Genomic DNA, 57,671 nt, shown 5'->3' with positions numbered 1-57,671 from the left:
TTCTCCTGGTTTATTCCTGAAAAAAAGAAGCTGTGCACCATATCCTGCACTGCTTCTTTTGAAATAGGTTCTTCCCCCTTCATCATATTCATCACTGCATCTTTTATCGAAAAGCTTTTCTCATCCAGAATTCCATCTACCAGCTTCTGGATTTCCTCTAATTCCATCTGTCCCAAAAGTTCTTCCTGAACCACCGATATTTCTCCATCTTCGGTCTCTGTCTGTGCTCCTGCAGCCTGCACCTGACAGAGGCAGATCCAAAGCATCAGGGCAGTTCCCAGTATCCTGACTATCCTCCGGAAACACCTCATACCATAAACTCCGAAATAGTATCCAGAATTGCCAATAAGACCGGCATACTGAGTACCATCACTGACAGCTTACAGAAAAGCTCAATCTGTGCCCCTATCGCCTGATATCCTGCATCCTTACAGATAGATGCACAAAATTGTCCGATATAGGTCACACCAATGATTTTCAGCAAAATGGCTATATAACTTCCATCAATGGAGACACTCTTTCTTAGTCTGTCCAAAGTTTCAAACAAATAAGCCACCTTACCTGCTGCCAGTCCCAGAATTGTCAGACCTATGGTCATAGTAACAAGGGAAGCATATTCCGGCCTGGTGCCTTTTAACAGGAACCCTAACATCACACCACAGATTCCCAGGGCTGAAATTTTAATTATATCCATATCCTTCTCAATCCTGCCTTTCTGAATGCAGAGATGGCCTGTTTCACAGCACAAATAGCTGCTGGATATCTTCAAACAGTTTATATATGTAGGGAATGATCCAGAACAGAACCATTAAAAGTCCCGCCAGGCTTACCAGAAAAGCCTGTTCTTCCCTTCCGCTGTGTTTAAGGACCTGGCAGAGAACAGAGACCAGAATTCCCACAGCAGCTATTTTAAAAATAATACTGACCTCCAATATCTTCCTCTTCCTTTCCTGTTATTTTTATGCTACCAGTACTGCCAGCAAAATACCCAGCAGAATTCCCAGACTCTGATACAATTTTTTCTTTTCTTTCAGATCTTTATTCAGTTCCTGTATTTCATTTTCCAAATCCTCCTCCAGAAGTTGAAGCTGACGAAGCTGCATATCCATTCCCAGATATCCCAGTCTCTCCCCCAGGGAAAAGATTTTCTCTTTTTCTTCTCTGGTAAAATTCTGATCATCCAGACTTTCCCGGGCACAGTTGCGAAAAATTTCCCCAAAGGGTTTTCCTTTTTTCTTTTTTATCTCCTCTGCTGTATTCAAAAAAAATTCTCTGTACTTTCCCTCCAGTTTGCCGGCAGCTCCGGTAAAGGCATCGTACAGAGACGTATTTCCATAACGTATTTCTCCTTTTAACAGGATAATCATTCTCATCAGCATTTCCAGGTGTTTTTTTCTGTTTCCCAGTTCCCTGCTTTTGTTAAACCCCAGACCTGCACCTGAGAGCAGGATCATACAGATTCCTATTGTTTTAAGCATATCCTTCCATTTTCATCCAGAACTCCCTCCAGATATCCTGCCTGATCATTTTTGCCAAGAATAATATATCTCTCAAAAATCTTTTCGCTCATAAGTCTGTAAAAAAATGGCTGGTCCAAAATATCCTCAAGGCTTTCTCCATGAGCAGTGGCAATCAGCTTGCAGCCACAGTGGATCACTGTTTCCACAGCTTTAAAATCCTCCTCGCACCCCAGCTCGTCCACAGCCACCACATCCGGAGACATGGATCGTACCAGCATCTGCATTCCTTCAGATTTCGGGCAACAGTCCAGCACATCTGTGCGCATTCCCAGATCATTTTGAGGAATCCCCTGGTAGCATCCTGCCAGTTCGCTTCTCTCGTCCACTACGCCTACAGTCAGACCCTGAGTATCCGCCCATCCGTTACTGAGCTGACGGATAATATCACGCAAGAGAGTTGTCTTGCCACAGCGGGGCGGTGAAATGATCAGCGTATTCGCTACCCAGTTCTGTGTACGGATATAGGACATGATGCTGTCCGCACATCCCTGCACTTCATGGGCCAGCCGGACATTAATACAGGAAATATATTTCATCCCCATGATCCTGCCCCGGTCCAGAATCACCTTTCCTGTCACTCCTACTCTATGTCCTCCCTGCACACTGATATAACCCTGGCGGATTTCGTCCTCATAAGCATATAGCGAGTAGCCTGTCACATATTCCAGAGTTTCTTTCAAATCCTCACGGGTAACCAGATACTGTTCCTGCCCCGGTCTTTTGAGAAAGCATTCTCCGCCGTCATAAGTCAGAAACAAGGGTCTCCCCACCCGAAGGCGTATTTCATATAATTTATCATAATTCAGTTTCGCATCCATTAAAAGCTGCCGGATATTCCCTGCAAACAGGTTTTCAATCTGTTCTGCTTCTATATATCTCACCTCTTTACACTTAATATATGTGGACAATCTGATTTTATTCCCTGAAACTTTTCTCCCCTGATTTTTTCAGTCCAGATTTCCCACTTCATTTCTGCTTTCGAAAGCCTCCATTTTGGGCAGACTCAGCTTCAGCACTCTGTCTACCACATTTCCTGTATATCCCCGATAAGCATAGGCTCCCGATTCAAACAGCACATAAAGGTCATCTCCCTCTACTACGATCTGCTCGATCATTTCCGGAAATCGAAAGCTTCTTGCTGAATTTTCGTTGACATACAATCTCTTATCCGACTGTTCATAAAAAACCACCCTGGATGGCAAAATCCCAAAAGAATGGGACAGCAAAAGCTTATCATTATAAAATGCCATTCCCTGAGCCTGCTCAGAAATTGTTGAATAATCCAGAGGAACAGCCATCTCGAAATTCATTCCCAGCGTTTTGTCAAAGGTATTGATCAGGTTTCCCTCTCCGTCCACGCTAAACCTGGCAATATTGCTCTCTGTATACTTATTAAAGCAGCCCACATAAAGACAACCTTTGTAAAAAGTCATAAAAGAATCTCTCATGATTCCATAAAGGCTGCAGATCTGATTTGTCTGTACCGGCATATTGTTTTCTGTGTAATTATAATTTTGCAGTACATCCATTTTAATACTCACCGCCTGGGCAATCCCATTTACGTTGGAGGAATACCACAGCATATTATGCTCTTCATCATAGGCCAGTCCTCCCACATGGGGCCGTCCCGGAAGAACAACCTCCTTGATAAACCGGTGGGTTTCTTTATTTATCACATAAATAACCGAATTGTGCTTTCCTGTATGACAATAGGCACTGATCAGCACATATTCCGGGGTGATCGCCAGGCCCTGAGGAGTCATGGAAGTACACACAGCCTTTTTGCTTCCCTGAGCACTTAGGAAGGTTCTGGTATATTTCAGTCCCGGAATAATATAGGTTCCATATTCTTTTTCATTTTTTCTGTCTTCAAAAGCAAATGCAATCAGATCCTCCTTCTGAGAAAGCATCTGGATCTGTCCTCTGAGAGAATAAACCGCTGCATCCTGATTAGTGACCGGATATTTTGCCGGCGGTTCTGTTCTGCCTCTGTAGACAAATGCATAACCCCAGAAAGCCAGCCCAAATACCATTGCCACTATAATCACTTTTACAGTCAGCCTTCGGATTTCTTTTTTCGTCTGTTTATCCATTTTTTAATCAAGCATAATATCTGCATATTTCCAGGTTATTTCTATCGGATCCGCAGACCACAGAGCACAGCTGTACCCCTTTTCCCTTTCCGGCAGGTTTAAAAACCTGCAGACACCTTCTTTTTCAGAAATTTTTCGAAGATCCCTGGAAAGTCCCTCTCCTGTCCATTTAATAAAGGCCTCACGTATTACCCACTGCCTGAAAAATTCCTGTTCCAGATCCGGTCTCTTCAGTATTTCTTCTCTTTCTTTTTCTGTAACCATCCGCCGAAGCATTCTGTCATAGTTTACCTTTCGATGGATCTGTATATCGATTCCCACCTCCTGGTCTGCCAGAACGCATACCACATAAGCACCTGAATGGCTGATATTATAATGTACGCCTGGTCTGTAAGAAAGAAAAGGCTTTCCATGTTCTCCCACTCCCCTGGGTTCCTCACTCAGCTTTATATTCCGCTCCTGCTTCAGGGCTGTTTCCAGAAGCTTATCTCCGATCATGTGCTCCAGATGAGTATTCTGATATTCTTCCCTTATTCTGGTATAATAAATAACCCCTTTATTCATAAGCCTGTCTCCTCAAGAAAACGGGATGGCTCCCGTTCCTTTTCATATTGGCGATTCACATAGGCCAGAACCAGTTTTCTCCTGGCTCTGGTCATTCCTACATAAAACAATCTTCTTTCTTCTTCTACAGCTTCTGCAAGAACAGCCTTTCTGTATGGAATGCTTCCTTCGTTTACGTTCAGAATATAAACAATATCATATTCCAGCCCCTTCACTGCATGAAGAGTCGATACTGTTACTCCCTCCTTACGGTCTCTCTGCCTTTTTGCCTGTTCATTCAGTTTTTCCGTATAATCCTCTATATAATCTTCCCATTGCTTCAGGTTTTTCATACCTCTGGTACTCTCATGGATCCGATCCAGGATTTCCAAAAGCTCCTCCGGCTTCAGTCTTCGAAACTGAGCATATTCCCGCAGATACTCCTCATATCCCATCCCCTTGCGGATAAAATTAACAGCAGCAAAAGGAGAAAGAGTACCAAGAATCCGCAGGTGCGTTTCCAGTGTAGTAATCCGGTCACACATCCAATCCTTATCTTTATAATATTCTCTGAGATCATGAAAACTAATCTGGGAATTCTTTAACGCATCCCTGGAAATATAGCGGTTTGGGCGATTCATCAGCTCCAGAAAATTTTTTCTGCTTCTGTCCCCTGCTGCCATATGCAGATATGCCAACAGATTCCGGCAGATCCAATGTCTGTACAGATTCGGAAGCTGTTCCTTCATCGTAAAAGGAATCTGATACTCCATAAGAGCTGTGATCAGACTCTCTGCCTCCTGATTGGTCCGAAGAAGAATCGCCGTATTTTCCAGTTTTTCTCCTTTTTCCAGTCTTTTTTTCAGAGCTGCCGCAACACAGACAGCCTCTTCCCTGGGATTGTCAAAAACCTTACAGGTAACAGGCATCCCAACATCATTGGGTGTAGTAAGTTTCTTACGAAAACGTTTTTTATTACAGTTGATCACATTCATAGCTGTTTTCAGAATATTACCTGAGCATCTGTAGTTTACATCCAGAAGGACTGTTTCTGCCCCCGGATAATCTCTGGTAAAATTCAGCATGATCTCCGGTCTGGCTCCACGAAAATGATAGATGGACTGATCGTCATCTCCTACAATAAACAGATTATTTGCAGGTGCAGCCAGCATTTGCAGTATTTTATACTGAAGACTGTTAATGTCCTGAAATTCATCCACCAGAATGTAAACAAACTTTTTCTGCCAGGCTTTCAAAATATCCGATCTCTGGGAAAAAAGTTCATAACAACAGAGGATCATATCGTCAAAATCCAGCTTCCGTCGGGTGCGGAGAGCATTTTTATATCCATTATAAATTTCCCGGAAAACCTCATCTGAGCAACAGGATGCATAATAATGCTCAAGGGAAATGCAATTTCCCTTGACTACACTGATTTCTTTTGCTATCTCCTCGAGAAAGTCTCCCTCCTGCTCCATTTCCTGTCCGAATTTCTCCGTCATTTCCCGAAGAATACTATATTTCTCTTCTTCTGACAGGATGTTAGATGCATTCAGATTATATGCAGCCTTTAAAATGCCATAAAAAATTCCGTGAAAGGTTCCGAAGGTCACTTCACTCCGATCACTGTTCACGAATTTCAAAAATCGTTCTTTCATCTCTGTTGCCGCTGCTCTGGAAAAAGTTACAACCAAAATAGAAGAAGCCGGTATCTTCCCCTCATTGATCATGTATACAGTTCTCTCCACAATAACGGAAGTTTTCCCCGAACCGGGACCTGCCAGAACCATCATAGGTCCTGACAGGTGAGTGATTGCCCGAAGTTGAGATGGATTTCTCTTCATATTTATTTGCTTAATTTCTCAATAGCTGCCTTTACTCGTTTGATTGTCTCGTCTTTACCGATGATCTCCATGATCTCAGTAGCACCGGCCGGCGTCATCTGCTTGCCGGAAACAGCAGTACGCAGAGGCCACATTACATATCCGTTCTTATAACCATGCTCTTTTACAAATGCACTTAATGTTTCAAATAACGGATCATTTGTATAATCTTCCTGTTCTTCCAGAACCGGAAGTACTTCTTTTAACACTGCAAGAGAAGTTTCTTCGTTTGTTTTCATTTTCTTATGGCAATACATAGCAGAATCATATTCCGGTACTTCCTCAAAGAAGTCGATCAGAGCCGGGATGTCAGGGAATGTTTCGATTCTGGTCTGTACCATTCCTGCAATCTTCTTGAAGTTGTAATCTTTCTTCAGAACTTCTTTCATATATGGAAGCGCTCTCTCATAGAATTCATCCGCATCCATTTTCTTGATATACTCACCATTCATCCAACGAAGTTTCGCAATATCAAATACTGCCGGAGATTTGTTGATATGATGATAATCAAATGCCTGTACCAGTTCATCCAGTGTAAAGATCTCTCTGTTGTCAGCAGGACTCCATCCGAGAAGTGCCACATAATTGATAATCGCTTCTGAAACAAATCCCTGATCAAGCAGGTCTTCATAGGAAGAATGTCCACAACGCTTGGAAAGCTTCTGGTGTGTCTCATCTGTAATCAGCGGACAGTGCACATAAACCGGGATATCCCATCCGAAAGCTTCGTAGATACGGTTGTATTTCGGGGCTGAGGAAAGATACTCGTTACCTCTTACTACGTGTGTGATCTCCATTAAATGGTCATCGATTACGTTTGCAAAGTTGTAAGTTGGATATCCGTCAGATTTGATCAGGATCAGATCTTCCAGTTCCTCGTTGTTTACTGTAATATCTCCGTAAATCACATCATGGAATGTTGTAGTTCCCTCTGTCGGCATGTTAAAACGGATTACGTGTGGTTCTCCCGCATCAAGACGACGCTGTACTTCTTCTTTAGAAAGTTTCAGACAACGTTTGTCATAGATAGAAATCTCTTTTCCTGCCACAACACGTTTCATACCTTCCAGTTCTTCCTTCTGGCAGAAGCAGTAGTATGCATCACCCTGTTCTACTAACTGCTGTGCATACTTCAGGTAGATTCCCTGTGCCTGACGTTCACTCTGTACATACGGTCCAAAGCCTTTGTCCTTGTCCGGGCCTTCATCATGGAGAAGTCCTGTTTTTGCAAGGGTACGGTAGATAATATCTACAGCACCTTCTACGTAACGTTCCTGGTCTGTATCTTCAATACGGAGGATGAAATCTCCGCCTTCATGTTTTGTAATAAGGTATGCATATAATGCTGTTCTTAAATTTCCAACATGCATTCTGCCTGTAGGGCTTGGTGCAAATCTTGTTCTGATCTTGGTCATAACTTTTTTCACTCCTGAATTTTTCATATATTCAAAATCTGTAAAAAAAGACCCTGCTTAAAAGCAGCGCCTTTCTACTTTCGGGTTTATTATACGTCAGAGGCTTTCTTATTTCAAGTCGGGATGTAGGAAAATTTTAATGTTTTTTGAATGGGGACGCACGGGAAGCGATAGTGTCTGGGGGCTCAGTTTCGGAACCATTGTATTTCTAGGCATTTGGGAAGCCGCTAAAATCATGAGCCGCTCTCTCAAACTCGCTCCGTCTCCGACTTCGCTCAGACAGTGAAACGATCGGCTCATAACGCGTCTTCCCAAATGCCAAGAACTACAATGAACCCTCAAATTCACCCCCAGACACTATCGCTTCCCATGCTGACCATTGGCTATGTAAGATATTTACTGTACAATATAACTATATAACCCCTAAGAAAAAGCATGACAACATGCAGCAAAACAGCGCAGAAAAATATTTTATTGGGAGTGCATTTGCAGGGGTCTTAGATATTCTTAGTTCTCAGAAATCTGCGTTATGAGCCGGCTGCATCACTGTCTGAGCGAAGTCGGAGACGTAGCGAGTTTGACAAGCCGGCTCATGGTTTTAGCAGATTTCTGAGGACTTAGAATATCTTAGATCCCGAAACCGCACTCCCAATAAAATATTTTTCTGCGCGTCCCTCTTGCCATTCACACGCTACATCTTACGAAACCTCTCATACCGTTCCTGCGCAATCTGTTCTCCACTTTTACCAGCTTGTTTCACCAGAAACTGCTTCATTCTGATCTTCATATATTCTGCAATTTCAGATAAGTTTTCTTCACTTGCCGGATATTCCTCCGGTATAATCCGTTCAATGATCCCCAGTTCTTTCAAATGCGCCGCTGTTATTTTCATGACCTCCGCAGCTTCCGGTGCCTTCCTGCTGTCTTTCCAGAGAATAGATGCGAATCCCTCCGGTGAGAGGATGGTGTAAGTTGCATTTTCCATCATCCAGACTTCATTGCCAACTGCCAGTGCAAGTGCACCGCCACTTCCGCCTTCACCAATTACAACAGAAAGAACCGGCACCTTCAGATCAGACATTTCCAGGAGATTCCTTGCAATGGCTTCGCCCTGTCCCCGTTCTTCTGCTTCCAGTCCGCAAAATGCTCCCGGAGTGTCTACAAATGCGATGACTGCGCGCCCAAATTTCTCTGCCTGTTTCATCAGGCGAAGAGCCTTTTTGTACCCTTCCGGTGATGGCATTCCGAAGTTGCATCTGATGTTTTCTTTTGTAGTATGCCCTTTACGGATTCCTATCACTGTAACAGGCTGTCCATCCAGTGTAGCGATGCCGCCGATGATGGCATTGTCGTCTCTGACACCTCTGTCACCATGAAATTCCATGAAATCATCAAAAATAGCATCAATATATTCCGCTGCTGACGGACGGTCACTGCTTCTGGCAATCTGGACTCTGTCCCAGGCAGTAAGGTTCTTGGGTTTCTTCTGTTTTTTCTTTTTTCCAAAAGTATCGAAAGATCTGGCAGGTATTTCCTGAGGAAAATTTCCGTAACATTCTCTGGTGTTGTGCAGTTTCAGAATCAGAGAAAGAACATCCCGCATAGAGCCTCGTTCAACAATTCCGTCGAGAAAACCATGTTCCAGAAGAAACTCCGGTCTCTGGAAGCCCTCCGGCAATTTCTGGCCTATAGTCTGTTCAATGACTCTCGGGCCGGCAAATCCGATCAGGGAGCCTGGTTCTGCAAGGATAATGTCTCCAAGCATAGCGAAGCTTGCAGTGACGCCACCGGTTGTCGGGTCTGTAAGCACAGATGTGTAGAGAAGCCCTGCTTCGGAATGACGTTTGATGGCTGCGGAGGTTTTTGCCATCTGCATCAGTGATACGATTCCCTCCTGCATTCTAGCACCGCCGGAACAGCAGAACAGGATGACCGGAAGACTCTGTCGTGTAGCTTCTTCGAATGAACGGGCGATTTTTTCTCCTACTACATAACCCATGGATGCCATCAGAAATCTGGCGTCCATTACTCCGAGTACGGTGCGCATACCACTAATTGTGGCTTCTCCAATAAGGATGGCCTCATCCATTTTGGTTTTCTCTTTCAGATTTTCTATTTTCTGTGGATAGTCCGGATAATCCAGGGGATTACTGTTATCAATTCCTGTGAACCACTCTTTAAAGCTTCCCTTATCTACAATCATTTTGATGCGGCGTTTTGCACTGATCCTGAAATATCCTCCGCATTTCGGGCACACATAGGTGTTGGATATTACGTCTTCTCTGTAAACCATTTCTCCGCACTTTGGACATTTGATCCATAAACCCTCAGGTACGGAAACAGATGCGGTCTGTTTGTTCCGCTCTTCTGAAACTGTTTTCTTAAAAAATCTCTTCAAGTCTGCCATTAAAATCCTGCTCCTTTATGTAACCCAATTTAATGTTGCTTTCGGACAGCAAAATAACATTAATAACTATTAATCAAACTAATTTTATAATTGCACCATATTTTCTTTTACAGATCCGGATAATGCTGCGGAATGAAATCTGTGGTAATATTCCCCTCCTGGAAATCTGGCTGGTTCAGAAGTTCGTACAGAAAATCTACGTTGGTCTTTACCCCTTCAATTGCAACTTCTCCCAGTGCACTGATCATTTTCCGGATAGCACTGCGGCGGTCTTTGTCATAAACTATGATCTTTGCGATCATGGAATCATAGTATGGAGGGATTGCATAGTCATTATAAACTGCTGTATCCACACGGATTCCGTTTCCGCCTGGCAGATGCAGATCTGTAATCCTGCCGGGACATGGCATGAAATGTCTCTCAGGGTCTTCTGCATTGATTCTACATTCCATGGCGTGACCGCAGATTTCTATGTCTTTCTGCTGAACACTTAAGGGTTCACCTGCCGCAATACGGATCTGCTCTTTAATCAGGTCTACACCAGACACAAATTCTGTCACAGGATGTTCTACCTGGATCCTGGTATTCATTTCCATAAAATAGAATTCTCCTGACTGATCCAGAAGGAACTCTATGGTTCCTGCACTTTCATAGCCTGCTGCCTTTGCTGCACGGACTGCGGTTTCTCCCATTCTCTTTCGCAGTTTGTCTGCAATTGCGATACAGGGAGATTCTTCGATCATTTTCTGGTGGCGTCTCTGAACAGAACAGTCACGCTCTCCCAGATGAATCACATTTCCGTATTTATCTGCAAGAATCTGTACCTCTACATGTCTTGGATTTTCCACAAATCGTTCCAGATACATGGTATTGTCAGAGAAAGAATGGATAGATTCCTGTTGTGCTGTTTCAAATAATTTGGCAAATTCCTGCTCATTACGTGCTACGCGCATTCCTTTTCCACCGCCACCTGCAGAAGCCTTGATCATAACCGGAAAGCCGATTTCTTTCACTGCTTCCTGTGCTTCTGCCACTGTGTAAATCGGCTCTTTTGTGCCTGGTACCACCGGGACCTGAGCTCTGCGCATAGTATTTTTTGCCTCTGATTTATTTCCCATTCTGGAAATAACCTCTGCTGATGGACCGATAAATGCTACATTGCATTTTTCACACATTTCCACAAATCGGCTGTTCTCTGAAAGAAATCCGAAGCCCGGATGGATAGCTTCTGCCTTTGTAGCAATAGTTGCGCTTAAGATTCGCTCCATATTCAGATAACTGTCTGTAGAGTGTGCTTTGCCAATGCAGACTGCTTCATCTGCAAGCTGAGTATGCAAGGCATCTCTGTCTGCTTCTGAATATACAGCAACTGTGCGGATTCCCATTTCACGGCATGCACGGATAATGCGCACTGCAATCTCTCCACGGTTGGCAATCAAAATTTTTCCAAACATTTGTTATGCTCCTACTGCAAAGGTCAGTTCTGCGATCACTGCTACTTTGCCGTCCTGATTTGTAGCTTTTGCTCTTCCAACTCCCATTGGGCCTTTTTCCTTGATGATCTCTACTTCAAGTGTAAGAGTATCACCCGGAACTACTTTGTTCTTAAATTTTGCATTACTGATAGATGCAAAATATGCAATTTTCCCCTTATTCTCCGGTTTGCTCAGGATTGCAACTGCGCCAGTCTGAGCAAGTGCTTCAATGATCAGTACTCCGGGCATGATTGGTTCCTGCGGAAAATGTCCTGCAAACTGTGGTTCATTGTAAGTAATACATTTCTTTCCTGTTGCTTTTACACCCGGAACCAGATCTTCGATTGTATCGATCAGGAAGAACGGGTGTCTGTGAGGAATAATTTCCATAATTTCTTTTGTTGTAAGCTTCATTGTAAATGCCTCCTTATCTTTTTTCTCTATTCTATCACAAACATTGGCTGTCCAAACTCTACCATCTGTTCATTTTCTACCAGAATTTCTTTGACAGTACCGTCAAATTCTGACTCGATCTCATTCATCAGCTTCATTGCTTCAACAATGCCAAGAACCTGGCCTTTGCTTACTTTGTCTCCCACTTTCACGAACGGGGCACTGTCAGGAGATGAAGCTGCATAGTAGGTTCCTACAAGAGGAGATTTCACTACATTTCCTGTAAAAGTTTCTGTTCCGGTTGCCTGACCAGTTATCTGATTCTGCACTGCAGATTGCGCTGCCGCCTGCTGTACGATTGTTTTCTCTGCTGACATAGAGATATTTAAGTTTCCGTCCTGCAGATTAAATTGTGTCAGATTTGAATCACTGACTGCGTGGATCAGTTCTATTATATTTGATAATTCCATTTATGTCCTCCTGCCTGAACCAATCAGAGATTCAGGCTGTCTGATCCAGCCAGATATCTGATCTTTCACCCTCCGCCGGATCTGTATTCATTATGTTTCTGTAAAATCAGTCTTCGTATTTTTTAATAAGTAGGGATGCATTATGTCCGCCAAATCCAAGCGAATTTGACAATGCATATTTAATATCCATCTTAACCGGGCCGTTTCCTACATAATCCAGGTCGCACTGTTCGTCCGGTACCTGATAGCCCACTGTCTGATGGATCAGTCCTTCCTGAAGTTCTTTGACACAGGTGATCACTTCTACTGCACCGGCAGCTCCCAGAAGATGTCCTGTGACGGATTTAGTAGAATTTACTTTCATTTCTTTTGCATGCTCACCGAATGTTTTCTTAATGGCAATAGTTTCAAATAAGTCGTTGTGGTGTGTACTTGTACCATGGGCATTTACATACCATACATCATCTGTAGATATACCTGCTTCTTTTACAGCAAGCTCCATGGCTTTGGCAGCACCGGAACCGTCTTCTGCAGGGGATGTGATGTGGAATGCATCTCCTGTTGCGCCATAGCCTACAACCTCAGCAAGAATCTTCGCACCGCGGGCTTTGGCATGTTCCAGTTCTTCCAGAACTACAACACCTGCACCCTCACCCATAACAAAGCCGCTTCTTTCTTTGTCAAAAGGAATAGAACATCTCTTTGGATCTGTAGAGGATGTGAGAGCTGTCAGGGCTGCGAAACCGCCAAAGCCTGTTGGTGTGATGGCAGCCTCTGTCCCCCCTGCTACCATTACGTCTGCATCAGACCACTGGATAGTACGGTATGCTTCACCGATACTGTGAGTTCCTGTTGCGCAGGCTGTTACAACGTTGATATTCTTTCCGCGGAGTCCGAACTGAATGGATACGTTTCCAGATGCCATATTGGAGATCAGCAGTGGAATCATAAGAGGATTCAATCTGCCCGGACCCTTTGTATTCAGAATCTCGCAGGATTTCTCTACTACCTGCATGCTTCCGATACCGCTTCCCACGCTGCATCCCACACGGAAGGGATCTTCTTTTGTCATATCAAGACCGGACTGCTCGATGGCTTCTTTTGCTGCAGCCACTGCATATTGACTGAAAAGTTCCATACGTTTGGCAGATTTAAAATCCATGTAATCTTTTGGATTGAAATTGTTGATTTCTGCTGCCATATGTGCTCTGTATTTTGTCGTGTCAAAGCGGGTTACTTCTGCGAAGTTTGTTCTGCCCTCTTTTACGCTGTTCCAGAATTCTTCTACACTAAGACCTACAGGAGTGATAGCTCCCATACCTGTGATCACTACTCTTCTCATTTTCTTCTCCTTTATACGTTCATACCGCCATCCACACTGATGACCTGACCTGTAATATAATCTGCTTTCTCAGATGCCAGAAATACTGCTGTATTGGCAATATCCTCCGGTTTTCCAAACCGTCCCAGGATAATCTGTCTGCAGGCCGCTTCTTTCACGCTGTCTCCCAGAACCTCTGTCATCTCTGTATCCACGAAGCCCGGTGCAATGGCATTTACAGTAATTCCTCTGCTTCCCAGCTCTCTGGCCATAGTCTTCGTGAGACCGATCACGCCAGCCTTGGATGCTGCATAATTGGCCTGTCCTGGATTTCCCAGAATACCGGACACAGAAGAAATATTGATAATTTTACCACTACGCTGCTTCAGCATCTGTCTTGCGCTGTGACGGATCGTATTGAAGGTTCCCTTCAGGTTGATATTTAATACAGCATCAAAATCCTCTTCCTTCATTTTCATAATCAGCCCATCTCTTGTGATCCCGGCATTATTCACCAGAATATCCAGATGTCCAAACTCAGCTACCACATCCCTGATCATTTTCTCGCAGGCTGTAAAATCACTGACATCGCATTGGCAGGTAACAGCTTTTCCACCCTGTTCTTCAATCAGTTGTTTTACCTCTAAGGCTTTTTTTTCTGAGCCATTATAATTGATAATTACCTGTGCTCCTTCTTTTGCCAGAGCCACAGCAATGGCTCTGCCGATTCCTCTTCCTGCCCCTGTGATCAGAGCTACTTTATTTTCCAGCATTTACAGACACTCCTTTCTGACCGTTTCCAGATCCTCTGCCTTTTCCACATGAAGAGCTTTCACACTTCTGTCGATTTTTTTCAGGAAACCTGTAAGTGTTTTTCCGGGTCCGATTTCCACAAAGGTATCCACCCCGTCACGGATCATAGCTTCCACACACTGCTGCCAACGTACAGAAGAGAACGCCTGCCTTACCAGAAGTTCTTTTACTGAATCAGGTTTTGTTACATATCCTGCAGTAACATTAGTGACATATGGTATGGAAAATGGCTGCAACTCCACTGCTTCCAGTGCCTGTCCAAGCTTCTCACCTGCGCCCTTCAGCAATTCACAATGAAAAGGACCACTGACCTTCAGCGGGATCACTCTTCTGGCTCCTGCTTCTTTCAAAGCTTCTCCTGCAGCAGAAACTGCCTTTTCCTCTCCTGTGATCACGATCTGTCCCGGACAGTTATAATTGGCAACAGAAACAATACCTTCTGTCTCTTCGCATACCTTCTCGATCAGCCCTGCATCTGTTCCCAGAACTGCTGACATGGCACCACCTGTGGGATAAGCCTCCTGCATATAGATGCCTCTTTTTCTTACCACCTCAAAAGCATCCTTCTCCTTCATCACACCGGAAGCAATCAGTGCTCCATATTCTCCCAGGCTCAGTCCTGCGTTTACCTGAGAATGGATTCCTGTTTCCTCCAGCGCACGGAGCATGGCAATTTCCGCAGTAAGCATGGCAATCTGTGTATATTCTGTAATATTTAATCTGTCCTCTTCTTCAAAACATAAAGCCCTGACATCCAGTCCGCTGGCTTCAGACGCTGTCTGGAAAACCTGACGGCTTACCGGAAAACTTTCATAAAAATCCTTCGCCATTCCGGTATACTGGGCACCCTGTCCAGGGAAAACAAATGCAATCTTGGACATATATTATTTCCTCATCTTTCTCCACTCTTATCAGTTATATATTACAAGTTCAGGGCAAAAAATATTTTCCCCTGATATTCCATTAGTTTTATGATTAAATATTTTGTATATCAAAATATATATTTAAAAAATTCTCCCCGGAGCCTGGTAACAGCCAGGTCTCCAAGGAGTTCTGCTTCACTTTATTATGCTTCTACACCTTTGTTTTTAAGGTAATCTATAACTGCACCAACAGTTGTCAGATCTGTAAGCTCCTCTGCCGGGATCTCAACATTATATTCGTCCTCAAGAGCCATAACCAGTTCAAACAGATCAAGGGAATCTGCTCCCAGGTCATCTTTAAAAGAAGTCTCAGAAGTAATCTCGGATGCATCACAATTTAACTGCTCTGCGATCATTTTGCTCATTTTTTCTAACATTGCTTTTTTCTCCTTTAATTAAGTCCTGCAGTATGATTCGGTTATTATCTCTCTGCCGGATGTTTTATTTCATAATTACTTTGATGTTCAAAGTATATATGCTCCTATTCCATTTGTCAAGCACTATTTTTGTTATCTTATTATTGTCAGGAATCCTTAAATTTAATCTGCCGTGCCACACTGAGCGCAAGTCCCATTTCTGCCATAAGGAATACAATGGATGTACCTCCATAGCTGATAAATGGCAGCGTAACTCCTGTGTTCGGCATCAGGTTTACCACAACCGCAATATTCAGGATAACCTGCAGTGCAATGTGGATAAAAATACCGCTGACCATCAGAGACCCAAACATATCCGGTGCATTCTGCGCAATAAAAAATAATCTGTACAAAAGATAAGCATATAAAAGCAACACAATGATCCCGCCGAAAATCCCCAGTTCCTCACAGATAATAGAAAAAATCATATCATTCTGTGCTTCCGGCACACTTCCAAGCTTCTGGATACTGTTGCCCAGCCCTCTGCCAAAAAAGCCTCCGGAACCAATGGCATACAGAGCCTGTATTGTCTGATAGCCCCAGGTATCTGCAAAATCCTCCGGGTGCAGCCATACCATAATACGACGAAGACGGAAGCTGATATCTCCGTCTACGCTGACTGTGGCATTCAAAAACATGACCAAAGCTGCAATCCCGGCAATTCCTGCCCCTCCCAGAATAAAAAATATTTTTGTATCCGGATGTGCCACAAAGATCAGGCCAACCGTAATCGCAAAGATAATAATTGCTGTACTCAGGTTATCTGTAAACTGGTAAGCCCCAAACGCAAGCAGACCACCCACGCCCAACAGAACCATACATGCTTTCAGAGTTTTGATCCTGCGTCCCATTTTGATGATCATGTAGGGCAGACACACGATGACTGCCACTTTTGCAATCTCTGATGGCTGAAACTGGATCGGTCCGATCTGCAGCCACCTCTGGGCACCATTGGCAGCAGTTCCCAGAGGGGTTTTTACCAGAAGCATAAGTCCAAATGCTGCTACATATAAAATTGTAGTAAAATAATATAAAATATGATAATCAATTCTGGAAATGATCAGAGCCATCACAATACACGCTACACTGATCGCTGCCTGTTTTTTAAAATAAAACATATCATTTCCATATTTCACTTCCGCCATATAGGAACTGGTACTGTACAGCATAACCAGTCCAAAGCAGATCAGAAGCACTATGACTGCCACCAGACTGTAATCGTAATAATCTGCCCTGGCATGCTGTATGGATCTGCCTGCTTTTGCACCGGAAATCCCGCTCTGCTTCCGCGTTTTTGTTTTCTGCATGGAATCACCTTCATTATATCGCTTGTTACCATTCATCTTATGATAACCTTTTATCTTTTTCGTATTATAGCAGAAAGTTTCCGCAGACGCAATGAATTACCATAATAACATTTAATCTTCGTCTGAAATTTCCACCGGATCTGTCTCAAAAATAAATTTCACATTTCCGTCCATATCAGAAGCTTTGTCTGTAAAGGTTGTATACATAACATCATCAGACTGGATTGCCTCAAAACGATCCAAAATCTTCTGCAGATCGTCGGTGACTGTCTCATCCAGTTTTTCAATTCCTTCTTTATAGAATTTCTCCTGGCCATCATACAGTTCTTTTGCTCCGTCCTTCAGATCACTGATTCCATCCTTTAACTGATCACTTCCATCAGCCAGCTTATCAGCACCATCCTTCAGTGTACCCACTCCGGAAACCAGACTGCTGGTTCCACTCTTTAAAGTCTTGGTTCCGCTTGCAAGGGTACCTGTTCCATTTGCAAGAGTATCTGCCCCGCTTGCAAGCTGGGAGGCTCCGCTGTTTAATGAAGAGCTGTTTGCAGAAAGCTGGGAAGCTCCACTGGTAAGAGCTCCGCTGTTGGAAGCAAGTGTTCCTACGCCACTTACCAGCTGTCCGGTAGCAGAACTGATCTGAGAGATACCGCTTGTCAAAGTCTTTCTGGCATCTTTAAGAGTCTTAGCTCCCTTCAGCAAAGCATTGGCATTGGCATTATTTTTGCCCTGCAAAGTTGTAATACCATCTGTAAGGGTCTGACCTGACTTCAGAAGTGTATCTGCTCCTGAGATCATCTGTTCAGTGCTTGCCTTTGCCAGGCTTTCATAACCGTTCTGAAGCTTTGTGTTGGCTGTTGTCAGCTGATCAGAACCGGCCTGCAGCTGTTTTACTCCCTCAAGCATAACCGGAAGCTGTTCCTCCATCTGGGTAAATAAGGTGCTCATTCCATTCACACCCTGGGAAAGCTGTGTTCCAAGTCCGGAAAGCTGTGCTCCGCTACTCTTCAATGCTTCATCATTTGCTGTCAATGTCTGTGCTCCTGCATTCAGCGTGTCTACCGCTGTTTTTACATTCTGCATTCCGGAGCTCAGAAGCTCCAGCTGTTTTTGAAGGGTCTCTACACTTGAATTAACAGCTTCTTCCTGGGTTTCTGCAGTTGCTGATGCTGTCTGTGCAGAGCTTCTCAGTGCTGATGCTGCCGCCTGCAGTGCTGAAGTATCCGGTGCTGATGCTGTAATCGTAGAAGTATCAATTCCTGAGGCAGTAGCCTCTGCTGCCTGTACAGAACCCAGTGCACTGTTTACTGCAGATGCCACTGCTGCTGCAGTTTCCTCATCCATGTTACTGTAATCAATATTGTTCAGTGCAGCTTCTGCTGCCTCCAGACTTCCATTCACAGAGCTGATACCTGCTTCCACAGAAGAAGCATCCACTGAAACCTCAGAAGCATTACTGATCCAGGATTCGATTTCGTCAGCCTGGCTGTTCATAGTATCCGCACTGTTGTCCAGCTGTGCGGACATGGCATTTGTTCCCTGCTGAATGGAAGACGTCTGAGAGGATGCCAGCGTATTCAATGAGCTTTCCAATGAGGATAAACCTGCTGCCAGCTGTTCCACACTGTCTATATATTCCTGTACCTTTTCTGTATATGCAGATACACCATCTGTATACTGTGTTACATTCTGTCCAAAATTCTTGATCATATCAGGATCAATCTGTGAAGAAAGGGCTGTCATTTTCTCTGCTGCAGACTGTATTCCCTTTACTGCTGTATCAATCCCGGGAACCATCTGACCCATTCCCTCAACCAGACTCTTGATTCCTCCTGCATACTGGCTCACACCTCCTGCCAGCTGGCTGGCTCCGGCAATATACTGTTTCATTCCGTCTGTCAGTGTGGTAGCTCCATTAACGTAATTCTGCACACCTCCTGCAAGCTGATTGCCTCCTGCAACATACGCATTTACACCGTCGCTCAGGGATTTCATTCCCGCCTGATATTCTTCCATTTTACTGTCCAGTGTATTTACACCTGCTGTATATTGTCTGATTCCTGCTGAAAGAGTATCCGCTCCTGAGGTATAGGAGGATACGCCGCTGTTCAGGGATTTCGCTCCTGTACTTAAGGTTTTTGCTCCACTGTCTACTTTCTGGACGCCTTCATCCAGACTCTTTGCTCCGTCATCCAGAGTCTTGGCACCATCACTTAATTCATTTACTCCAGACTGAAGACTGCTGATTCCATCTGCAAATTCCTTATATTTTTCATTTAAGGTATCTGTTCCGTCATACAGTTCTTTAGAACCATCCACAAGCTTCAGAGCAGCATCCTTCAGATCATTCATGGAATCCTTCAGATCATCCAGTCCATCCACATCACCCAGATCCATGTCCTTGAAAATATCTGTCAATGCAGCAGTAAAGGTAGAACTCATTTCACAGTCTGTAACATCTGCCTCCATGGTAAATCCTTCTGGAATATCAATCTTATCTGCCATATCAGAAGTAAGATCCAGACTTTCTTTCAATCCCGGCATTCCCAGGCCTACTACCACATTTCTGCTTCCATCGGAAATAACCTTTCCATTATCCACTGTAATATTACTGAAATTATCTGTGGACAGGATCATTCCTGTAACCATAACAAAGGGCGAATAAATCTCTGTATTTTTTCCATCAATTTTAGTTGTCTTTTTAGAATTATTGGTATAGGTGACCACCATCTTCAGATGTCCTGTTCTGCCGGCCAGCTCCTCCGGAGAAATCTCAGTTCCATCCATATAATATTTAATACTTACAGAAACCGGCAAATCCTTATCTGTTTTACCCTGATAATAAATATCCTTGCCGTCTGTATTCCAGGTAAGATTATCACCTTTCTGAGTAAAGGTCTCATCGCCCTTCACATTTTTAATATCTGCCAGGTCTGAAGCATCCTTCACATCAGTGGAATTTTTTCCTGAATTTTTCAGCCAGTCAGATACTGTTACATCTGTAACTTCTCCCTCTGCGGTTGTATTTACATAAACTGTCTCTTCCTTTGAAACATCACTGCTTCCTGTCTGCACTGCTGCCATCACGGTTCCTGCACTTAAAACTGCTGCCATTCCTGCTGCCAGAGTAGCGGCTGCTGCTTTTTTTCTGTTTCTGTTCATAATAAATTACTCCTTTATATTCTATCTCTTTACAATAAGCTTCTTTTACAGATCTGTTTCTTATTTTTTCTTCTCTTCTGCTGTTTTCTTCTTGGCAAATCCAATAGATGTATGGCAGATAAGTGGGTCAAATATCATAAACATTGCCGGCAGTACCAGAAGTACAACTAAAGTACTGATAACCGCGCCACGAGAAAGCAGATTTGTGATACTTCCGATCATGTCAACCTGTGTATAAAGACCAACACCGAAGGTTGCTGCGAAGAAACTGCATCCACTGATCACAATTGACTTCATGGAAGTCTTATGTGCAATAGCAATGGCTTCTTTCTTGCCTTTTCCAAGGCCTCTCTCCTTCTGATATCTGCTGGTCATCAGGATCGCATAGTCAACAGTTGCACCCAGCTGGATACATCCGATAACAATACTTGCTACGAATACAACTTCCTTTCCCTGATAATATGGAACAGACATATTAACGAAGATTGCAAATTCAATAACTGCAACCAGGATAACCGGAAGAGAAATGGATTTGAATACGATCATGATAATAATAAAGATTGCCAGAATGGAAATGGTATTTACTGTCTTTAAGTCTACATCTGTAACATCCTGTAAATCCTTTGTCAGAGGTGCTTCACCAATTACCATGGATTCAGGGCTGTAACCTTTTACAATCTTCTGGATCTCATCGATCTGGTTATTTACTTCATCTGTTGCTGTCTTATATTCAGAACAGATAAATTCCATTTCATATTCATCACTCTCCAGCATCTTCTTCAGATCACCGGGAATCATGGTATCCGGGAATGCAGCACCTATGAAGGAATCCATTCCCAGTGCCCATTTCACACCGTTAACATCTTTGATCTGGCTAAGCATTTCTGTTTTCTCTTTTGATGTCAGTCCCTTCTTTAGCAATACCATATGTACATTATTCATGTTAAAGGTATCCTGAAGCTTTGCATTTGCCACATTACTATCCAGAGTAGAAGGCAATGATTTATCAATATTATAGTAGTTTTTCAGATTATTGTTTCCATGGATAGCCGGGAAAAGCATTACCAGGAAAATGATCAGCCATACTTTATAATGCTTTGTAATAAAAGCAGATGCCTTGTCAAAACTTGGAAGCAATGGCCTATGTGTTGTCTTCTCAATTGCTCCGTCAAAGGTAAGTACCAAAGCCGGAAGTAAAGTTACACAACATAAAACACCAATTACAACACCCTTTGCCATTACAATACCCATGTCACGTCCAAGTGCAAATGTCATAAAACAAAGTGCGATAAATCCTGCAACTGTTGTAATGGAACTTCCGATTACAGATTTGAAGGTTGCATTGATGGCATGTGCCATTGCTCTCTCTTTATCACCTTCAAAGCGTTTCTTATTCTCTTCATAGCTGTTCAGCAGGAAAATGGAATAGTCCATGGTAACACCAAGCTGAAGTACTGCTGTCAGAGCCTGAGTGATGTAGGAAATCTGACCAAGGAAAATATTACTTCCCAGGTTATATAAAACTGCCACACCGATGCAGAGCAAAAACAGAACCGGAACTACCAGAGAATCCATTGCAAGGAGAAGTACTACCAGGGAAAGGCAGGAAGCGATCACAACGTAAATCGGCATTTCCTTAAGCGCGATCTGCTTGATATCAGTAACAATACCTGTCATTCCACTGACAAAACAGTTCTTTGAAGTAATCTTGCGGATCTGTGTTACAGCCTCCATGGAAGTTTCTGACGACGTTGTATTATCAAACAACGCAATCATCATGGTTGCATCTCCGTTAAAAAAAGCCTCTTTCAAATCCTTAGGGAGCATTTCCACAGGTACCGACAGATCTAATACACTATCATACCACAAAACCTTTTTCACATGATCTACAGCCTCTATCTTTTCTTTCAAAGCCGCTACATCCTTTAGTTCCATATCCTCCACTACAATCATGGAGAAGGCTCCCATTCCAAACTGATCTACCATAATATCCTGACCCTTTACTGTTTCCAGAGTATCCGGCAGATAGCTCAATACATCATAGTTGATTCTGGTGGCCGCTATACCAAGATATGACGGGATCAGCAATGCAATTCCAATGATAATGATCAGTATTTTGTGTTTTGCAATCCACTTTCCTACCTTAATCATCCTTTTCTCCTCTTCTTTCTTTCTTATTGATACTGTTTAATCATTCTATGACCAACAGTCATTTTTTATTTCATGGAATGTTATATACCAAAACTGACTGTCAGTCAATAATCATTCTGCACAATTTGCCTAAATTTTTCCAGAACAAAAATGTAATATTGACTTTCAGTCATTTTTGTTTAAAATAAAAAGTAAGAATGTATGGAAGAGGGAACTGTAATGGGAAAACTGGAGCTGAATAAAAAAAAGAAAAAAGATGCTCTGTTCACTACCGCTTTTGAGCTATTTACCACAAAAGGGCTTACCAAAACCACAATTTCAGATATTGTAGATCAGGCAGGTGTAGCCAAGGGAACTTTCTATCTTTATTTCAAAGATAAATATGATGTCCGAAATAAACTTATCTCCCACAAGACAGGGGAGCTTTTTTATCATGCCCATGAAGCATTGGCTCGAACTGATATCTGTGATTTTGAAGAACAGGTACATTTTATTGTAGATTATATACTTACAGAATTAGACAGAGACCATACTCTCCTTCTTTTCATCTCCAAGAATCTCTCCTGGGGAATCTTTAAGGGTGCTTTTGAGGAAAAAATGCCAGATGAAGACTACCATTTCTATCAGTCCTATCTGGATATGCTTTCAAAAAGCAGGGTTACCTACGAAAATCCGGAGCTGCTTCTTTTCACTATTATTGAACTGGTCGGCTCCTCCTGTTACAGCTGCATCCTCTATCAGCAGCCGGTACCTCTGGTACAGTACCGGCCTTATCTGCATGCCTCCATTGCTGCCATTATGAAAACCTTTGAGGCAGCTCCTGCTTAGTCTATTTAAAAATATCCTTATTTTATATGCTATTTGCAGTCTTTACATGACGCCTTGCAGGGATTATCAAAGCTGGGGTTAAAGGCATAGAAATTCTTTGCATCCAGATTCTCCTGAACAGACCGCAGCGCTTCTCCAAATCTCTGAAAATGTACAATCTCTCTGGCTCTCAGAAATTTGATGGGATCTGCTATCTCCGGTATATCCCGCACAACGCGCAGGATATTATCATAGGTTGACCTGGCCTTCTGCTCTGCTGCAAGATCTTCAAATAAATCCGTGACAGGATCTCCTTTACTCTGAAACTCACAGGCATTAAAGGGAATTCCTCCTGCAGCCTGAGGCCATACTCCCACTGTATGATCAATATAGTAAGGTCCAAAACCTGACTTTTCAATTTCCTCCATGGAGAGATCCCGTGTAAGCTGATGAACAATGGTAGATACCATCTCTAAATGTGCCAGTTCGTCAGCACATAAAGGTTATCATTGATTATTTCAAAAAGAGCCCCAAGTAACTTTGGAGCTCTTTTTGAATCATATACTTTTATTTCTTCTTAATTATTGCATCAAAACCGGCCTTTTTCAACTTATCGACCATTTCTTTAGCATTTGTTTTTTTTGCATACGCTCCAACCTGTACATAGTATCTCGTTGTTGGTTTTTTTGTACTTCCAGAGTTTGTTTTTGTTGATGTATCTCCCGTAATGTTCTTACCAATGATTCCTTCTGCAATCAGCTTTGCATGAGCATCAAAGCCAAGTTTCTTTGCTTTTTCGTAATCTGATTTTGAATCGCAGAAGAAGCTCTCGATCAGGACAGCTTTAGCTTTTGTCTTTCTGGTCCAATACAAACCTGTTTTAATCTGTGGTCCTCTATTATCCCAGATAGTCCCAAGTTTCTCGCAAATTCTTGCTGCCACTTCTTTTCCGGCTTCGTTATAGGCATATGCTTCGCATCCATGTGCATTGCCATTGAATGCATTCAGATGAAGTTGAACAGACAGATCACAATTCTGTTTTCCTTCTTCTCCGATGAAGTAATTAATTTCATCATTCAGGGAATGAAGCTGTCCTTCTGGAGCAATGCAAAGAGTTGCTTTATGGCCTGCTTTCTTTAGCCATTCAACTACATAAGGGGCAAGCTCTTTGTTATATTTGTATTCGTTCACTCCACCACAACCAGTACCGTCAGCCGAAGAAATAACTCCATTGCCATAATCGGCATGACCTACACAAATAAAATAATTCATAACATCCTCACTTTCCGGTTCTTCTGAACCTAATATAGCGTTCAAGATTCTAATGATCTGTTTTCCATATCCTTTTCCGGCAGCCCAGCCTTGGTGTGTTGGATTCTCCTGGATTCAAGCCATTCAACATATTCTGCTGTGCCTCTTGCGACATACAAAAAGCGTGGATCCACACAAGTCTGCATCAGTCTTTCATTGCTGGCATACGCTTTCAAATGTTGAATCTGTTCTCTGACCCCTTTGATCGGTATATCAAAGCTGTTTCCCTTCATTCCGTTTTTAGTAACTCCTAGGCCGCAAAAATTATTTTGTTCAAAGTCCACCGCTGATCCGCAGAATGTAAAATTCCCCGTTTCCAAGCATGACTGCACAAAAGCTATATCTCCGCGAACGCCTTCTGCTTCTCCTTCTGTTATATAGATTGCCGCTAATTTTGTGACCGAATCGGTCACTTTGGGATTTACCTTTTTAATATAAGTCTGGAGCTGTTCCACTGTAGCTTTTGACTTACCCATGATTCTTAACATTTGTTTTTTCCTCCGCCTAAAAGGAGATATTTTCCCATCCCTTGAATCATTCGTCTTTGTTTGCCTGTTTTACGATCTGGTTCACATATGTAGAAAGACCGGCAATCAGAATTCCCTGTGTGATTGCCGTAAAGATTGCCATTGCAACATCCTGTCCGGTACCGCAGGTGCAAGTGGCAAACACATAGACCGCACAGATTGCAATGCTGATTCCGCCAAGGATAAGCGGAATATACTTATCTTTCACTGCCTGCGCCTGTTTGAGTGCCATTCCTACGAAATATAAGGCAATTGCTACTACAACGAGTTCCGGTTTTACATAATTTGTAATCTGTTCCATAATCATTCTCCTTTTCTTTCCAGGTCTTCTATTCTATGATTCGCAACCTTGATTTGTTCCTCATGTACACTCATTTTTTCTTCCAGAGCATAAGTTCTTTTGATGAGGTTATTGTGTTCATTTACTCTTTTGGTCAACTCTTCCAACTTGTACTCCATAAGAGTTCGTGTCTTTTCCTGCTGTGCATTATTGCTGATCACGCATACAATTAATGTAACCGCCGCACTGATGCAGGCTGAAATGATTGTTTCCATCTCTTTTTCCTTTCTGGCAATTGCGCCGGCGCAATTGCCAGAAAGGAAAAAGCCTCTCTTGGCTCCGCTCTAATTCTTCTCATAGATTTCTCCTAAACAAAAAGAGAGCATTTCTGCTCTCTAAAAATATGTAATATATGTTCCTCCTTGACATTTCTTTTCATGTTCTTTATACTATCTATGAAAGTTGTTTTTTTGTTGCTCTCACGTTGGCGGACGTGAGGGCTTTTTTAATTGCTTTCTTCTTCTCCTGGATCCAGATCAGAGCGATCAGGCTCATCACGCTCAGGACTATTGTCCCTGTAAAGAGTTCTAATTTCCCTTCCCAGTTCCAGATCGGGAGCAGTGCAGCTATGTACCCAATTAAGAGGGACACGACCATCTTGTACTCCATGTTCTCACCTTCCTTATCCAATTTTCTGTTTCTGGTAATATCCGATAATGATCTTAGATACATTATCAATGATCTTCTGGTTGTCTTCTTTTGTGTTGTTCTTACAGTAGTCATCGTGGATCCGGATTATCCCGGATCTGTATTTGATTTCTTTAATTACTGCCATATGTAATCACCTCTCTTGAGTTATGCTATGTAATATGGTTGTACAGAGTTCCATCCCCTTATCCTGCTCCCTTTCAAAGTCTTCGATGGTTTAAAGGAGCTAAAGCAGTTCATTAAAGCATTCGTTACTTTTATTGATGCTGACTTAGCGTATCAAGATGCCGTGGCATTCATTTCGGGTTCATCAAACTGATTTGCTCTTCCTTCTGCAACAAGTATTCCATCTTTTGTCCAATACTGGATTACTGTTTGCAGAGGGGTTCCTTTTCCATTTATTTCTTTTATCTGCTTGACTTTTATCATAGGTACTTCCTTTGCGTATACTATACCTACTGTGCTCATTCTCTTTTCGCCTCCTAATCTTGATTATTTTTTCTCGATAAATCTCGAATTCTGTCGAACCGTTTTCCTTGACGGTCTGTTCTACTGCTCCTATCTTATAAGTACAGAGTACTGGCATACTCGAGTATAAAAGAAAGGAGACGCAGCCCATGTCTGTTAACGAATCTGCGAAATATCAGCTTGCAAAAACGTTTACTGAACTTGCTATTCAGAATAATTTAATTGCGAAATATGCAACTGCAGCCGAAACAGCAAAAGAAGTTACAAGTTTCTTCAATACAATTGTAGAAACAATTAATAATTCTGCTAAAGAGTAACTTTAAGTTTTGCTCTGGCAGATGTAAGTTCTGCCAGAGCGCTTACCAATGCTACAAGTTCCTCTGTGCATATTGAATTTTCTTTCACCTTTTCCTGTATTCTGTCGCATAACGTTCCTATAGTTTCATCAACTTTGTTCTGTATCGTCATGGTTCTCACCTCTTTCTGGATATTCAATTATTTAGTCGAGTTTTTCTCAACTACATGGGTAAAAAAATAAGAATGAATATCGGAAAGAGGAATCTCTAATGCAACTATTGCACTCTCCATTTCATCCTGTCCCCAGTCCACCACATTGTTTAATTTATTGCTAACAGACACTTCTGATAATCCAATATTCCTTGAAAATTCAGCTTGCGTGCCAAAGTTTTCTCTTATGCGCCCGCGCAATTTTCTATAGTCGTAAAACAGTTTCTTTCACCTCCTATAGTTGAGTTTTTCTCAACCGTCTGTGTAATACCATTGTCGTGTAAATATGTCAATGGCGTTTTTAAGTTTTTCTCAATTTTTATAAATAATTATTGATATTTTCTCAACTTCTGTTTTATAATTCTATTAAAGAAATCTTTAAGGAGGTTTTGCTTTGGACAAGGTTGATATAAAAGAAAGAATAAAACAAGGTTTGGAAATTCGTGAAATTACTCAAACTCAGTTGGCAGCAAGGGCCAATATTGATAAAGGACAACTTAGTTCATATATATCAGGAAAATATAAGCCTAGACAAAATAATATAGATGCTATTGCATCAGCATTAAACGTAAGCGAAGCATGGCTTATGGGTTTTGATGTTCCTATGGAAAGAGTTCCCAATAAGACAGAATCTGTTCAGAGTTCTTCCGTCTCTACTCAGTGTAAGGAGATCATAGAAGTATGCAATCAGTTGTCTCCTCATAACCAGAGAAAGGTTCTCGCCTACTCTAAGAACCTTCTCTCCACCCAGCAGATGGAAGATGCATTACTGCCAAACGCTGCGCATGAGATGAATCCAACTGAGGAGCAAAAGAAACATGCTGATGATGTTATGAAAGATGATAAAGAATGGTTATAGGAGAAAGTTATGAATACACGAATTGTTTATTGTGATGAAACTGGTGATGACGGACTTAATACCAATTCCAGCAGTGCCTTCATATTGACCAGTCTGAGCATGCCAACAGAATCATGGCAAACGAATTATGATACTTTAAAAAAATTTCGACAATCTTTAAAGGCTGAATATGGTTTTCACACTGGAATGGAAATGCATACCAAACAATTTCTGACCGACAAAAACCCATATCGTACTTTTGGATGGAGTACTGAACAGAAAATTGATATTTTGAAGAAATTTACTTTAGCTATTGCTGCGCTGGATGTTTCTATTGTGAACGTAATCATTGACAAACGGAAAATAAAATCCAATGACTATTCTGTACTTGAGCACGCTCTTACATATAATATTCAGCGAATTGAAAATGATAGTAATGGGGATTGGAATTTTATAATCATAACTGATAAGGGCAGAATCAGTCCAATGAGAAAAACCGCAAGAGCTATTAGAGCTTATAACCCTATTCAATCGCAGTTTGGCGGATATGTGAATAAACCCATCAAATATTTAATTGAAGATATTATGGAAAAAGACTCTGAAGAATCTTATTTTATTCAAATATGTGACTTTGTTTCTTTTTTTGTTCATCTTTATTACAAAACCAGATATCTTGAAGAACCTCTGCCAAACAGAGTTGGGAAGTTAATCACTCCTGAGTTTGTCGGACGTGTTATGGCTACATTGGCTAATAATGGAACTTTAAATTTAAAAGCCAGTCCTAAAAAGTATGGTCTTGTTATTTATCCAAAATAAAACACCACCTACGACGCATTCGCGCTTTCAGTGGTTCAAATATATTATCACATGCTTCAAAAGAAATGTCAACAATAGCTTATCTCAAAATCTTGACATTTTAAACCGAAATAAAAACAGATTTTGTTGACTTCAACAAAATCGTTGCTGCTGGAGCTAAGAAATAGAATTCTTTTACTTGATATAAAAGGAGTAATCCGATTGACTTACGAAGAACTATTAACTCTATCCGATTCGGAGAATTTGATTGTTAAAGAAAAGGAGCTTTCTGGTTATGGCGGCCGGATATATAAGAACAGAATTGCCATCAATCGATCACTTCCTACTCAGGTAGAAAAGTCCTGCGTACTGGCCGAAGAGCTTGGACATCATTACACTACTACTGGAGATATTTTGGATCAGAGCAATACCATGAACCGCAAGCAGGAATACCGGGCACGATTATATGGATATAATCTTAAGATTGGGCTTACGGGTCTGATCAGAGCTTATGAGTCCGGATGCAGAAATTTTTATGAGATGGATGAATATCTGGATGCTACAGAAAAATATTTGAAGGAAGCTATTGATTGTTATAAAGCTAAGTATGGATTGTATGTATCTATAGATAATTACATAATTTATTTTGAGCCATTTGTAGTAATAAAAATAATTTCTACTGAATAATCAAGATAACTATATATTTTTTTGTAAAAAGTATCTCAATTTGCTTTTATCATACTTGTGTATTACATTTTACAGTAGTAAGATATTAATTATGTACTAAGGAATTAATTCGCTTTGGCGTTTTAATAAATATTCCATTTAGGAGGATTAAAAAATGAAAAAGAAGATTTTTGCCATGCTGTTAGCTGGCACACTTGTTTTGTCTGCTTCACCACCTGTGTTTGCTGATGAAAAAGACGACAAGATTGAACAACTTGAAGCTCAAATCGTTGAAATGCAAAAGACGATAGATGATCTTCAAAAGCAGCTCAACGAAGCTTCATCAAAAAATAAGTCTACTTCTCAGGATACTTATAAAATAGGTGAAACATATACCGTAGAAGGTCAATGGAAAATTACAGTCGATTCTGTTGAAGCAACTGACATTCGCAATGAGTATAGTGATAAAGCTCCAGCCGCTGTTTACCTTGTGACATACACTTATGAAAATCTTGGATATGATGATGACGTCATGAATGGATTGTACATAAGCCTTGAAGATGGAATTGTCGACAGCACCGGAAAAATGGGATACTCCTATCCTGGAGATATTTCAATGTATCCACAAGAAACACCGATTGGCGCGTCTTGTCAAGCACAGGCATGCATCGGTGTTGATAATGCCGGAAGCTTTAAAATCAACTTTTATACCTATGATAGCGATGGTCAAAAACAGTCCGCTGTTTTTGAAATTAACATTTAATATACCACGGAGGAAATAAAAATGAAAACTTGGAAATTAGTATCTGGAATCTTATCAATTGTTTTGTTTTTTATGGTTGCTTTTCAGTCATGTGCTGCCGGAATTAGTAATTCTCTCAGTGAAACAGGCGAAGTAAGTGGTTCTGCTGGAATAATCGTTGCTATTATGCTTCTTGCCGGAGGCATTGTATCTATTGCAACTCGCAAAGGTGGCAAAGGTGGAAATATTGCGCTTATTGTTTTATTTGGTATCGCTGCTCTTTTTGGCTATACATTAGCAGGAAGCTTTTCTGATTTGAAAATTTGGGCAACATGGTGCTTAATCAATGTTATTTTAGCAATTGTTTCACTTGTAAAACATAATTAATAAAACCAAAACCGCCCCTGCTGGTAACAGAGACGGCTTTCAAGAATCTTTGCAGTTATAAAAAACTGTGCTATATTCTTCCTGAACAGTTGAATTATAGCACACTTCTTTACATCTGCAAAGGTGTATTTTTTATACCCTTTTTTCGTAAAATGCAATGGAGGTGTGCTAATGAATCTTGAAAATGTATGTCTTTATTTAAGAAAATCCCGTGCCGATCGGGAGGCTGAGGCACGTGGTGAGGGTGAAACTCTTGCCAGGCATGAACGAATCTTATTGGATCTGGCTAAAAGCCGTGGCTATAATGTCGGAGCTATTTACAAGGAAATCGTGTCCGGAGAGACAATCTCTGCCAGACCGGTTATGCAACAGGTTCTTCACGAAGTTGAAGCCGGTATGTGGGATGGAGTTCTCGTAGTAGAGGTAGAACGTCTTGCCAGAGGTGATACAATCGATCAGGGTACTGTATCCAGGGCATTTCAGTATTCTGATACTAAGATCATCACCCCTTCCAAAACATATGATCCAAATAATGAATTCGATGAAGAATACTTCGAATTCGGGCTTTTTATGAGCCGCCGTGAATATAAGACCATCAAACGCCGTTTGAATGCCGGAAGAATCTCTTCTGTGAAAGAAGGGAAATACTGTGGCAATAAGCCGCCTTATGGCTATGAGCGTGTTAAATTAAGCGGTGAGAAAGGATATACCTTACAGCCGATTCCTGCTCAGGCTGATATTGTGAGGATGATTTTCTCCTGGTACTCCGGAGCAGATGGAAATCAGATTGGCGTTGCTAAAATCGTCCGTAAGCTAAATGATATGGGAGTAAAATCTGCCCTTGGAAAGGACTGGACTCCTGTCAGCGTGCAATCTATCCTTGTGAATCCTGTATACACTGGAATGATTCGCTGGAATGGCCGTAAAACCGTTAAATCGATCCAGAATGGCGCTGTTATCCGTTCCCGTCCCAGAGCTAAGGCTGATGATGTTCTTTTGTTTCCTGGGCGGCATCCGGCTATCATATCCAAAGATATGTATGATACTGTACAGCGAATCCGAAAAAAGAATCCTCCGCGCCCTGTGCAGATCACAAATACTATCAAGAATCCTCTTGCCGGCATTGTGTATTGTAGTAAGTGTGGTCGCGCAATGGTCAGAAGACCTTATCAGAAACGTGGACAGGAAGATTCTCTCTTGTGTCCTTATACTTCCTGTTCTACTGTCAGCAGTAAATTGTCACTGGTAGAGAAAGTCTTACTGGATGGAATTAAGAATCTTGTAGATGAATACAAGCTCAGCAGTGATGTTCCTAAGCTTGATATAGATAATGTTATAACGCTTAAAGAAAAACTGATTGAAGAGAAAGAAGCCGAATTGAAGAAATTGGATGCTCAGAAACTAAAACAGTATGATCTGCTTGAGCAGGGAGTATACACGACAGATGTCTTCCTGGAGCGTTCCAAGAGTACTGAAGCCTCTATTGAAGCATGTATCGAATCTATAAAGGGCCTGAGAGAAGAAATTGAGCACGATAAGAAGCTAGTTGAACAGCAGGCTGTATTTATTCCCAAGTGTGAGAATTTATTGGAAAATTACTGGGAATTTGACGCTCAGACAAGGAATAAGCTTCTCAGAGAACTGATCGAGAGAGTTAATTATACTAAAGAGTCAAAGAATGGCTTCCGTAAAGGCGACGAAATTACCTTTACCCTTGATATATTCCCGAAAATTCAATGAAAATTAATCACTGATAACCTCTATGTGCCAGTTCCTCTGTGCCGATATCATTCAGCACTGCCGCAGCCATGCGGTTTGGCATGGTAAACCTCTGAGACAGGTACCTCATAGATGCCCCAATCTCACCATCCGGGCCACCGTACTGGCTGAGGATATACTGTGCAATCTTTGCATTCGGTTTGGTAATATTTACCGGATACTGAAGTCTTTTTTCATAATTCCACATAAGCTATCTGCATCCTCCTTCCCTTTCCCAGGGAAATGGCTGTTCCATCCATTTCCAGTTCTCTGACTCTGACATATCCGTACAATCTATAGTAAGAGGTCCAAAGTTTTGGGCATATTTTTCCAGAAGTTCTTTCCTCTCCTTTACCATTTTTCTGCATAGCATCAGAGCTCTCTCATCACAGGGATGGGTATCCAGGTATAAAAGCAGATCATCTACAGCAAAGCTGACCTGATTTATCCGATTCAGAAGTTGCTTTCCGGACCTGTTTTCGTTCATCGGAAACCACCTCTCTTTCCGCAGAATGGCTTGCAAAGCTGTGGGAAAACTGTTCCCACATTCAAAGCATAAGACAAATCAAAAATATCTGTAAATTCCTGACTGGGAACATAAGCCATGGCAGGCTCCGGAGATTTGGGACGGGTAACCATTTCATTCATTGGCTGCTGGCGGTTCATGCCGCAGGTTCGGTTATAGGGTCTGCCACAGGAACAGGCCATATGATAATTTTCCATATTCAATCCTTCCTGATATCATTTTCCATATTCAGTTACCCTATATTTTATGATACCTTTTCCAAAAGGTGCCCCAGATTACCTATTATGTCTTTTTTAACCAGCACTCCTGACGTTACTGTTCATTCCGTTCACAGTAACGTAGCCAAAATTCATTCCAGATTGCCTGCGGCAATGGAATTTTGGCTTGTATGTCTCGGAATTTTGGCATATCCATGCCAAAACACCTCGCGGGATAGTAGTATGTGAACAGTAACTTCCTAACGCCAAAAAAATCACAAAATTCTCATATTTACAAACAGATTTAATAGTGCTATAGCATCCTTGTTTTCATATGTATAAAAGCTATATAATATTATAAAATATTTCGGGGGAACTGTTGCATAGATTATCATTGGGGATAACAGAAAGTGCATCAGCCCGTTGACTATCTTTTGGAGGAATTATGCAGATTATTATTGTTGGGTGTGGAAATGTCGGCCGAACTCTTGCCGAGCAGCTACAGGAAGAAGAATCCGATATAACTCTTATTGATGTCTCTGCCAACGTGATCAACTCATTGCAGGATGACATTGATGCAATGGGAATTGTAGGAAATGGTGCCAGCATCAATACGCTTATGGAAGCCGGAGTTGACAAGGCAGACATTCTCATTGCAGTGACTGGCTCTGACGAAATGAACCTTCTTTGCTGTCTGATCACCCAGAAAACAGGACACTGCCAGACAATTGCCAGAGTCCGCAATCCAATTTACGGCAATGAGATCAGCTTTATCAAAAAACGTCTCGGTGTAAACATGATCATTAATCCGGAACTGGCAGCAGCCCAGGAGATTTCCCGTCTGCTCCGCTTCCCCTCTGCCATTAAGATCGATACCTTTTCCAGAGGACGGGTAGAGCTTTTGAAATTCAAGGTGCTGCCTGAGTTTGGACTGGATGGTATGACGATTTCGCGCATTACAGAGACACTCAAATGCGATGTGCTTTTCTGTGCCGTTGAGAGCAGGGATCAGGTTTCTATCCCAGGCGGTAATCATATGATCCACAACGGAGACAATGTTTCTATTCTTGCTTCTCCGGTAAATGCCGCTGCCTTTTTCAAAAAAATCGGACTGAAGACCCATCAGGTGAAAAATGCCATCATCGTAGGTGGTGGTACAATCTCCTACTATCTGGCCAAGGCACTTCTTGACATGAATATTTCCGTAAAAATCATTGAGCAGAATACAGCCCGCTGCGAGACCCTGAGTGATCTGCTTCCCAGTGCCACTATTATCAATGGTGACGAACCAACCGCAGCCTTCTCATGGAGGAAGGTCTGCCCCAGACTGAAGCTTTTGTGTCTCTTACCAATCTGGATGAGGAAAATGTTTTCCTTGCACTGTTTGCCAAAACAATTTCCAATGCCAAGCTGGTAGCCAAGGTCAACCGTCTTGCTTTTGACGATGTTATTGACAATCTGGATATTGGAAGTGTAATCTATCCCAAATATATCACTTCTGACAGGATTCTGCAGTATGTACGTGCCATGCAGAACAGTATCGGAAGTAATGTAGAAACCCTTTATCATATTCTGGACAATAAGGCAGAGGCTCTGGAATTTGCCATCCGTGATAATTCTCCGGTAGTTGGGATCCCGCTGTCAGAGCTGAATCTCCGCCAGAATCTTCTGGTTGGATATCTCAACCATAATGGTGTAGTAAAAATTCCCCGCGGACATGACACCATACAGGTAGGTGATACTGTGATCATCGTAACTACCCATAAGGGACTTCGTGATATCACAGACATTCTTGAGAAGTAAAGGAGTCTGATCGTGAATTATTCTATTATTTTTTATATTATCGGATGGATTCTCAAGCTGGAAGCTATATTTATGTTTCTTCCCGGAATCACCGCTGTGATCTACGGTGAAACTTCCGGCTTTGCTTTTCTGATCACCATTATCATCTGTCTGGCTCTTGGCATTCCACTCACCTGGAAAAAGCCATCCAAAAAAGCATTTTACACAAAAGAAGGGTTTGTAACAGTCGCTTTAAGCTGGATTGTACTAAGTATTATGGGAGCACTCCCTTTTATCTTCAGCGGAAGCATTCCAAACCCTGTAGATGCAATATTTGAAACTGTATCCGGTTTTACCACTACCGGAGCCAGTATTCTGGCTGATGTAGAAATCCTTCCCCACTGTGTACTAATCTGGAGAAGCTTTACACACTGGATCGGCGGTATGGGTGTTCTGGTATTTATCCTGTCTCTCCTGCCTCTGACAGGTGGTTATCATATGAACCTGATGAAAGCAGAGAGCCCGGGACCTTCTGTCAGCAAGCTGGTTCCAAAAGTACAGTCCACTGCAAAAATTCTGTATGGAATTTATTTTGTCATGACAGTGATACAGATCATTCTTCTGCTTCTTGGAGGAATGCCTCTGTTTGATTCCCTCTGTGCTGCTTTTGGTACTGCAGGTACCGGAGGATTCGGTATCAAATCCGACAGCATGGCCGGATACAGCACTTACCTTCAGGTTGTGATCACTATATTTATGATCCTGTTTGGAATTAACTTCAATGCCTATTTCCTGCTTATCACCAGGAAATTTGCCCAGGCCTTTAAAATGGAGGAAGTCCGCTATTATCTGGGAATTATTGCGATTGCAGTATTGATCATTACCTGCAACATTTATCACATGTACGAAAGTGTATCAGAATCCCTTCAGCAGGCAGCCTTTCAGGTAGGATCCATCATCACAACCACCGGTTATGCCACAACAGATTTTAACCTATGGCCGGAGATTTCACGAACTATACCGGTAATGCTTATGTTTATAGGAGCCTGTGCAGGAAGTACCGGCGGTGGTATCAAGGTTTCCAGGATCCTGATCCTTTGTAAAACAATCCGCAAGGAACTTCATATTTTTCTGCACCCCAATGCAGTAAAAAAATAAAGATGGATGGCAAAGTCATTCCTCATGAAGTGCTTCGCTCTACCAATATCTTTATAATTGTTTATATACTGATCATTGCCGGATCTATCTTCCTGATTGCCTTTGATGACTTTGACCTGATCACAAACTTTACTGCAGTTACAGCCACCTTTAATAACATCGGGCCCGGTCTGGAGCTGGTAGGTCCTATCGGAAACTTCGGAATGTTTTCCTGGTTTTCCAAAATTGTCCTCACTTTTGATATGCTGGCAGGCCGACTGGAAATTTTCCCATTACTGCTGCTGTTTGTAAGGGATACCTGGAAAAAATTCTAAGACTCAGAGAAATATATCTCTAAATTTATTTTATCTTTTACATTTTGTTCATATATTATCCATATTTATTGGATATAGTATCAGTAAGAAAGATAACTATATCTTTCTTATAAATATTTTTCTTTTTCATACGCGCCGGTACGTAAGTACCGGCCTCCTTCCATTTTATGGGAGTTTTTTTTATTTTCTGCCAACTCCCTCATAATCAAATGCCGGGATAAAGCTCTCCCTGGCAGTCTCACCTTCTTGAAAAAAGCCATTTTCTATTCCAAGTTCCAGTGCTGCATTCAATACCTTTTCATATTCTCTTTCTGTTACCCTGCGGTTTAATTCCCTGTATTTCTCCTGCTCATAAACCGGTGTATACTGATTCATAATGCTGATATAAATCTGCGTTCCAAATGCACGCTGTAAATACTTCAATACCTGAATGGAATTTCTGGTATGTCCCGGCAGGATCAAATGTCTCACAATAGTTCCTTTTTTAATATATCCTTCCTCATCAAAAACAACAGGACCTGTCTGACGCATCATCTCTGCCAGTGCATTTCCTACAATTTCAGGATAATCCGCTGCATGGGAAAACTGCTGTGCCAGCAAAGGATCTGCATATTTATAATCAGGCAGATAAACATCTACATACCCCTCCAGAAGCTTTAAGGTTTCCACCTTCTCATAACCACTGGAATTATACACCACCGGCAATCCCATTCCCTGTTCTCCTGCTATATCCAAAGCAGCAGTAATCTGAGGCACATAATGGGCTCCTGTAACCAGATTGATGTTTGCTGCCCCCTTATCCTGAAGCTCCAGAAATATTTCAGCCAGTCGTTTTACGTCAATCTCACAGCCATCCTTTCCAATGGCAATCTCACGGTTCTGGCAAAAGCAGCACCGCAGCCCGCAGCCGGTAAAAAACACTGCCCCTGAGCCTTTGCATCCTGAAATGCAGGGTTCCTCCCACATATGCAAAGCAGCCCGCGCTGCATAGATTTTATCCGTCATTCCACAGTATCCTGTCCTGCCTGCCATTCTGTCCGCATGACAATTTCTGGGACACAGAGTACAGTCTTTCATATATTTTTCTATTTCATCTGTTTTTTTCTGCATCATCTGTTTGATTCATTCCGTTCCTCTTTCTTATTTGTCAGCCATAGCTTACTGTAAATTTTCTTTTCCGTCAAGGGGGCTTCATTCATATTTTACGATTTCCTTTTTCAGCCTCTTCATAATTCTTTTCTCCAGTCTGGAAATATAAGACTGAGAAATTCCCAGCAGATCAGCTACCTCTTTCTGCGTCTGCTCCTTGCTGTCCCTGCTTCCGATCCCAAATCTCAGCCTTACGATTGTCTGCTCTCTGTCAGACAATTTTCCAATGGCCTTTGTCAGCAGAGAAATTTCTGCTTCATCCTCTAGCCGTCTGGATATCACGTCCTCGTCCGTTCCCAGAATATCTGACAGAAGGAGTTCATTGCCATCCCAGTCTACATTCAGCGGTTCATCAATAGAAACCTCCATTTTGGTCTTGCTGTTCCTGCGCAGATACATCAGGATTTCATTTTCAATACATCTGGATGCATAGGTTGCCAGTTTAATATTCTTCACAGGATTGAAGGTATTGATTGCCTTGATCAGACCTATGGTTCCGATAGAGATCAGATCCTCCACTCCTACCCCTGTATTGTCAAACTTCTTTGCAATATAAACAACCAATCGGAGATTGTGTTCGATCAGAACAGATCTGGCCTCTTCCTTCTGGTCTGTTCCCAGCTTGCCCAACACAAATGCTTCCCTCTTGGGATCCAAAGGTGCAGGCAGCACATCGTTTCCCCCTATATAAAAAATATCCCCTGACCGGTTCATTACCATTCTTGATACAAACTGAACTGGATAACAACTCATAATAATCCCCCTCCTACTGTAGTAATCTGGAATTTAAAAGTACTTCATATTCCTTACCAAAAGCGGAGGGTTCAAAAGGAAATGCAAACACAGGACTTTCTATCTGAACCACTTCTGCCGCGGTCTGAACACAAAGCTTCTCCAGTGTGACCGCCAGAAGCATTCCCTTTTCCCTGTCAATTCCCCGATAGGAAATCAGATGTGGATGAAGCCCTGCGATCTCAGTATCTTGCAGCTCTTCCGGTTTCTCCTGCAGGTGCCTTAACTGATCTGCTGTTTTTTCTGACAATATCTGTTCCAGAATTTCCGGTTTTCCAATAGAAACCGGTTTTCCTGTTACAGAATCCATCAGAAGATTTCCTGAATCGTAAAATCCATAAAAAGAAAATGTTTTCCCCTGATAGGACAGGGTAAGAGGATATACATTTTTCATCCGTATTTTTACAGAATCCTGCAGATAGGACCATGCAGTAAGCAAAAGCCAGGTCACTGTTCCAAGAAGCAGAAAGGTTTTCACGGTAAGATTCCCATGATCTGCAGTCTCCCAAAAGCCTCCACACAGAAACGCAGCCAAATACAATGTCAGCACCGATTTTACAAGGAGACTTCCCTTTTTCAGTCCACAGCCCAAAATCAACATTCCTGTTCCACAGGCTCCGTGAAGGAGTATAAATGCCGGTGGAAACAATTCAAAGGGGATACAAAGAATCAAACTGGAAAACAATGCCCCAAGAAAAGCTCCCAGCAGTGTTCTGAAAAAGCTTTTTCTGCATCGGAATACCCTTCCAACAAACCAGAGAAGGATATAATCCATCAGAAGATTCGTTAAAAAAACTACATCTATGTATACTTCATAATGCATTCTCCTTCCCCCTGTATTCTTTTTTCTGTTAAGCCTTCCCTTTGGTAAGTGCTATTCATTATAGGAGATTACCCTTGCAGATTTTGTCAAAATGGCAGAGACCGGTCTTAGAATTTATCGCAGGAATACGACAGAAAACGGCATAAAAAAACAGCAGCAGCAAATCCCGAAGTATCTGCTGCTACCGTATTTTGCTGTTACTGTTTCTGATTTTTCTACCAGTTTCCCAAAAGCTTATCCTTTAAAATCGCCAGTATTTCCCTTGGAATATAAATCAAAAGTCTCCAGGAACTATATCTGGAAGGTATGGGATATGCTTCACGGAATCCACATTTTCGGGCTATGGCTGTGCCGCGGAATACATGAAAATTATTTGTCACTACTCCCACTGAATGGTCTGCTCCGATCAGTTCTCTGCTGAAACGCAGATTTTCTGCAGTACTGACAGATCGTTCTTCCAGAAAAAGACGTTCCGGTGCAATTCCATGCTCTGTCAGATAATGATACATTGCCCTGGCCTCTGTGATCAGTTCGCCTTCCCCCTGACCTCCTGACAGAACAGCCTTCGTCTCCGGATGATCCTCCAGATACTGCAAAGCCCTTCTGGTTCGTTCCAGAAGGGCTAATGTAAGCCGGGTACCATCTACATGGGCACCCAGGACAATAATATATTCCACGTCAGGCTGCTTACGCATTTCTTCCGCAGCAGTATTTGTATTTCTTTCCACTGCCGCATGGACACGGATCATTACGTCCAATCTTATGTGCTTTTACCACTGTACCGGATTTCTTCTGCTCCAGATACAGTTCTTTTCTCTTCTCAGGTGTGAAAATTGCATCCCACTGAGGCAGTTCATAGAGCCAGTCTGCTCTTGCATCTACCATATTTTTGTACAGAAGCTCTTTGTCAAAGCAAAGAGATACCTTTGTATTCTCGTCCATTGTCTCAATAGGGTTCGGAATCTTAAGACTGTCATTGATACCATCCAGGAAACCTACCATTGTGAGAACTTCCAGACCATATTTGTCAGCCAGTTCTTTAACAGTACCGGTTACCACTTCGTCCGGATTAGCAAGAAGTTTTTCATAAATACCTTTTTCAATATTAAAATAATTTGCCCAGAATCTCTGAAGTTTATTACGGTCTGCCTGCTGGTCATAGGCGATGGAACGCCACTGCTCTAAAATTGTTTTATCGCTCATTTCCTTAATCCTCTTTTCCGTTTAGGTAATACGCCTGTGAAAGTATCTGAACGAATATATTCCCCACAAGCTTTTATATTATATCATCTTTTTTTCCAAAATACAAATCCTATTGTTTATATTTTTGGTGAAATTTTCGTAAATAGTGTTACTGTTCACTCCGTTCTCAGTAACCGTAAATAATCTTTTCTTCTGCCGAAAACAAAACCAGTACTTTCTACTTTACTCCCAGTTTCTCCAGTTCTGCTGTTCCCTGCTTAAAGGAATGGAATTGAATAGCATGAATTCCAAACTTCTCTGCAGCTTCACAATTTTCTTTTCTGTCATCCAGAAAAACAGATTTCTCAGGCTCCAGATGATAACGTTCGATCAAAGTCCGGTATATTTCCGGTTCTGGTTTGATCTGCTTTACATCACAGGAGAAAACCGCTCCGTCTACATATTTCAGGAACGTAAGTTTCTGTTTTGTCATTCGCATGGTCTCATTTCCATAATTAGATAAAATATAGACTTTATATCCCTTATCTTTCAGATAGCGCACCCAGGTATCTGCATACTCCATCTTTTCAATAGTTTTACCGGAGTCCTTCATTACAGCCCGGATTTCCGCTTCACAGTCCGGCGCTGCTTTCACCATCTGATTCACATAATATTCTTCCTCATAGCTTCCCCGGTCACGTTCATTCCATGTATCACTGAGAAATACAGCTTTTGCGATCTTATCCCTTTTCTCCGGTGTAAATCCAAAGCTGTCTAGATAGGCCTCCCACTCAAATTTAACCAGCACCTTACCTACATCAAAAATAATATTTTCCACCACTGAATTCCTCTCTTTCTTTTTGTCACGGTCCAGTATCCTGTAAACCATCCACATTGCATAGGCAAGAACAGGGACAATAATGGCAACTCCAATTGCTGCCCTGAAATAATTACCAGCATTTTCGCCCTTGCCAAAAGCAAAAAACATGGGCATGCACGCTGCCAGAAGCAGGACAATAATGGCAATCCATGCTCCAATCTGTTTCTTTTTATTATTTTTCATTTTATACCTCTCCAAGATAAAGATAAGGCTGCCGCAAAAAATCTGTGATCTGCGACAGCCTTTCCTGGTTATTGGTTGCAGCTTTCAGCAACCCACATTTTTATTTATTTCTGTAGATAATATCGTCTCTTCCAGGTCCGTTGGAAATCATAGTGATGGGGAATCCAATCTGTTTTTCTACAAATTCAATATAATTTCTGCAGTTCTCAGGCAGATCCTCATATTTTTTGATTCCACGGATATCACATTTCCATCCTGGCAGTTTCTCCAGAACAGGTTTTGCTTTCTCAAGCTTTACAGTAGTCGGGAAATCAGTGGTAATCTCACCGTCAATATCATATGCAGTACAAACCGGTATCTCATCCAGATATCCCAGAACATCCAGTACTGTAAATGCTACATCTGTAGTTCCCTGCATACGGCATCCGTATTTGGAAGCAACACAGTCAAACCATCCCATACGTCTCGGACGTCCTGTAGTAGCACCAAACTCACCGCCGTCACCACCGCGTTTTCTCAGCTCATCTGCCTCTTCCCCGAAAATTTCAGAAACAAATGCTCCTGCTCCTACTGCACTGGAATAAGCCTTGCATACAGTAACGATTTCCTTAATTTCGTATGGTGGAAGACCTGCTCCTACTGCACCATATCCTGCCAGTGTAGAAGAAGAAGTAACCATTGGATAAATTCCATGATCAGGATCCTTCAGAGAACCAAGCTGTCCCTCAAGAAGAACCTCTTTTCCCTCTTTCAATGCATTCCACAGATAAAGAGAAACATCACATACATATGGCTCAACCATTTTCTTATATTCCATCATTTCTTCAAAAAGCTTCTCAGGATCAAGAAGTGGTTTATGATATAAATGCTCCAGTAAAACATTCTTAGTCTCGCATACACTTGCCAGCTTCTCTTTCAGATGCTCTTCATCAAAAAGCTCGCTGACCTGGAAACCAATCTTTGCGTATTTGTCTGAATAAAACGGTGCAATACCGGATTTAGTGGATCCAAAAGATTTACCGCCCAGACGTTCCTCCTCATACTGGTCAAAAAGGATATGATAAGGCATTACCATCTGCGCTCTCTCAGAAATAAGGATCTTCGGAGCCGGTACCCCTCTGCTTACTATTTCATTATATTCCTTGAAAAATACCGGAATATTTAAAGCTACACCATTACCGATCACACTTGTTGTGTGATCATAGAATACACCTGACGGAAGGGTATGAAGGGCAAATTTACCATAATTATTTACGATAGTATGACCTGCATTTGCTCCGCCCTGAAATCTTACAATAATATCCGCTTTCTGGGCAAGCATATCAGTAATCTTACCTTTACCCTCGTCACCCCAGTTAGCACCTACAACCGCTTTTACCATAATCTGCTATTCCTCCTGAAATCTGTATAATTATCAAACGTTGATTTCTGCTTTAATTCCCAACATATCCTTATGAGCATCAAGAATGGGCTGAACCACTTTGCTCACAAATTTCTCTGTCTGCTCCTTGGCACGTCCCACATATTTTGTGGGATCCATGGATTTCTGAAGATCCTCAAGTGTCAGATTAAATGCAGGATCTGCCGCAATCAACTCAAGAAGATTATTATCCTTGCCCTCTACCTTTACGGTCTTCCCGGCTTCCATGGAAAGCTCACGGATACGTTCATGAAGTTCCTGACGGTCTCCGCCTGCCTTTACTGCATCCATCATGATATTCTCAGTAGCCATGAATGGAAGCTCTGCCATCATATGTTTCTCAATAACTTTAGGATATACCACCAGTCCATCCACTACATTGAGGCACAGATCCAGGATTCCGTCAATTGCCAGAAATCCTTCCGGAATACTCAGACGCTTGTTTGCTGAATCATCCAGTGTTCTCTCAAACCACTGAGTTGCAGATGTGATTGCAGGGTTCAGAGCATCTACCATCACATATCTGGAAAGAGATGCAATACGTTCACTTCTCATAGGATTTCTCTTATATGCCATTGCAGAAGAACCGATCTGTGATTTTTCAAAAGGCTCCTCTACTTCCTTCAGATGCTGAAGGAGACGGATATCATTTGACATCTTATGTGCACTTGCTGCAATTCCGGCAAGAATATTGGCAACACGGGTGTCTACCTTACGGGAATAGGTCTGTCCGGATACCGGATAGCATTCCTTAAATCCCATCTTCTCTGCGATCATAGGATCAATCTTGTCAATGGTCTCCTGGTCTCCGTCAAAAAGCTCAAGGAAGCTTGCCTGTGTACCTGTAGTTCCCTTGGAGCCAAGAAGCTTCATTGTACTTAACACGTACTCCAGATCCTCCAGGTCAAGTAAAAACTCCTGAGTCCATAATGTTGCACGCTTTCCTACAGTAGTAGGCTGCGCAGGCTGGAAATGTGTGAAAGCCAGGGTCGGCTGTGCCTTGTATTTGTCTGCAAAAGCAGCAAGCTCTGCGATAACATTGACCAGCTTTTTGCGTACAAGCTTCAGGGCTTCTGTCATCACAATAATATCTGTATTGTCACCTACATAACAGGAGGTAGCTCCCAGATGGATGATGCCCTTTGCTTTCGGGCACTGTACACCGTATGCATATACATGAGACATAACATCATGGCGTACCTGACGTTCTCTCTCTCTGGCAACCTCATAATTAATATCTTCTGCATGAGCCTTCAGCTCATCGATCTGCTCCTGTGTAATGTTAAGACCAAGCTCCTTCTCTGTCTCTGCAAGTGCGATCCAGAGCTTTCTCCAGGTACGGAATTTCATATCCGGAGAAAAGATATACTGCATTTCTTTGCTGGCATAACGTTCTGATAAAGGACTTACATATCTGTCTGTACTCATCATTCACTCTCCTGTTTTTTAGTAGGATGGTTTTCATCCTTTGAAATTATATAACATCATTCCCCTAAAAGCAACCACAAAAACCTTATCCCTGATGGAATTTGCCAAGAAACTCCTTCATTCGCACATGATCTGAGGCAAAAACCTCCTGCGGAGTTCCTTCTACTGCGATCAGCCCCTTGTCCATGAAAATAATATGATCCGAAATGTCCCTTGCAAAAGTCATCTCATGAGTAACGATCACCATGGTGATATGCTCCGCTGCCAGATCTCTGATTACCTTCAGGATCTCACCTGTAAGCTCAGGATCCAATGCTGAAGTAGGCTCATCAAAAAACAGGATCTTTGGATTCATACAAAGAGCTCTGGCAATGGATACACGCTGCTGCTGTCCGCCCGACAGCTGGAATGGGTAAGCATTCTCCCTGTCAGAAAGCCCCATCTGCTTTAATAGTTTTCTTGCCTGGGCATACACTTCATCCTTTTTTCTTTTCTGCACCTTGATAGGAGCATCTGTAATATTCTTCAATACAGAAAAATGTGGAAACAGATTAAAATTCTGGAAGACCAGCCCCACATCCCCCTGTTTGATAATTTCACCGCTGTCCGGTGTCTCAAGTCCTGTAGCACACCGAAGAAGTGTAGATTTACCGGAACCGGAAGGTCCGATAATACTCAAAACTTCTCCCTCCTCCACCTCAAGGGAAATATCTTTCAAAACTTCAAGGCTTCCGAAGCTTTTTTTAATATGCTTCATTTCAAATAACTTCATATATTTTCCTCTTATCTATCAGCTTCCTGACAATTCTGCCATCTGCTCTGTTAACGGTAATAATTTAGTTTCTTCTCAATTTTGTCCATTACAATTGCCACCAGCAGATTAAATACAAAATAGAATACTGCTGCAATCACAAAAGGCATCATAGTGGTCTGAGCACTGGCAATCTGTTTGGCAATGGTAAACATTTCCGCTACTGCAACCACAAAGGCCAGTGAGGTATCCTTTACCAGTGTGATCACTTCATTTGTCACAGCCGGAAGAATTCTCTTGATCACCTGGGGCAGAATAATTCTGAAAAATGTCTGCATCTTATTATATCCCAGAATTTTGGCTGCTTCATACTGACCTGCAGAAATGGATTCAATTCCACCTCTGTAAATTTCTGCAAAATATGCCGCATAGTTAATGCTGAAAGCAATAAACACTGCGATCAGGCTGTAGCCCATGGAAATACGGATGCCAAAAATAAAATAAGGTCCAAAATATACCACCATCAGCTGAAGCATTAAAGGTGTTCCACGCATAATGGAAATATATGCAGATACAATCCCCCGCATCACCGGATTCTTCGACATTCTGCCAAAACAGATCAAAAGTCCCAGTGGCAGGGAAAACAACAGTGTCACAACAAAAATTTCCACAGATACCACCATACCACTGGCAAGCTGTTGAAGCATCACGCTTATTGACATATAAGTTTCCTCCTGAAATAAAATATATCCTGTACAGTACGAAAGGGACTGTCACAGCAAAAATGCTTTCTGCCGTAATAGCCCCGTTCCTTTATTTATTTAACACAACTATTATTCTGCTTTTGCTTCTTCTGTAGGAGTAGCTTCAGCCTCTTCGGTTTCATCCTCAGCTGCGTCCTTCTCTTCCTCTCCACCAATGCAAAGCATATCTGCTACTTCATATTTCTCAGCAAGCTTATCTACCTCACCTGCATCATAAAGCTTCAGAACTTCATTCCATACCGTATCCTTCAGTTCGTCATTGCCTTTCTTGAAACCAATGCCGTACTGCTCACTCTGAATCGGCTCGTCCATGATCACATATTTGCCTTCTTCTCTCTGGGAAAGCTGATATTTGGCAACACCGATATCTACTGCAATGGCATCTGCTGCACCGGAATCCAAATTCATAAATGCTGTATTATAATCAGGATTCTCTGTAAGTGACCCAAAGCTTGCTGTCAGATCCTTGTTATCATCATTGTTCAGTGCATCCAAAGCTGCAGAAGCCGCCTGCACAACTACATTCTTACCTGCCAGATCTGTCAGCTTCTCAATACCGGAATCTGCGGAAACAACCATTACCTGCTCATTGTTCAGGTATGGATCAGACCAGGTATAATCATCCTCACGTCCATTGATCGTGAAACCATTCCAGATACAGTCAATGGATCCTGAATTCAGTTCCATATCCTTGGAATCCCAGTTGATCGGTTTTTTGACCAGTTCCCATCCAAGATTATCACAGACTTCCTGTGCAAGATCAAGGTCAAAGCCTACATATTCTCCATTATCATCCTTATATCCAAAAGGAGGATACTCTGCATCAAAACCAACTGTTAAAGTTTTATTCTCAGCATCTGCATATACAGAAACAACACCAGCCATAAGAGAAGCTGCCATTGCACCGGCCATAAGTACTGCTAATGTTCTCTTTTTCATGATAAACATCTCCTCTTCATCTATTTTTCTTTATCACGCAGTCACTCTACCACGTGAAAGTATGTGTTTATCCTAACATAAGCCCACATGGCTGTCAACCCTTCTTTTTTAAATAGTCAGAGGATTTTGTTGTATCAGGAACCTGTACTCCTGTGATATCCTGCAGTAAGCTTTGCAAGCGTACTGTCCACATCCTTTTCTTCCAAGGCAGGTTCGGGAACAGCAGCAAATTGTTTCAAAGCATTCTGTATATCCTCTTTGATCTCATCTGTCACATCAAGTCTGACCAGTTCCTTTTCATACTCAGCCCCGGAACGGATGCTCCGGTATGACAACAGATATGCCTTTAATTCTTTCGGAGATTGCGTCTTTTCCCATGCGTGATAAAAACACTCCATGGCTTTCTCCATCTGAAAAAGATAGCTGTAGGCGCATCCCAGGTTATGCCATACATCGGACACAAATCCCTTCCTCTGCTCCTCCAGATCTGTCCTCTCAAGAAGCTTCTGATATACCCGGATAGCATTTACATACATTCCGTTTTCCATCAGGGAATCTCCCTTTTGCTTCTGACGCATATCTGCACTTTCCTTACTTATCAGCACCAGTCTGCTGTTAAGTGCTTTTAATTCCTCATAAGTAAGATAATTAATTTCCTTAAATACCGGATAGATCACATCATCTACATGGATATCCTGTCCCAGAAATTGCCTGATCTTTGCTGCCAGCCCGGGCAGATTCAATTCTTCTCCTATCCAGATACAAAGCTCCTCATTGATGATGGTTTTATCTATCAGATAAAGGTTATGGTACAGATAGTAGCAAAGCTCTTCTACAGAATAAATATTCGTACTGATATTCTCTATAAAATACGGACGCTCTGCTTTTTTTGTCTGGCATAAAATATATCCACTCATCTGTCTGTCTCCTTTACCATTCTACTGTCTCTGTCCATACCTTACCGCAGGACGGAAACAATTCTCCAAATCCCAGATCCTTCACTGTTACTTTACACTCTTTTGGAGAAATATACTGCAATTCCAGATACAGCCGCGTGGTTTTGTTTGGACGCCTTGGAATTCCCGGAAGCATCATGCCCACACGTCTTTTCTCCGGCCTGTCAAAAGTACTCACAACAAACACCAGCTCTTCCGTATTATCCAGGATCAGTTCACAGGATGCCTTGCAGTCATACCAGTTGTTTCCTGCTTCGATCAGAGGATAATACGCCGGAGAACCCATAACACGCATCTCCATTCCCACATCTGCCATAACAAGAGAATCACTGAGAAAACGGTATCCTTTTAACGCTTTATCTTCCAGTTTTTCCTTACCTGCAGCACAGGCCCCTTTGGCAAACAGATTATTTCCATAAAATACCTTACGTTTCTGATAGCAAAGAATTTTTATGGACTGTCTGGCCCAATCCTGTGAGAAGCCTCTGCCTGTGATCTGAATGCTGGAATATAAATCCCTGCCCAGGGTTTGCTGGACAAATTTACAGAATTCAATATCTCTTTCCTCATCATTGACCGGAAGTGCCCTGACAACAGGTTCTTCCAGTCTGACAGATACCGGTTTCGTACTTCCGTTCAAGGTCAGTTTCCGGAAAGACACATTTTCCGGAGTGAACGCGTACCAGGCAACACTGCGGTTCCAGGTTTCCCTCTTCTGTGAAAGCGCATAATAATAAAAGCTTTCCCCGTAATCCTGAAGCATATATTTTCCTTCCGGAAATCCCATGGACGAAAACGCCTTCCGAAAATTCTCCACCTGGATATTTCCCAGATCCTCCAGTGTAACTACAATACATTTCGTATTTTTTACCAGCTCAGTGATACCGAGAAACTTCAGGATTCCTTTCAAAAATTCAGCCAGCAGCTCCCAGGGCTCATATTCCTGTCCTTCTACCACTACGGAATCCTTTTTTTCGCAGATTCCGTAGAGATCATGGATCATAATTCCTCCCTTTTCCCTGGCAAAATACTCTGCTTCCAGTCCTACACAGTAATCCTTCTGCTCTGTTCTCCTGCACAGGCAGGTAGGTGCCTCATACTGGCTTCCTCCCACCTTCATGGAAAGAGAACGTGGTTCCTCTCCTTTACGGTCATAATAACAAATCTGGGAATATTCTCTGCCAAAATCAATTCCCACGATCAAATCACGGATTTCGTTCATCTGTTTCTCCTGTCTTTCCTATTTTCCAGATTCCTTTTCAATGGAAAACATACTCTTCACATACTGCTCCTGACGAAGATATTTTTTCAGCTGAGTCATTACCTCCTGGCTGTTATCCAATCTGCGGGCAGAAAGCATCTGATTGATCAGCTGATATTTGCTCACCGGAATGCCCTCAACCTTGTCCATGGTGATCACACGCTCCTGAGTCTGCCAGGTTTTTTCCCCCAGCTCAGCCTTAAAATAGTAATGCAGAGTTTCACCGTAAAACAGCGTAAAGGTTTTGGTAAAAATTCCCTCATACAGATTACGCAGGGGCTCCATCTGATATTTCAGTTCTCCGCCCAGCCCAGCATCCAGAGCATAATAAAGAGTCACCTTTCCGGCCGGATCTGTATGGTACTCTACAAAGGTTTTATCATCCAGCTGATAAGGGCTCAGCATGGACGCCGGAAGCCTTTTAAAAAATGCAAATTTCAGATTTTTCTTCATACATTTCTGCAAAATCTCTTTTTCCAGGGCCAGCTGATCCTGACTTGGATTCTTCTCTCTGGAAAGTGACTCAAAGAGGGCCAGGCTGCAGATAAAATTCACCGGCCATTTCTGCCTGCAGGCAGTCTCCAGTTCATTGCGCACAAAAATACTCATAGGATATTCCCGCACAAACACGCCATAAGCAATCTGTGTCAGGTAGGCACCAATCAGATATTCTTTGCCAGCATGCTTTACATAATCCTCCAGGATTTTCTCCCCTTCTTTACGATAATCAGAAGTAAACATCAGAAGTCCCAGAAGCTTTTCTTCCAATTCATAGGTATCCATATCAAAGCCATGAGCACTTTTCCACACTGACAGCAGCTCATCCAATGGTCCAAATCGATAATCCATAAGATATTTCAGGATCACCTCATCATATTTTCCCATTCTGTATACATCTGAGGCCAGAGCCAGAAGCTCTTCATCCTCAGCCATCTCACATTTGGTAAGCATTCTGCTGGTAAGCCTCAGCAGGCTTTCCGGTCGGATTCCCTCATATCCGGATTCCTCGATCACAGACATGGCCTGAGAATAAAGCCCCCTGGATATCAGCACCTCCAGAAGCTGTATCCTGTCTGCTTCCGCATATTCCTGATAATCAAGCTTTTTCAGATATTCCTCCTGATCTCCTGCAGGGTTTTCCTCCCCATAATACTTCAGCAGACTTCTCCGGATTTCTGTCCGGTATCCTTCAGAAAATGCTTTCATCTTGGCAGCTTCCTGATATAATTCCAGATTATCCCTTCCTAACTCTGCATTCACACAGTAATGAAGCAGAACCCCCGGCTCTCTTATGCCCAGGGACAGAACCTTTTCCATAAGCTCCCGTTCATCAAAAAGCTTCTTAACATTGTAATCTACCGTTGCATAATAACGTCTCTGTTTTTCATCCTGGAAAAGGATCACTGCATCCTCTGTATAAATCCTTGGATATGCTACTCCCTGCACACAGGGATAGACTTCCTCCATAGAGAATTTATCATGACGTACGATCACCGTGCGGATTTTTTTATCATCACAGTACAACCTGCAGGTAAACATTTTCCCTGCGATCAGCTCTGCCTGTTCCCTGTTCTCCGGTTCTGTGAGAAATTCCTGATAAAGTACTGCGTAATTCTCATCCATCCGGCCCTCTGCTGCCTTTTTACCGGCAAATTCAGCCATACTCTCCCGATAGTCCCTATAGGTTCCCGGCTGTGCATCTTTATTTCCCACAATACTTGCATAAATAAAGGCTTTTTTATCATCGCCCAGGGAATTATTATTATAGGTAAAATACATCAGAAGAGGCTTTGGCAGCTCTCTCTGATAGGAGGTATCCATCGTTTCCACATAATATTCATACAATCTGGTAAGCCTGAGTCCTCGCTCAACAGCCAGGGCAAACCAGCGGAAATAGATTCGTTCTCTCGGATTTCCCAACATAATATAACGGCAGATTGCTTCCAGGGTATCATCTGCCGGAAAAGCTTCATAACCTGCTGCCAGGGCACGGTACATGCTTGGACAGAAGTTTTTCTCATAACCGGTCAGATAAGCAAAACGCATTACAAGCTCCTCTGTAAGCATTTCTTCTTTTCCTGCCAGGAGGAAAACCTGGGTCCAGAAGCTGCTCATTCTGTGTAACAAAGACATATCTTTACTGATATATTTCCAGGCTTCCAGATAGAGAAGTGGATTGTGACAGCCCTTTTCAAATAATTCCTCCATCATAAACACAGCTCTGGATGGAGAATTCCTAAGCTCCTGATCCACCTGCAGCAGAATCCAGAATAACAGAAAGCTGTCCTCTCTCTGCATGGAGAAATTGCGAAGTCTGCGCACTGCCTGCTCTCTGTCTCTGTATAATCCGGTAAGAGTACAAAGATATAAGTAAGCGCCTGCCATTTCCAGATCCTCCCGCAGGAAGGTCTGATCCTTAAATCTGCGCAGGATTTCCTTTGCCTGTTCTTCTTCTCCCCCCACATGGCAGAGATATGCCTCATACATCTGATATTTTGGATAATTACAGCCTTCTTCCTGAAGCTGGTTCAACAGAAAACGGCTGCTGCTGATCCAGGTGCCCTGCTCCATTTTTCCGCAGGAATATTCCATAAAATCTTTCATTAAAGAAAAAACCTGCTGTTTCTCATGAAGGCTGGTCTTCAGCTGTACCTTAGGACCGCCGGATGCTGTAATTCTGTAAACCAGCTCCTGATAAGGGCTTTTTACATGAATTTCCCCGTACTGCCGTCCCTTCTGTAAAGCTTCTTTGTGGATCACATACTCAACCTGATAATATCCACCGATAAAGTCCTCATCTGTGACTACATACTTCGGCACTTCCAGAAAATCTCCTCTTGCCTCAATGTCCAGTCTTAAATGTCCCCAACCATCCTTATGTACAGGAAAAGACTCTCTCACAGTTTCTGTAATTTCATAAAAACTGTTATGATCAAATTTTAATTCCATGTTTACCGGTTTCTTCCGTCCGGTTCCCACAAGAAACTCCTCAAGATTCTGATAAGTTACAGGCTGTCTGGAAAGCCCCTTATAAAGAGCCAGTTCCTTTGTCCCTGCATTTTTCAGAAGTCTTGGAAATCCAGGATCTGTAAAAAGACGGTAGGCTTCTTTAAAATCCTCTTTTGCAATCTTTACAAAGGAATCCATATCCGTTACAGAACCTGCCACACTGTGCATCTCTTCCTTTTCAGCCTGGATCACAAAGGGAATTCTGTACTCTCCTACATTGGTGGTAAAGCACAGCCAGCCCTCATGTCTGTCACCCGGATTCATTCCTACACCATCCACCCCGTACTGCAGACGTATTGTAGTCCCCGTGAACTGATCTGTTCCCGGAACAACCCGCCTGTTGGAAGATGTAATATATCCACAGATCCTCTGGTTATCTTCTGTCCCGAAATACAGTTCTCCCCTGTATACATCTCCGGCTTTCAGTGTCACTTCAATTTTCTCTTTTGAAAAAAGAAGTCCCGGCTGCTCATATCTGAATTTTCCACTTAAGAGTTCTTCTATCGTCTTTTTCAAGTTGTTCACCTATATTTCCCTGTTCATCATAATTTATCACTGTCAAATAACCTTATCTGTTTATTATACACCACAACCGCAACCTGTGCAATATTTGGCTTGACCGGATGTTTTTAACCTTGCGAACACCTATCATTTCTAATATACTGATACTATAATATCAAGGTCAAAAGACCAGAAAACAGGAGGTGCTCTATGAACAAGAAAAAGTCTTTGCTTTGTCCCTGCATTGTGTTTGCATTTCTCTTTGCCTGTATAATGTTTTCCACCTTTGCCTATGCCAAAGCTGCTCCATGCAATAAATTTGAAAAAAAGGCCAGTGGAAATGTTTATTATTACGACAAAACCGGCAAACGGGTAACAGGTCTTGTCACGATCAAGGGGAAAAAGTACTATTTTGACAGCAAGGGTGTACAACAGAACGGCTGGCAGAAAATCAAGGGAAATTATTATTTCTTCCGGATCAAAAACGGGGCTCAGGCATATATGGTCACCTCCGGAAAAGTCAATCAGATTTCTCTCGCCAAAAACGGAAAAGCCAGATACAACAGCCAGGAGCTGCGTAAATTAAATGTTATGGTATATGCCAATCAGCAAATGAGACAGATCACAAAGAGAAATATGTCCATGCCTGAGAAACTCTGGATTTGTTTTCAGAAAGCCGTCAGCTACAACTATGGTGGAGCAGGCAATGATTTTGCCTACCGTTCTGCTGCTGCCAACTGGGATGTGGGCTATGCTGAAGACATGTTTTACAGAGGCAGAGGCAATTGTTTTGCATTTGCATCCGCTTTTGCCTATCTGGCCAATGCAGTGGGCTATGAAGCCAGTGTAGTTTCCTCAGGCGGGCACGGATGGGCAGAAATCAAGGGGAAGGTTTGTGACCCTGACTGGGCAAAGGTTACCAGGAACATAAAGCTTTACTATCGTATGGATTATAGCCTCAGTGGAATAAACGGAATCCCCCGATATAAAAACAACCGGGCATATGTAAAAATCGTTTAACCGAATATCCACTTGACTCTTTATAAATATTTATCCCAGTACATTGTTTCGCAACAGAAAAATCCGGACAGTCTGCCAGACTTTGCCCGGATTTTTCATTTTCTGTACATATAAAATTACTCCCGATAGTCCTCTGCACGGAAAGGAATCTCAAAGGTTCCCATAGCGTCTTTTAAATCCTCTGTGTTTCGCGGTCCATACAGTGGCAGACACTGAAAATTCTGACAGGTCAGATACCCCAGCACAGCCTGGGTAACAGAAATCCTATACTTTTCCATCAGTTTACTAATGATTCTCATATTATTCAGATTACCTTCCGCATAGTACTCTGAATTTACCACTGCTTCCCGGCCAGCTGCCAGAAGTTTATGAAAAAATCCATTGCATGCTGCAGAATAGGGCATTGCCAGATTTTGTGGATTCTCTTCATGATATCTCTGCATTTCTTTATCCATGATCACCAGAGTATCATCTGCCATAGGTTTCATCCACGGCTCCCCAATATTATATAAAGCTTCGTTTGCCACAAATCCACGGCAGCCTTTAGACGCAGCATAGACATCTGCTTCTTTCATTCTGGCTGTCGTCCAGTTGGAGCAGGCATAATAGCGAATTTTTCCCTGCTTTCTGAAATCCTCCATAATATCGATCAGTTCACTGACCGGCACATCTTCGTTGTCTCTGTGATAAAAATAAATATCAATATAATCTGTTCCCAGCACACGCAGGGATTCTTCCAGGTCATATTTCAGGCAGCTTTCACTTACTCTGGATTTATGCATATCCGGATTCGGTCCTGTCATATCCGGATGTCCGCCTTTACTCACCAGAATAACATCTAATATGTGATGCTCCCTCAAAAATCAATCCCTTACTGTTCATTCCATACTGGCTGCGGCAATGGAATTTGTAATTTAGCAATTGACAAACCTATTTTTCAAGTTTATAATCAGTGGCAGAAAAGATAAGAAAGCTTAAAACGTTGAAGAGAAGAGTAAGCTGAGGAACGTTACAGAGAGAAATGCATTCCGGTGCAAGCATTTCATCGGGAAACAGCCGAAGACCACCTCTGAGTGACTTTAATACAGTCCGGTGATTCCGTTACCATCGAATGAAGTGGTTCTGAATTATTATTTTCAGTCATTCAGAACAACCGGGGTGGAACCGCGAGTAATAATATCTCGTCCCCTACAGTATTTAACCGTACTGTAGGGGATTTTTTTATTCTTTCTTTTCCCCCTTTGCAGTACAAAATACACTGAAAGATGCTCCTCACATCCAAACAGGCAGCCGGACATCTGACAGCATACAAAGAATATATAATAAAGGAGATAATGACCATGATCGTAACATTAAAAGACGGATCAAAAAAAGAATACGCTGAAGCAAAATCAGTCATCGACATTGCTTACGACATCAGCGAAGGCCTTGCACGTGCAGCCTGTGCAGGTGAAGTAAACGGAGAAGTCGTGGACTTAAGAACAGTTCTCGACAGTGACTGCGAATTAAACATCCTGACAGCAAAAGACGAAAAAGGACTTGCAGTTCTCCGTCACACAGCATCCCATGTACTTGCCCAGGCAGTGCAGACATTATATCCAGATGCAAAGGTTGCTATCGGACCTTCTATTGACACAGGATTCTACTATGATTTCGACTGCCCTCCATTCTCCCGTGATGACCTGGATGCAATCGAAAAAGAAATGAAAAAGATCATCAAAAAAGGCGCTAAGATCGAACGCTTCACAAAATCAAGAGAAGATGCCATCGCATACTTCCAAGAAAAAAATGAACCATATAAAGTCGAACTGGTTGAAGACCTTCCTGAAGGCTCCGAAATCTCTTTCTATTCCCAGGGAGACTGGACAGACCTCTGCGCAGGTCCTCACCTTATGAGCGTAAAAGGTGTAAAAGCATTCAAGCTTCTCTCCTCTTCCAGCGCTTACTGGAGAGGCAGCGAAAAGAACGCAATGCTCACACGTATCTACGGAACCGCTTATCCTTCCAAGGACGAACTGAAAGAACATCTGGAACAGATGGAAGAAGCAAAAAGACGTGACCACAACAAGCTTGGCCGTGAAATGAAAATTTTCACAACTGTAGACGTAATCGGACAGGGACTTCCGCTTATCATGCCAAACGGTGTGATCATGATGCAGGAGCTTCAACGCTGGATCGAAGACGAAGAAGCAAAACGCGGATATATCAGAACAAAAACTCCGTTAATGGCAAAGAGCGACCTTTACAAGATTTCCGGACACTGGGATCATTACAAAGACGGTATGTTCGTTCTCGGTGATGAGGAGACTGACAAGGAAGTATTTGCGCTTCGTCCTATGACATGCCCATTCCAGTACTATGTATACAAAGCAGAACAGCACAGCTATCGTGATCTGCCTCTTCGTTACGGCGAAACATCCACTCTGTTCCGTAATGAGGATTCCGGAGAAATGCACGGTCTGACACGTGTACGTCAGTTCACAATCTCCGAGGGGCATCTGATCGTAAGACCTGACCAGATGGTTAAAGAATTCAAAGACTGTATCGCACTTGCACAGTACTGCCTGCAGGTTCTCGGCGTGGAGGAAGACGTAACCTATCATCTTTCCAAATGGGATCCGAACAACAGAGAGAAATACATCGGTGATGCAGAAGTGTGGAATCAGACAGAAGCTCATATCCGCCAGATGCTTGAAGAACTGAACATTCCGTTTACAGAGGATGTTGGAGAGGCTGCTTTCTACGGACCTAAGGTTGATATCAACGCAAAGAACGTATACGGAAAAGAAGATACAATGATCACAATTCAGTGGGATGCTCTTCTTGCTGAACAGTTCGACATGTATTATATCGACGAAAACGGCGAAAAACAGCGTCCATACATCATCCATCGTACATCCATGGGATGCTATGAGAGAACACTGGCATGGCTCATTGAGAAATATGCAGGCATGTTCCCAACATGGCTCTGCCCGGAACAGGTTCGTGTAATCCCGATTTCCGAGAAATTCCACGACTATGCTGCCAAAGTTGAAGCTCAGTTAAAAGAAAACGGAATCCGCTGCTCTGTTGACCAGCGTTCCGAAAAGATGGGTTACAAGATCCGTGAAGCACGTCTTGCAAGAGTTCCATACATGCTCATTGTTGGTGCCAAAGAGGAAGAAGAAGGCAAGGTTTCTGTAAGAAGCCGTTATCTTGGCGACGAAGGAATGAAAGACCTTGGCGAATTCCTTGCATCCATCAAAGAAGAGATCAAAAATAAGACAATCCGCAAGATTGAGGTTCAGGAAGAAAATAAATAAAGCCTGATAGACCATCCCTCTGACTGTCACATATTCCGAAAACCGTTTATGTGGTACTGTCAGAGGGATTTTTCATAATATTATCAGACAGGAGGTTATCATCCATGCAGGATAACAAAAATTTTCTGGGCACAGAACCTGTTGGAAAGCTTCTTTTAAAGCTATCCATTCCAACAGTGATCGCCCAGCTTATCAACATGCTTTATAACATTGTAGACCGTATTTATATCGGCCACATCCCGGGGGAAGGCAGCCTGGCACTTCAGGTGTGGGAGTCTGTATGCCCATCATCATAATCGTCTCCGCATTTGCGGCACTGGTCAGTTCCGGCGGTGCACCAAGGGCTTCTATTTATATGGGAAAACAGGATAATGAATCTGCTGAGAATATATTAGGTAACTGTTTTATTCTTCAGATTATTATCTCTGTTATCCTCACTGCCATTTTACTGATCTGGGGCAGAGATTTATTGCTGGCTTTTGGCGCCAGTGAAAACACCATCAGTTATGCAACCGACTATATGCATATTTATGCTTTTGGTACCTTGTTCGTACAGTTAACCCTTGGTATGAATGCATTTATTACTGCACAGGGATTTACCACATTTTCCATGGTTTCCGTCCTGATCGGTGCTGTCTGTAATATCGTTCTGGATCCTGTGTTTATCTTTGTTTTTCATATGGGGGTACGTGGTGCTGCACTGGCAACTGTTATCTCACAGGCGATTTCCACACTCTGGGTAGTTTCATTCCTCTGCAGCAAAAAGACACTGCTTCACCTCAAGAAAAAGCATCTCCACCTGGAGGCAAAGGTCATTCTTCCCTGTATCGCGCTGGGACTTGCTGCTTTTATCATGCAGTCAAGTGAAAGTATTGTAACTGTTTGCTTTAATTCATCCCTGCTTCGGTACGGCGGTGATATTGCAGTGGGAGCCATGACCATCCTGACCAGTGTTATGCAGTTTGCCATGCTTCCTCTTCAGGGAATCGCGCAGGGAGCACAGCCAATTTCCAGTTATAATTACGGTGCCAAAAATGCAGACAGAGTAAAGAAAACTTTTCGTTTGCTTCTGATCACCTGTCTGTCATATTCTGTACTCCTCTGGGCTGCTGTACAGCTTGTTCCCATAGTATTTGTAAGCATTTTTACTGCTGATACAAATCTTATTGGATTTACTGCACCAATGCTGAAGATTTATCTGGGTGGTCTGTTCCTCTTCGGTATCCAGATTGCCTGTCAGATGACCTT

56 protein-coding genes, 5 pseudogenes and 1 other annotated feature (2 of these 62 cut by a window edge) are annotated in these 57,671 nt (G+C 42.4%); of the genes and pseudogenes, 13 read left to right on the top strand and 48 right to left on the bottom strand.

Annotated features, from left to right (window positions below; all coding sequences use genetic code 11):
• The 20 genes from ACTNC6_RS04700 to ACTNC6_RS04605 all read right to left on the bottom strand — a co-directional run.
• Positions 1-311, bottom strand: the 5' portion of a protein-coding gene (locus ACTNC6_RS04700) for a stage III sporulation protein AE (protein WP_441032973.1). 853 nt of this gene lie to the left of the window's left edge; the window shows 311 of its 1,164 coding nt (coding positions 1-311); it begins with the start codon at positions 309-311; the stop codon falls past the left edge of the window.
• Positions 308-694: a SpoIIIAC/SpoIIIAD family protein gene (locus ACTNC6_RS04695; RefSeq protein ID WP_026077024.1), complete on the bottom strand. Its 387-nt coding sequence runs from the start codon at positions 692-694 to the stop codon at positions 308-310. Before ACTNC6_RS04695 ends, ACTNC6_RS04700 begins: the two co-directional genes overlap by 4 nt.
• Positions 695-737: 43 nt before the next feature.
• Entirely contained in the window at positions 738-932 is a 195-nt protein-coding gene (spoIIIAC, locus tag ACTNC6_RS04690) for a stage III sporulation protein AC (RefSeq protein ID WP_173743230.1), read from the bottom strand.
• A gap of 27 nt (positions 933-959) precedes the next feature.
• Entirely contained in the window at positions 960-1,478 is a 519-nt protein-coding gene (locus ACTNC6_RS04685; protein ID WP_441032968.1) for a stage III sporulation protein AB, read from the bottom strand.
• Positions 1,463-2,401 (bottom strand): stage III sporulation protein AA, encoded by a 939-nt coding sequence (gene spoIIIAA / locus ACTNC6_RS04680; RefSeq protein WP_303242017.1) that lies wholly within the window; start codon positions 2,399-2,401, stop codon positions 1,463-1,465. The genes ACTNC6_RS04685 and spoIIIAA overlap by 16 nt, the downstream gene beginning before the upstream one ends.
• A gap of 66 nt (positions 2,402-2,467) precedes the next feature.
• Entirely contained in the window at positions 2,468-3,613 is a 1,146-nt protein-coding gene (locus tag ACTNC6_RS04675; RefSeq protein WP_303242016.1) for a hypothetical protein, read from the bottom strand.
• Between the two features lie 3 nt (positions 3,614-3,616).
• The gene (locus ACTNC6_RS04670) at positions 3,617-4,177 is read right to left on the bottom strand and encodes a 4'-phosphopantetheinyl transferase family protein (protein WP_173743233.1); all 561 of its coding nucleotides are present in this window, start codon (positions 4,175-4,177) and stop codon (positions 3,617-3,619) included.
• The gene (locus ACTNC6_RS04665) at positions 4,174-6,000 is read right to left on the bottom strand and encodes an ATP-dependent helicase (protein WP_441032965.1); all 1,827 of its coding nucleotides are present in this window, start codon (positions 5,998-6,000) and stop codon (positions 4,174-4,176) included. Before ACTNC6_RS04665 ends, ACTNC6_RS04670 begins: the two co-directional genes overlap by 4 nt.
• Before the next feature lie 2 nt (positions 6,001-6,002).
• Positions 6,003-7,454, bottom strand: a complete 1,452-nt coding sequence (gltX, locus tag ACTNC6_RS04660) for a glutamate--tRNA ligase (protein ID WP_441032962.1) — start codon at positions 7,452-7,454, stop codon at positions 6,003-6,005.
• 691 nt (positions 7,455-8,145) lie between these two features.
• A complete protein-coding gene (locus ACTNC6_RS04655) occupies positions 8,146-9,861 on the bottom strand; it encodes an acetyl-CoA carboxylase carboxyltransferase subunit alpha (protein ID WP_441043326.1) in 1,716 nt (571 codons plus the stop codon).
• A gap of 107 nt (positions 9,862-9,968) precedes the next feature.
• Entirely contained in the window at positions 9,969-11,315 is a 1,347-nt protein-coding gene (locus ACTNC6_RS04650; protein WP_441032957.1) for an acetyl-CoA carboxylase biotin carboxylase subunit, read from the bottom strand.
• A gap of 3 nt (positions 11,316-11,318) precedes the next feature.
• Entirely contained in the window at positions 11,319-11,750 is a 432-nt protein-coding gene (fabZ, locus tag ACTNC6_RS04645) for a 3-hydroxyacyl-ACP dehydratase FabZ (protein WP_441043325.1), read from the bottom strand.
• Between the two features lie 26 nt (positions 11,751-11,776).
• Positions 11,777-12,199, bottom strand: coding sequence for an acetyl-CoA carboxylase biotin carboxyl carrier protein (gene accB / locus ACTNC6_RS04640; protein WP_441043324.1), 423 nt, complete (start codon positions 12,197-12,199; stop codon positions 11,777-11,779).
• Positions 12,200-12,305: 106 nt separating this feature from the next.
• The gene (gene fabF, locus ACTNC6_RS04635) at positions 12,306-13,541 is read right to left on the bottom strand and encodes a beta-ketoacyl-ACP synthase II (RefSeq protein ID WP_173743239.1); all 1,236 of its coding nucleotides are present in this window, start codon (positions 13,539-13,541) and stop codon (positions 12,306-12,308) included.
• An 11-nt stretch (positions 13,542-13,552) separates the two neighbouring features.
• Positions 13,553-14,293, bottom strand: a complete 741-nt coding sequence (gene fabG / locus ACTNC6_RS04630) for a 3-oxoacyl-[acyl-carrier-protein] reductase (protein WP_019162352.1) — start codon at positions 14,291-14,293, stop codon at positions 13,553-13,555.
• Complete coding sequence (gene fabD, locus ACTNC6_RS04625; protein WP_441043323.1) at positions 14,294-15,214, bottom strand: ACP S-malonyltransferase; 921 nt, start codon at positions 15,212-15,214, stop codon at positions 14,294-14,296. It abuts the gene before it with no gap.
• Positions 15,215-15,399: 185 nt separating this feature from the next.
• Positions 15,400-15,633, bottom strand: coding sequence for an acyl carrier protein (gene acpP / locus ACTNC6_RS04620; RefSeq protein WP_173743241.1), 234 nt, complete (start codon positions 15,631-15,633; stop codon positions 15,400-15,402).
• A 146-nt stretch (positions 15,634-15,779) separates the two neighbouring features.
• Positions 15,780-17,015, bottom strand: a complete 1,236-nt coding sequence (locus ACTNC6_RS04615) for an FtsW/RodA/SpoVE family cell cycle protein (RefSeq protein ID WP_441032944.1) — start codon at positions 17,013-17,015, stop codon at positions 15,780-15,782.
• A gap of 75 nt (positions 17,016-17,090) precedes the next feature.
• A complete protein-coding gene (locus ACTNC6_RS04610) occupies positions 17,091-20,141 on the bottom strand; it encodes a hypothetical protein (protein WP_441032941.1) in 3,051 nt (1,016 codons plus the stop codon).
• A gap of 60 nt (positions 20,142-20,201) precedes the next feature.
• Positions 20,202-22,292 carry an efflux RND transporter permease subunit gene (locus tag ACTNC6_RS04605; RefSeq protein WP_441043322.1) on the bottom strand — a complete coding sequence of 697 codons (2,091 nt, stop codon included), beginning with the start codon at positions 22,290-22,292 and terminating at the stop codon, positions 20,202-20,204.
• 219 nt (positions 22,293-22,511) lie between these two features.
• Between ACTNC6_RS04605 and ACTNC6_RS04600 the strand changes: the two genes are divergently transcribed.
• On the top strand, positions 22,512-23,120 hold the full coding sequence (locus ACTNC6_RS04600; RefSeq protein ID WP_441043321.1) for a TetR/AcrR family transcriptional regulator: 609 nt from the start codon (positions 22,512-22,514) through the stop codon (positions 23,118-23,120).
• Positions 23,121-23,149: 29 nt separating this feature from the next.
• On the opposite strand, the pseudogene ACTNC6_RS04595 reads toward ACTNC6_RS04600, so the two are convergent.
• The 8 genes and pseudogenes from ACTNC6_RS04595 to ACTNC6_RS04560 all read right to left on the bottom strand — a co-directional run.
• Positions 23,150-23,590: pseudogene (locus ACTNC6_RS04595) on the bottom strand (manganese catalase family protein); the annotation flags it as partial.
• Positions 23,591-23,666: 76 nt separating this feature from the next.
• Positions 23,667-24,371 carry an N-acetylmuramoyl-L-alanine amidase gene (locus ACTNC6_RS04590; RefSeq protein WP_441043320.1) on the bottom strand — a complete coding sequence of 235 codons (705 nt, stop codon included), beginning with the start codon at positions 24,369-24,371 and terminating at the stop codon, positions 23,667-23,669.
• A gap of 41 nt (positions 24,372-24,412) precedes the next feature.
• Positions 24,413-24,898, bottom strand: coding sequence for a glucosaminidase domain-containing protein (locus ACTNC6_RS04585; protein WP_441043319.1), 486 nt, complete (start codon positions 24,896-24,898; stop codon positions 24,413-24,415).
• A gap of 46 nt (positions 24,899-24,944) precedes the next feature.
• Positions 24,945-25,238 carry a phage holin family protein gene (locus tag ACTNC6_RS04580; RefSeq protein WP_441043318.1) on the bottom strand — a complete coding sequence of 98 codons (294 nt, stop codon included), beginning with the start codon at positions 25,236-25,238 and terminating at the stop codon, positions 24,945-24,947.
• Between the two features lie 2 nt (positions 25,239-25,240).
• Complete coding sequence (locus tag ACTNC6_RS04575) at positions 25,241-25,492, bottom strand: hypothetical protein (RefSeq protein WP_117674585.1); 252 nt, start codon at positions 25,490-25,492, stop codon at positions 25,241-25,243.
• 178 nt (positions 25,493-25,670) lie between these two features.
• Positions 25,671-25,886 (bottom strand): hypothetical protein, encoded by a 216-nt coding sequence (locus tag ACTNC6_RS04570; RefSeq protein ID WP_441032924.1) that lies wholly within the window; start codon positions 25,884-25,886, stop codon positions 25,671-25,673.
• A 13-nt stretch (positions 25,887-25,899) separates the two neighbouring features.
• Positions 25,900-26,052, bottom strand: a complete 153-nt coding sequence (locus ACTNC6_RS04565; protein ID WP_441043317.1) for a hypothetical protein — start codon at positions 26,050-26,052, stop codon at positions 25,900-25,902.
• Between the two features lie 152 nt (positions 26,053-26,204).
• Positions 26,205-26,393 carry a hypothetical protein gene (locus tag ACTNC6_RS04560; protein ID WP_441032918.1) on the bottom strand — a complete coding sequence of 63 codons (189 nt, stop codon included), beginning with the start codon at positions 26,391-26,393 and terminating at the stop codon, positions 26,205-26,207.
• A gap of 149 nt (positions 26,394-26,542) precedes the next feature.
• Here ACTNC6_RS04560 and ACTNC6_RS04555 point away from each other — a divergent pair, with 149 nt between their 5' ends.
• Positions 26,543-26,710, top strand: coding sequence for a hypothetical protein (locus ACTNC6_RS04555; protein ID WP_441032915.1), 168 nt, complete (start codon positions 26,543-26,545; stop codon positions 26,708-26,710).
• On the opposite strand, the gene ACTNC6_RS04550 is transcribed toward ACTNC6_RS04555, so the two are convergent.
• On the bottom strand, positions 26,700-26,861 hold the full coding sequence (locus ACTNC6_RS04550; RefSeq protein WP_441032912.1) for a hypothetical protein: 162 nt from the start codon (positions 26,859-26,861) through the stop codon (positions 26,700-26,702). The genes ACTNC6_RS04555 and ACTNC6_RS04550 overlap by 11 nt on opposite strands.
• Before the next feature lie 27 nt (positions 26,862-26,888).
• Positions 26,889-27,122: a DUF739 family protein gene (locus ACTNC6_RS04545; protein ID WP_441033147.1), complete on the bottom strand. Its 234-nt coding sequence runs from the start codon at positions 27,120-27,122 to the stop codon at positions 26,889-26,891.
• Between the two features lie 172 nt (positions 27,123-27,294).
• On the opposite strand from ACTNC6_RS04545, the gene ACTNC6_RS04540 reads away from it, so the two are divergent.
• From ACTNC6_RS04540 to ACTNC6_RS04515, 6 genes are all read left to right on the top strand, one after another.
• Positions 27,295-27,759, top strand: coding sequence for a helix-turn-helix domain-containing protein (locus tag ACTNC6_RS04540; RefSeq protein WP_441043316.1), 465 nt, complete (start codon positions 27,295-27,297; stop codon positions 27,757-27,759).
• A gap of 9 nt (positions 27,760-27,768) precedes the next feature.
• The gene (locus tag ACTNC6_RS04535) at positions 27,769-28,554 is read left to right on the top strand and encodes a DUF3800 domain-containing protein (protein ID WP_441043315.1); all 786 of its coding nucleotides are present in this window, start codon (positions 27,769-27,771) and stop codon (positions 28,552-28,554) included.
• 201 nt (positions 28,555-28,755) lie between these two features.
• The gene (locus tag ACTNC6_RS04530; RefSeq protein ID WP_441043314.1) at positions 28,756-29,220 is read left to right on the top strand and encodes a hypothetical protein; all 465 of its coding nucleotides are present in this window, start codon (positions 28,756-28,758) and stop codon (positions 29,218-29,220) included.
• Between the two features lie 154 nt (positions 29,221-29,374).
• Positions 29,375-29,962 carry a coiled-coil domain-containing protein gene (locus ACTNC6_RS04525; RefSeq protein WP_441032902.1) on the top strand — a complete coding sequence of 196 codons (588 nt, stop codon included), beginning with the start codon at positions 29,375-29,377 and terminating at the stop codon, positions 29,960-29,962.
• 21 nt (positions 29,963-29,983) lie between these two features.
• On the top strand, positions 29,984-30,328 hold the full coding sequence (locus tag ACTNC6_RS04520; protein ID WP_441032899.1) for a hypothetical protein: 345 nt from the start codon (positions 29,984-29,986) through the stop codon (positions 30,326-30,328).
• A gap of 171 nt (positions 30,329-30,499) precedes the next feature.
• A complete protein-coding gene (locus tag ACTNC6_RS04515) occupies positions 30,500-32,068 on the top strand; it encodes a recombinase family protein (RefSeq protein WP_441043313.1) in 1,569 nt (522 codons plus the stop codon).
• Between the two features lie 22 nt (positions 32,069-32,090).
• Here the strand turns inward: ACTNC6_RS04515 and ACTNC6_RS04510 are convergent.
• From ACTNC6_RS04510 to ACTNC6_RS04500, 3 genes and pseudogenes are all read right to left on the bottom strand, one after another.
• Positions 32,091-32,294 (bottom strand): annotated as a pseudogene (locus ACTNC6_RS04510) (manganese catalase family protein); the annotation flags it as partial.
• Between the two features lie 3 nt (positions 32,295-32,297).
• Positions 32,298-32,573, bottom strand: a complete 276-nt coding sequence (locus ACTNC6_RS04505) for a spore coat protein CotJB (protein WP_441032764.1) — start codon at positions 32,571-32,573, stop codon at positions 32,298-32,300.
• Positions 32,570-32,809, bottom strand: coding sequence for a spore coat associated protein CotJA (locus tag ACTNC6_RS04500; protein WP_243874008.1), 240 nt, complete (start codon positions 32,807-32,809; stop codon positions 32,570-32,572). Before ACTNC6_RS04500 ends, ACTNC6_RS04505 begins: the two co-directional genes overlap by 4 nt.
• Positions 32,810-33,254: 445 nt before the next feature.
• Between ACTNC6_RS04500 and trkA the strand changes: the two are divergent.
• Together trkA and ACTNC6_RS04490 are read left to right on the top strand one after the other, a co-directional pair.
• Positions 33,255-34,612, top strand: a pseudogene (trkA, locus tag ACTNC6_RS04495) (Trk system potassium transporter TrkA).
• Positions 34,613-34,624: 12 nt separating this feature from the next.
• Positions 34,625-36,063 (top strand): annotated as a pseudogene (locus ACTNC6_RS04490) (TrkH family potassium uptake protein).
• Positions 36,064-36,243: 180 nt separating this feature from the next.
• Here ACTNC6_RS04490 and ACTNC6_RS04485 read toward each other — a convergent pair.
• The 14 genes from ACTNC6_RS04485 to ACTNC6_RS04420 all read right to left on the bottom strand — a co-directional run bounded on the left by ACTNC6_RS04485 (position 36,244) and on the right by ACTNC6_RS04420 (position 52,116).
• Positions 36,244-37,176 carry a radical SAM protein gene (locus ACTNC6_RS04485; protein ID WP_441043312.1) on the bottom strand — a complete coding sequence of 311 codons (933 nt, stop codon included), beginning with the start codon at positions 37,174-37,176 and terminating at the stop codon, positions 36,244-36,246.
• 78 nt (positions 37,177-37,254) lie between these two features.
• Entirely contained in the window at positions 37,255-37,965 is a 711-nt protein-coding gene (gene sigE / locus ACTNC6_RS04480; protein WP_173743251.1) for an RNA polymerase sporulation sigma factor SigE, read from the bottom strand.
• A 13-nt stretch (positions 37,966-37,978) separates the two neighbouring features.
• Positions 37,979-38,827 (bottom strand): sigma-E processing peptidase SpoIIGA, encoded by an 849-nt coding sequence (locus tag ACTNC6_RS04475; RefSeq protein ID WP_173743252.1) that lies wholly within the window; start codon positions 38,825-38,827, stop codon positions 37,979-37,981.
• Between the two features lie 215 nt (positions 38,828-39,042).
• The gene (locus ACTNC6_RS04470; RefSeq protein ID WP_330699344.1) at positions 39,043-39,576 is read right to left on the bottom strand and encodes a YdcF family protein; all 534 of its coding nucleotides are present in this window, start codon (positions 39,574-39,576) and stop codon (positions 39,043-39,045) included.
• A complete protein-coding gene (locus ACTNC6_RS04465; protein WP_019162367.1) occupies positions 39,515-40,030 on the bottom strand; it encodes an SEC-C metal-binding domain-containing protein in 516 nt (171 codons plus the stop codon). Before ACTNC6_RS04465 ends, ACTNC6_RS04470 begins: the two co-directional genes overlap by 62 nt.
• A gap of 217 nt (positions 40,031-40,247) precedes the next feature.
• Complete coding sequence (locus ACTNC6_RS04460; RefSeq protein WP_303242006.1) at positions 40,248-41,072, bottom strand: HAD family hydrolase; 825 nt, start codon at positions 41,070-41,072, stop codon at positions 40,248-40,250.
• Positions 41,073-41,172: 100 nt separating this feature from the next.
• Positions 41,173-42,453 (bottom strand): adenylosuccinate synthase, encoded by a 1,281-nt coding sequence (locus ACTNC6_RS04455; RefSeq protein WP_441032752.1) that lies wholly within the window; start codon positions 42,451-42,453, stop codon positions 41,173-41,175.
• Between the two features lie 33 nt (positions 42,454-42,486).
• Positions 42,487-43,920, bottom strand: coding sequence for an adenylosuccinate lyase (purB, locus tag ACTNC6_RS04450; protein ID WP_019162370.1), 1,434 nt, complete (start codon positions 43,918-43,920; stop codon positions 42,487-42,489).
• Between the two features lie 85 nt (positions 43,921-44,005).
• On the bottom strand, positions 44,006-44,692 hold the full coding sequence (locus ACTNC6_RS04445) for an amino acid ABC transporter ATP-binding protein (protein ID WP_173743255.1): 687 nt from the start codon (positions 44,690-44,692) through the stop codon (positions 44,006-44,008).
• A gap of 50 nt (positions 44,693-44,742) precedes the next feature.
• Positions 44,743-45,393 carry an amino acid ABC transporter permease gene (locus tag ACTNC6_RS04440; RefSeq protein WP_173743256.1) on the bottom strand — a complete coding sequence of 217 codons (651 nt, stop codon included), beginning with the start codon at positions 45,391-45,393 and terminating at the stop codon, positions 44,743-44,745.
• 111 nt (positions 45,394-45,504) lie between these two features.
• Positions 45,505-46,374 carry an amino acid ABC transporter substrate-binding protein gene (locus tag ACTNC6_RS04435; protein WP_441032746.1) on the bottom strand — a complete coding sequence of 290 codons (870 nt, stop codon included), beginning with the start codon at positions 46,372-46,374 and terminating at the stop codon, positions 45,505-45,507.
• 134 nt (positions 46,375-46,508) lie between these two features.
• Positions 46,509-47,291, bottom strand: a complete 783-nt coding sequence (locus tag ACTNC6_RS04430; RefSeq protein WP_441032743.1) for a hypothetical protein — start codon at positions 47,289-47,291, stop codon at positions 46,509-46,511.
• A 13-nt stretch (positions 47,292-47,304) separates the two neighbouring features.
• Positions 47,305-48,552 (bottom strand): DUF5716 family protein, encoded by a 1,248-nt coding sequence (locus ACTNC6_RS04425; protein ID WP_441043311.1) that lies wholly within the window; start codon positions 48,550-48,552, stop codon positions 47,305-47,307.
• A gap of 18 nt (positions 48,553-48,570) precedes the next feature.
• Complete coding sequence (locus ACTNC6_RS04420) at positions 48,571-52,116, bottom strand: DUF5717 family protein (protein WP_441043310.1); 3,546 nt, start codon at positions 52,114-52,116, stop codon at positions 48,571-48,573.
• Between the two features lie 195 nt (positions 52,117-52,311).
• Here ACTNC6_RS04420 and ACTNC6_RS04415 point away from each other — a divergent pair, with 195 nt between their 5' ends.
• Entirely contained in the window at positions 52,312-53,121 is an 810-nt protein-coding gene (locus ACTNC6_RS04415; RefSeq protein WP_441043309.1) for a transglutaminase domain-containing protein, read from the top strand.
• A 116-nt stretch (positions 53,122-53,237) separates the two neighbouring features.
• Here ACTNC6_RS04415 and ACTNC6_RS04410 read toward each other — a convergent pair whose 3' ends face one another.
• Positions 53,238-53,981, bottom strand: coding sequence for an aldo/keto reductase (locus ACTNC6_RS04410; protein WP_441043308.1), 744 nt, complete (start codon positions 53,979-53,981; stop codon positions 53,238-53,240).
• A gap of 113 nt (positions 53,982-54,094) precedes the next feature.
• Positions 54,095-54,313: a binding site (T-box leader), on the top strand.
• 148 nt (positions 54,314-54,461) lie between these two features.
• Here ACTNC6_RS04410 and thrS point away from each other — a divergent pair.
• Positions 54,462-56,423 (top strand): threonine--tRNA ligase, encoded by a 1,962-nt coding sequence (thrS, locus tag ACTNC6_RS04405; RefSeq protein WP_441043307.1) that lies wholly within the window; start codon positions 54,462-54,464, stop codon positions 56,421-56,423.
• Positions 56,424-56,527: 104 nt separating this feature from the next.
• Positions 56,528-57,671 (top strand): annotated as a pseudogene (locus tag ACTNC6_RS04400) (MATE family efflux transporter) (it continues 217 nt past the right edge of the window).

It is taken from the genome of Blautia sp. HCP3S3_C4 (assembly GCF_052064095.1).
GTDB lineage: Bacteria > Bacillota > Clostridia > Lachnospirales > Lachnospiraceae > Blautia_A.
This window is presented reverse-complemented; position numbering and strand designations above follow the sequence as displayed.

What these genes read in the sequence shown, in the direction of transcription:
- ACTNC6_RS04675 (WP_303242016.1), bottom strand. Translation starts at nt 3,613, where the DNA reads ATGGATAAACAGACGAAAAAAGAAATCCGAAGGCTGACTGTAAAAGTG.
- ACTNC6_RS04445 (WP_173743255.1), bottom strand. Translation starts at nt 44,692, where the DNA reads ATGAAGTTATTTGAAATGAAGCATATTAAAAAAAGCTTCGGAAGCCTT.
- ACTNC6_RS04575 (WP_117674585.1), bottom strand. Translation starts at nt 25,492, where the DNA reads ATGGAAACAATCATTTCAGCCTGCATCAGTGCGGCGGTTACATTAATT.
- sigE (WP_173743251.1), bottom strand. Translation starts at nt 37,965, where the DNA reads ATGAGTTGTTATCCAGTTCAGTTTGTATCAAGAATGGTAATGAACCGG.
- ACTNC6_RS04650 (WP_441032957.1), bottom strand. Translation starts at nt 11,315, where the DNA reads ATGTTTGGAAAAATTTTGATTGCCAACCGTGGAGAGATTGCAGTGCGC.
- ACTNC6_RS04535 (WP_441043315.1), top strand. Translation starts at nt 27,769, where the DNA reads ATGAATACACGAATTGTTTATTGTGATGAAACTGGTGATGACGGACTT.
- ACTNC6_RS04415 (WP_441043309.1), top strand. Translation starts at nt 52,312, where the DNA reads ATGAACAAGAAAAAGTCTTTGCTTTGTCCCTGCATTGTGTTTGCATTT.
- ACTNC6_RS04430 (WP_441032743.1), bottom strand. Translation starts at nt 47,291, where the DNA reads ATGAGTGGATATATTTTATGCCAGACAAAAAAAGCAGAGCGTCCGTAT.
- ACTNC6_RS04570 (WP_441032924.1), bottom strand. Translation starts at nt 25,886, where the DNA reads ATGGAGTACAAGATGGTCGTGTCCCTCTTAATTGGGTACATAGCTGCA.
- ACTNC6_RS04455 (WP_441032752.1), bottom strand. Translation starts at nt 42,453, where the DNA reads ATGGTAAAAGCGGTTGTAGGTGCTAACTGGGGTGACGAGGGTAAAGGT.
- ACTNC6_RS04615 (WP_441032944.1), bottom strand. Translation starts at nt 17,015, where the DNA reads ATGAATGGTAACAAGCGATATAATGAAGGTGATTCCATGCAGAAAACA.
- ACTNC6_RS04485 (WP_441043312.1), bottom strand. Translation starts at nt 37,176, where the DNA reads ATGATGCAGAAAAAAACAGATGAAATAGAAAAATATATGAAAGACTGT.
- ACTNC6_RS04580 (WP_441043318.1), bottom strand. Translation starts at nt 25,238, where the DNA reads ATGGAACAGATTACAAATTATGTAAAACCGGAACTCGTTGTAGTAGCA.
- ACTNC6_RS04560 (WP_441032918.1), bottom strand. Translation starts at nt 26,393, where the DNA reads ATGAGCACAGTAGGTATAGTATACGCAAAGGAAGTACCTATGATAAAA.
- ACTNC6_RS04655 (WP_441043326.1), bottom strand. Translation starts at nt 9,861, where the DNA reads ATGGCAGACTTGAAGAGATTTTTTAAGAAAACAGTTTCAGAAGAGCGG.
- ACTNC6_RS04555 (WP_441032915.1), top strand. Translation starts at nt 26,543, where the DNA reads ATGTCTGTTAACGAATCTGCGAAATATCAGCTTGCAAAAACGTTTACT.
- ACTNC6_RS04515 (WP_441043313.1), top strand. Translation starts at nt 30,500, where the DNA reads ATGAATCTTGAAAATGTATGTCTTTATTTAAGAAAATCCCGTGCCGAT.
- fabD (WP_441043323.1), bottom strand. Translation starts at nt 15,214, where the DNA reads ATGTCCAAGATTGCATTTGTTTTCCCTGGACAGGGTGCCCAGTATACC.
- fabZ (WP_441043325.1), bottom strand. Translation starts at nt 11,750, where the DNA reads ATGAAGCTTACAACAAAAGAAATTATGGAAATTATTCCTCACAGACAC.
- ACTNC6_RS04565 (WP_441043317.1), bottom strand. Translation starts at nt 26,052, where the DNA reads ATGGCAGTAATTAAAGAAATCAAATACAGATCCGGGATAATCCGGATC.
- ACTNC6_RS04520 (WP_441032899.1), top strand. Translation starts at nt 29,984, where the DNA reads ATGAAAACTTGGAAATTAGTATCTGGAATCTTATCAATTGTTTTGTTT.
- ACTNC6_RS04665 (WP_441032965.1), bottom strand. Translation starts at nt 6,000, where the DNA reads ATGAAGAGAAATCCATCTCAACTTCGGGCAATCACTCACCTGTCAGGA.
- ACTNC6_RS04435 (WP_441032746.1), bottom strand. Translation starts at nt 46,374, where the DNA reads ATGAAAAAGAGAACATTAGCAGTACTTATGGCCGGTGCAATGGCAGCT.
- ACTNC6_RS04600 (WP_441043321.1), top strand. Translation starts at nt 22,512, where the DNA reads ATGGGAAAACTGGAGCTGAATAAAAAAAAGAAAAAAGATGCTCTGTTC.
- ACTNC6_RS04500 (WP_243874008.1), bottom strand. Translation starts at nt 32,809, where the DNA reads ATGGAAAATTATCATATGGCCTGTTCCTGTGGCAGACCCTATAACCGA.
- ACTNC6_RS04440 (WP_173743256.1), bottom strand. Translation starts at nt 45,393, where the DNA reads ATGTCAATAAGCGTGATGCTTCAACAGCTTGCCAGTGGTATGGTGGTA.
- fabF (WP_173743239.1), bottom strand. Translation starts at nt 13,541, where the DNA reads ATGAGAAGAGTAGTGATCACAGGTATGGGAGCTATCACTCCTGTAGGT.
- ACTNC6_RS04465 (WP_019162367.1), bottom strand. Translation starts at nt 40,030, where the DNA reads ATGAGCGATAAAACAATTTTAGAGCAGTGGCGTTCCATCGCCTATGAC.
- ACTNC6_RS04585 (WP_441043319.1), bottom strand. Translation starts at nt 24,898, where the DNA reads ATGTTAAGAATCATGGGTAAGTCAAAAGCTACAGTGGAACAGCTCCAG.
- ACTNC6_RS04525 (WP_441032902.1), top strand. Translation starts at nt 29,375, where the DNA reads ATGAAAAAGAAGATTTTTGCCATGCTGTTAGCTGGCACACTTGTTTTG.
- fabG (WP_019162352.1), bottom strand. Translation starts at nt 14,293, where the DNA reads ATGCTGGAAAATAAAGTAGCTCTGATCACAGGGGCAGGAAGAGGAATC.
- ACTNC6_RS04505 (WP_441032764.1), bottom strand. Translation starts at nt 32,573, where the DNA reads ATGAACGAAAACAGGTCCGGAAAGCAACTTCTGAATCGGATAAATCAG.
- gltX (WP_441032962.1), bottom strand. Translation starts at nt 7,454, where the DNA reads ATGACCAAGATCAGAACAAGATTTGCACCAAGCCCTACAGGCAGAATG.
- ACTNC6_RS04475 (WP_173743252.1), bottom strand. Translation starts at nt 38,827, where the DNA reads ATGCATTATGAAGTATACATAGATGTAGTTTTTTTAACGAATCTTCTG.
- thrS (WP_441043307.1), top strand. Translation starts at nt 54,462, where the DNA reads ATGATCGTAACATTAAAAGACGGATCAAAAAAAGAATACGCTGAAGCA.
- accB (WP_441043324.1), bottom strand. Translation starts at nt 12,199, where the DNA reads ATGGAATTATCAAATATAATAGAACTGATCCACGCAGTCAGTGATTCA.
- purB (WP_019162370.1), bottom strand. Translation starts at nt 43,920, where the DNA reads ATGAGTACAGACAGATATGTAAGTCCTTTATCAGAACGTTATGCCAGC.
- ACTNC6_RS04550 (WP_441032912.1), bottom strand. Translation starts at nt 26,861, where the DNA reads ATGACGATACAGAACAAAGTTGATGAAACTATAGGAACGTTATGCGAC.
- ACTNC6_RS04605 (WP_441043322.1), bottom strand. Translation starts at nt 22,292, where the DNA reads ATGATTAAGGTAGGAAAGTGGATTGCAAAACACAAAATACTGATCATT.
- acpP (WP_173743241.1), bottom strand. Translation starts at nt 15,633, where the DNA reads ATGTTAGAAAAAATGAGCAAAATGATCGCAGAGCAGTTAAATTGTGAT.
- ACTNC6_RS04695 (WP_026077024.1), bottom strand. Translation starts at nt 694, where the DNA reads ATGGATATAATTAAAATTTCAGCCCTGGGAATCTGTGGTGTGATGTTA.
- ACTNC6_RS04425 (WP_441043311.1), bottom strand. Translation starts at nt 48,552, where the DNA reads ATGAACGAAATCCGTGATTTGATCGTGGGAATTGATTTTGGCAGAGAA.
- ACTNC6_RS04685 (WP_441032968.1), bottom strand. Translation starts at nt 1,478, where the DNA reads ATGCTTAAAACAATAGGAATCTGTATGATCCTGCTCTCAGGTGCAGGT.
- ACTNC6_RS04670 (WP_173743233.1), bottom strand. Translation starts at nt 4,177, where the DNA reads ATGAATAAAGGGGTTATTTATTATACCAGAATAAGGGAAGAATATCAG.
- ACTNC6_RS04470 (WP_330699344.1), bottom strand. Translation starts at nt 39,576, where the DNA reads ATGATCCGTGTCCATGCGGCAGTGGAAAGAAATACAAATACTGCTGCG.
- ACTNC6_RS04610 (WP_441032941.1), bottom strand. Translation starts at nt 20,141, where the DNA reads ATGAACAGAAACAGAAAAAAAGCAGCAGCCGCTACTCTGGCAGCAGGA.
- ACTNC6_RS04460 (WP_303242006.1), bottom strand. Translation starts at nt 41,072, where the DNA reads ATGAAAAATAATAAAAAGAAACAGATTGGAGCATGGATTGCCATTATT.
- ACTNC6_RS04590 (WP_441043320.1), bottom strand. Translation starts at nt 24,371, where the DNA reads ATGAATTATTTTATTTGTGTAGGTCATGCCGATTATGGCAATGGAGTT.